At 33.7% G+C, this 52087-nt stretch carries 45 protein-coding genes, 1 pseudogene and 1 riboswitch; of the genes and pseudogenes, 43 read left to right on the forward strand and 3 right to left on the reverse strand.

All coding sequences use genetic code 11. The annotated features are described in order from the left end of the window. The 41 genes and pseudogenes from T537_RS12950 to T537_RS0108815 form a co-directional block, all read left to right on the forward strand. Positions 1 to 1512: pseudogene (locus T537_RS12950) on the forward strand (hypothetical protein); the annotation flags it as partial. Between the two features lie 144 nt (positions 1513 to 1656). Then, positions 1657 to 1755: riboswitch (THF riboswitch) on the forward strand. Positions 1756 to 1812: 57 nt separating this feature from the next. Continuing rightward, the gene (locus T537_RS0108620; protein ID WP_051637201.1) at positions 1813 to 3117 is read left to right on the forward strand and encodes a bifunctional folylpolyglutamate synthase/dihydrofolate synthase; all 1305 of its coding nucleotides are present in this window, start codon (positions 1813 to 1815) and stop codon (positions 3115 to 3117) included. 26 nt (positions 3118 to 3143) lie between these two features. Then, positions 3144 to 3695 carry a GTP cyclohydrolase I FolE gene (gene folE, locus T537_RS0108625; protein WP_027438616.1) on the forward strand — a complete coding sequence of 184 codons (552 nt, stop codon included), beginning with the start codon at positions 3144 to 3146 and terminating at the stop codon, positions 3693 to 3695. Between the two features lies 1 nt (position 3696). Then, positions 3697 to 4179 (forward strand): HD domain-containing protein, encoded by a 483-nt coding sequence (locus T537_RS0108630; RefSeq protein ID WP_031557269.1) that lies wholly within the window; start codon positions 3697 to 3699, stop codon positions 4177 to 4179. A gap of 30 nt (positions 4180 to 4209) precedes the next feature. After that, positions 4210 to 5016, forward strand: coding sequence for a dihydropteroate synthase (gene folP, locus T537_RS0108635; RefSeq protein WP_031557271.1), 807 nt, complete (start codon positions 4210 to 4212; stop codon positions 5014 to 5016). A 3-nt stretch (positions 5017 to 5019) separates the two neighbouring features. Further along, complete coding sequence (gene folK, locus T537_RS0108640) at positions 5020 to 5868, forward strand: 2-amino-4-hydroxy-6-hydroxymethyldihydropteridine diphosphokinase (RefSeq protein ID WP_031557273.1); 849 nt, start codon at positions 5020 to 5022, stop codon at positions 5866 to 5868. A gap of 29 nt (positions 5869 to 5897) precedes the next feature. Further along, positions 5898 to 7814 carry an OPT family oligopeptide transporter gene (locus T537_RS0108645; RefSeq protein ID WP_031557275.1) on the forward strand — a complete coding sequence of 639 codons (1917 nt, stop codon included), beginning with the start codon at positions 5898 to 5900 and terminating at the stop codon, positions 7812 to 7814. A gap of 163 nt (positions 7815 to 7977) precedes the next feature. Continuing rightward, the gene (locus T537_RS0108650; protein WP_027438621.1) at positions 7978 to 8319 is read left to right on the forward strand and encodes a PqqD family protein; all 342 of its coding nucleotides are present in this window, start codon (positions 7978 to 7980) and stop codon (positions 8317 to 8319) included. A gap of 18 nt (positions 8320 to 8337) precedes the next feature. Beyond that, positions 8338 to 9705, forward strand: a complete 1368-nt coding sequence (locus T537_RS0108655) for a glycoside hydrolase family 28 protein (RefSeq protein WP_051555028.1) — start codon at positions 8338 to 8340, stop codon at positions 9703 to 9705. Positions 9706 to 9818: 113 nt separating this feature from the next. Next, entirely contained in the window at positions 9819 to 10574 is a 756-nt protein-coding gene (locus T537_RS0108660; RefSeq protein ID WP_027438622.1) for a response regulator, read from the forward strand. 5 nt (positions 10575 to 10579) lie between these two features. Continuing rightward, positions 10580 to 12595, forward strand: coding sequence for a sensor histidine kinase (locus T537_RS0108665; RefSeq protein WP_027438623.1), 2016 nt, complete (start codon positions 10580 to 10582; stop codon positions 12593 to 12595). Next, complete coding sequence (locus tag T537_RS0108670; protein ID WP_051637202.1) at positions 12588 to 14456, forward strand: DUF975 family protein; 1869 nt, start codon at positions 12588 to 12590, stop codon at positions 14454 to 14456. Before T537_RS0108665 ends, T537_RS0108670 begins: the two co-directional genes overlap by 8 nt. A 376-nt stretch (positions 14457 to 14832) precedes the next feature. Then, positions 14833 to 15714 (forward strand): YitT family protein, encoded by an 882-nt coding sequence (locus tag T537_RS0108675; protein WP_027438624.1) that lies wholly within the window; start codon positions 14833 to 14835, stop codon positions 15712 to 15714. A gap of 250 nt (positions 15715 to 15964) precedes the next feature. Further along, entirely contained in the window at positions 15965 to 17518 is a 1554-nt protein-coding gene (locus T537_RS0108680; protein WP_031557282.1) for an ABC-F family ATP-binding cassette domain-containing protein, read from the forward strand. A gap of 85 nt (positions 17519 to 17603) precedes the next feature. Further along, the gene (locus tag T537_RS0108685; RefSeq protein ID WP_051555030.1) at positions 17604 to 18560 is read left to right on the forward strand and encodes an alpha/beta hydrolase; all 957 of its coding nucleotides are present in this window, start codon (positions 17604 to 17606) and stop codon (positions 18558 to 18560) included. A 15-nt stretch (positions 18561 to 18575) separates the two neighbouring features. Continuing rightward, on the forward strand, positions 18576 to 19532 hold the full coding sequence (locus tag T537_RS12495) for a zinc dependent phospholipase C family protein (RefSeq protein WP_027438626.1): 957 nt from the start codon (positions 18576 to 18578) through the stop codon (positions 19530 to 19532). Next, positions 19501 to 21108, forward strand: a complete 1608-nt coding sequence (locus tag T537_RS12100) for a bifunctional diguanylate cyclase/phosphodiesterase (protein ID WP_034244560.1) — start codon at positions 19501 to 19503, stop codon at positions 21106 to 21108. The genes T537_RS12495 and T537_RS12100 overlap by 32 nt, the downstream gene beginning before the upstream one ends. 155 nt (positions 21109 to 21263) lie before the next feature. Beyond that, entirely contained in the window at positions 21264 to 21707 is a 444-nt protein-coding gene (locus T537_RS0108700; RefSeq protein ID WP_027438627.1) for an Hsp20/alpha crystallin family protein, read from the forward strand. A 412-nt stretch (positions 21708 to 22119) separates the two neighbouring features. Beyond that, the gene (gene acpP / locus T537_RS0108705; protein WP_031557286.1) at positions 22120 to 22356 is read left to right on the forward strand and encodes an acyl carrier protein; all 237 of its coding nucleotides are present in this window, start codon (positions 22120 to 22122) and stop codon (positions 22354 to 22356) included. A gap of 63 nt (positions 22357 to 22419) precedes the next feature. Next, complete coding sequence (locus T537_RS0108710) at positions 22420 to 22890, forward strand: acetyl-CoA carboxylase biotin carboxyl carrier protein (protein WP_242839179.1); 471 nt, start codon at positions 22420 to 22422, stop codon at positions 22888 to 22890. Continuing rightward, entirely contained in the window at positions 22872 to 24251 is a 1380-nt protein-coding gene (accC, locus tag T537_RS0108715; RefSeq protein ID WP_031557291.1) for an acetyl-CoA carboxylase biotin carboxylase subunit, read from the forward strand. Before T537_RS0108710 ends, accC begins: the two co-directional genes overlap by 19 nt. Positions 24252 to 24254: 3 nt before the next feature. Then, positions 24255 to 25004: an acetyl-CoA carboxylase carboxyltransferase subunit beta gene (locus tag T537_RS0108720; RefSeq protein ID WP_027438631.1), complete on the forward strand. Its 750-nt coding sequence runs from the start codon at positions 24255 to 24257 to the stop codon at positions 25002 to 25004. An 11-nt stretch (positions 25005 to 25015) separates the two neighbouring features. Next, entirely contained in the window at positions 25016 to 25870 is an 855-nt protein-coding gene (locus T537_RS0108725; protein WP_051637204.1) for an acetyl-CoA carboxylase carboxyltransferase subunit alpha, read from the forward strand. Next, entirely contained in the window at positions 25858 to 26817 is a 960-nt protein-coding gene (locus tag T537_RS0108730) for a beta-ketoacyl-ACP synthase III (protein ID WP_031557295.1), read from the forward strand. Before T537_RS0108725 ends, T537_RS0108730 begins: the two co-directional genes overlap by 13 nt. A gap of 13 nt (positions 26818 to 26830) precedes the next feature. Next, a complete protein-coding gene (locus T537_RS0108735; protein ID WP_031557297.1) occupies positions 26831 to 27769 on the forward strand; it encodes a nitronate monooxygenase in 939 nt (312 codons plus the stop codon). A gap of 13 nt (positions 27770 to 27782) precedes the next feature. Next, the gene (locus tag T537_RS0108740; protein WP_031557300.1) at positions 27783 to 28772 is read left to right on the forward strand and encodes an ACP S-malonyltransferase; all 990 of its coding nucleotides are present in this window, start codon (positions 27783 to 27785) and stop codon (positions 28770 to 28772) included. Continuing rightward, a complete protein-coding gene (gene fabG, locus T537_RS0108745; protein WP_031557302.1) occupies positions 28772 to 29509 on the forward strand; it encodes a 3-oxoacyl-[acyl-carrier-protein] reductase in 738 nt (245 codons plus the stop codon). Before T537_RS0108740 ends, fabG begins: the two co-directional genes overlap by 1 nt. An 88-nt stretch (positions 29510 to 29597) precedes the next feature. Then, positions 29598 to 30851 carry a beta-ketoacyl-ACP synthase II gene (fabF, locus tag T537_RS0108750; RefSeq protein ID WP_031557305.1) on the forward strand — a complete coding sequence of 418 codons (1254 nt, stop codon included), beginning with the start codon at positions 29598 to 29600 and terminating at the stop codon, positions 30849 to 30851. A gap of 12 nt (positions 30852 to 30863) precedes the next feature. Continuing rightward, positions 30864 to 31301 carry a 3-hydroxyacyl-ACP dehydratase FabZ gene (gene fabZ / locus T537_RS0108755; protein WP_027438637.1) on the forward strand — a complete coding sequence of 146 codons (438 nt, stop codon included), beginning with the start codon at positions 30864 to 30866 and terminating at the stop codon, positions 31299 to 31301. Positions 31302 to 31673: 372 nt separating this feature from the next. Further along, complete coding sequence (locus T537_RS0108760) at positions 31674 to 32138, forward strand: MarR family winged helix-turn-helix transcriptional regulator (RefSeq protein ID WP_027438638.1); 465 nt, start codon at positions 31674 to 31676, stop codon at positions 32136 to 32138. 166 nt (positions 32139 to 32304) lie between these two features. After that, positions 32305 to 33756, forward strand: a complete 1452-nt coding sequence (locus T537_RS0108765; RefSeq protein WP_027438639.1) for an aminoacyl-histidine dipeptidase — start codon at positions 32305 to 32307, stop codon at positions 33754 to 33756. Between the two features lie 182 nt (positions 33757 to 33938). Beyond that, positions 33939 to 35624: a sensor domain-containing phosphodiesterase gene (locus tag T537_RS0108770; protein WP_027438640.1), complete on the forward strand. Its 1686-nt coding sequence runs from the start codon at positions 33939 to 33941 to the stop codon at positions 35622 to 35624. A gap of 95 nt (positions 35625 to 35719) precedes the next feature. Beyond that, positions 35720 to 37018 carry a glutamate-5-semialdehyde dehydrogenase gene (locus tag T537_RS0108775; RefSeq protein WP_027438641.1) on the forward strand — a complete coding sequence of 433 codons (1299 nt, stop codon included), beginning with the start codon at positions 35720 to 35722 and terminating at the stop codon, positions 37016 to 37018. 174 nt (positions 37019 to 37192) lie between these two features. Further along, on the forward strand, positions 37193 to 37624 hold the full coding sequence (locus T537_RS0108780) for a MarR family winged helix-turn-helix transcriptional regulator (protein WP_027438642.1): 432 nt from the start codon (positions 37193 to 37195) through the stop codon (positions 37622 to 37624). Between the two features lie 23 nt (positions 37625 to 37647). Further along, entirely contained in the window at positions 37648 to 39390 is a 1743-nt protein-coding gene (locus tag T537_RS0108785) for an ABC transporter ATP-binding protein (protein ID WP_031557307.1), read from the forward strand. A gap of 11 nt (positions 39391 to 39401) precedes the next feature. Then, on the forward strand, positions 39402 to 41318 hold the full coding sequence (locus T537_RS0108790; protein ID WP_031557310.1) for an ABC transporter ATP-binding protein: 1917 nt from the start codon (positions 39402 to 39404) through the stop codon (positions 41316 to 41318). 92 nt (positions 41319 to 41410) lie between these two features. Continuing rightward, positions 41411 to 42769: an HD-GYP domain-containing protein gene (locus T537_RS12500; protein ID WP_051555033.1), complete on the forward strand. Its 1359-nt coding sequence runs from the start codon at positions 41411 to 41413 to the stop codon at positions 42767 to 42769. 100 nt (positions 42770 to 42869) lie between these two features. Further along, positions 42870 to 43205 (forward strand): ArsR/SmtB family transcription factor, encoded by a 336-nt coding sequence (locus tag T537_RS0108800; RefSeq protein ID WP_031557313.1) that lies wholly within the window; start codon positions 42870 to 42872, stop codon positions 43203 to 43205. 64 nt (positions 43206 to 43269) lie between these two features. Further along, complete coding sequence (locus T537_RS0108805) at positions 43270 to 43485, forward strand: cation transporter (RefSeq protein ID WP_027438646.1); 216 nt, start codon at positions 43270 to 43272, stop codon at positions 43483 to 43485. Between the two features lie 23 nt (positions 43486 to 43508). After that, positions 43509 to 45395, forward strand: a complete 1887-nt coding sequence (locus T537_RS0108810) for a heavy metal translocating P-type ATPase (RefSeq protein ID WP_027438647.1) — start codon at positions 43509 to 43511, stop codon at positions 45393 to 45395. A gap of 178 nt (positions 45396 to 45573) precedes the next feature. Further along, on the forward strand, positions 45574 to 47397 hold the full coding sequence (locus tag T537_RS0108815; RefSeq protein WP_031557315.1) for a hypothetical protein: 1824 nt from the start codon (positions 45574 to 45576) through the stop codon (positions 47395 to 47397). Between the two features lie 98 nt (positions 47398 to 47495). Here T537_RS0108815 and T537_RS0108820 read toward each other — a convergent pair whose 3' ends face one another. The 3 genes from T537_RS0108820 to T537_RS0108830 are packed head-to-tail and all read right to left on the reverse strand — an operon-like array spanning position 47496 to position 49681. Beyond that, a complete protein-coding gene (locus tag T537_RS0108820) occupies positions 47496 to 48341 on the reverse strand; it encodes a pyridoxamine kinase (RefSeq protein ID WP_031557317.1) in 846 nt (281 codons plus the stop codon). Between the two features lie 21 nt (positions 48342 to 48362). Further along, positions 48363 to 49295 (reverse strand): DMT family transporter, encoded by a 933-nt coding sequence (locus tag T537_RS0108825; protein ID WP_031557320.1) that lies wholly within the window; start codon positions 49293 to 49295, stop codon positions 48363 to 48365. 5 nt (positions 49296 to 49300) lie between these two features. Next, positions 49301 to 49681, reverse strand: coding sequence for a PH domain-containing protein (locus T537_RS0108830; protein ID WP_031557323.1), 381 nt, complete (start codon positions 49679 to 49681; stop codon positions 49301 to 49303). 195 nt (positions 49682 to 49876) lie between these two features. On the opposite strand from T537_RS0108830, the gene T537_RS0108835 reads away from it, so the two are divergent. Beyond that, a complete protein-coding gene (locus T537_RS0108835) occupies positions 49877 to 51283 on the forward strand; it encodes an MATE family efflux transporter (protein ID WP_031557325.1) in 1407 nt (468 codons plus the stop codon). 14 nt (positions 51284 to 51297) lie between these two features. Then, positions 51298 to 51723, forward strand: coding sequence for a MarR family winged helix-turn-helix transcriptional regulator (locus tag T537_RS0108840; protein WP_051555034.1), 426 nt, complete (start codon positions 51298 to 51300; stop codon positions 51721 to 51723). Positions 51724 to 52087 lie beyond the last annotated feature (364 nt).

Genomic DNA, 52087 nt, shown 5'->3' on the forward strand with positions numbered 1-52087 from the left:
CCAGTAGCAGAGATGCCAGTAATGGAAGAACCTCCAGTGGCAGAAGAAACACCGGTAGTAGAAGAACCAGTGGAAGAAATGGTGGCAGAAATGCCAGTGACAGAAGAAGTTCCAGTAGTTGAGGAAACACCAGTAATGGAAGAACCTTCAGTAGCAGAAGAAGCACCGGTAGCAGAGGAAATGCCAGTGGCAGAAGAGGTTCCAGTGGCAGAGAAAGTTCCAGTAGTTGAAGAAACACCAGTAGTAGAAGAAGTTCCAGTGGCAGAAATGCCAGTAATGGAAGAGATGCCAGTGGCTGAGGATATTCCGGTAATGGAAGAACCTTCAGTAGCAGAAGAAACCACAGTAGCCGAGGAAATGCCAGTAGTTGAAGAAACACCGGTGGAAGAGATGGTGGCAGAGATGCCAGTGACTGAGGAAGTTCCAGTGGCGGAGGAAATGCCAGTAATGGAAGAGACCCCAGTAGCTGAAGAAATACCGGTAGTGGAAGAAGCACCGGTAGAAGAAATGGTGGCAGAAATGCCAGTAGCTGAGGATGTATCAGTGGCTGAGGAAACACCAGTAATGGAAGAGCCACCAGTAGAAGAAATGATGGCAGAGATGCCAGTGGCAGAAGAAGTGCCAGTAGCCGAGGAAACACCAGTAGTGGAAGAAGTACCAGTGGAAGAAATGACGGCAGAAATACCAGTAATGGAAGAAACTCCAGTAGTGGAAGAAGCACCGGTGGAAGAGATGCCAGTGGCAGAAGAAGTGCCAGTAGCTGAGGAATCTGTTGTTGATGTTGAATCTATAGTTGAGACTCCTGAGGAAGAAGTTAATACTAATCCAGTTAAATCATTAGTTGCTGAAATGCTAGAATTAACAGAGGCAGCTGAGAAGGCTACAATGGATAGAATAGAGGGCACTAAGTCTGTATTACAGAATATATTAGATATTGAATCAGATGAAATAGAAATAGTTGATCCTAATGTTGATATATTAGCAGAGCTTGAGAATTCTAATTACGAGTTACCTAATGTGGAAGAACAGGTAGTTGAATTTGTTGGCGAAGGAGAATCATTTGAGGATGCAGAAGCTACAGAAACTACAAATCTTGAAGAGACAGCTCAGATGGAAGCAGAAGCTGTAGAGGAGACAGCTCAGATGGAAACAGAACCCGTAGAGGAAGCAGCTCAAGTAACGGAAGAAGTACAGACCATGGAAATGCCGGCAATGGAAGAGTCTGTAACAGAAGAGCCGGTAACAGAAGAAGCTTTGGCACAAGACAAAGAAATCAACATTACAATTGATACTAGTGCTATTACTTCGCCAGATGATAATCGACCAATTTTTACAGATTATGAAAGCTATATTGATGGTTTTGACGTAAGGCCAGAATATGACGATTATGAAATGGCAATTGATAAGGCTTATGCTCAGAAAAAAATACATCATAAAGTTATTCAGATTGATGAAGGTTGGGTGGCAAGTATTAGCATAGCTGAAGGTATTTTAGTAGAAATAGAATCATAAAAATATAAAGCCTTAAGTGTATTATTAAACAACTTAGGGCTTTATTTCAACTTTATCAAAAGAATACATTATATGCTTGATTTTTTATATGAAAATGGTTACTATATTGTCGTATATATCAGTGCATTAGATGTACTAACAATATGCAGAGTAGATTTTGAAGCGTTAAGTGCTAGATGAACAGGGAGTTGTCGTCTAGACGAAAAGTATAAACTTGCGGTTTCAGATTCGCATCCCGCTGCTACATACCGAGAGTTTTACCTCCTTATGTAGTTGAGGAATTACATAAGGAGGTTTTTTATGCCTATGAATTACGAGGAAGCTATTAAGTATATTAAAAGTACTAATAGTAATGGCATGGTGCTAGGACTTGAGAGAATTACTAATTTGTTACACTATGTTGGAAACCCTCATAAAAAGTTAAAGTTTGTGCATGTTGCAGGAACTAACGGCAAGGGCTCAACGGTTTCGTTTTTGTCTCATATTCTAGAAAGTTCGTCATTAAAGGTAGGAGTCTATTCGTCACCAGCATTAACAGATTTTACAGAAATCATTAAAGTGAATAACAAATGCATTAGCAAGGAAGATGTAGTAAAGTTAACAACACTTCTTCAAGTTGCTATTAAACAAATGGAGAAGGATGAACTTGATCTTCCAACAGAGTTTGAAATAACTACTGTTATGAGTTTTTTGTATTTTTTATCCATGGACTGTGATATTTGTTTATTAGAGGTAGGCCTTGGCGGATTGCTTGATTCTACTAATGTTATTGATACCTGTGAACTCGCTATTCTCACATCTATTAGTTTCGACCACGTTAGAGTTCTAGGTAATACATTAACAGAAATAGCAAAGCACAAATGCGGCATTATTAAAGACGGCGTAGATGTTCTTACATGTGATCAGGACAACGAAGTATTAGAAGTTATAGAACAGGAAGTTAGAAGAAAAAAAGCAAGACTTCATTATTCAGAACTTCCAGTTGGCTTAAAAGCTGATTCTATTAGTTTAGATGGACAGACTTTTACAATGAATGGCATGGGTACTTTAAAAATCAATTTGGCAGGAGATTATCAGATATATAATGCGGCTCTTGCTATTAGTGCTGCTCACATTTTAAGAGAAAAGGGCTATAAAGGAATTACTACAGAGACTATTAGACAGGGTCTTATTAACTGCAAATGGCCATGTAGGTTTGAATGTATATCAAAGAAACCTGTAATAGTAGTTGATGGAGGACACAATGCTAAAGGGATTGATGTACTTGTAAGTAGTATTTATAAGCACTTTAAGGACAAAAAAATTGTTTTTATAATGGGTGTATTAGCAGATAAGGATTATATGCATATGCTTAACAAAGTCACTCCACTTGCTAAAGAATTTGTGTGCATTACACCGCCAAATCCTAGGGCGCTAGATGCAGGCAATTTAAGCGAAATTATAAGTAAGGAATATAAGCTTAAAGCAGTTCCTAAGGATTCTTTAGAAGAAGCAGTAGACTATGTGCTTGCAAATACAACTGATAAAGATATAATTGTGGCTTTTGGCTCATTATATTATGTGGGGTTAATAAAAAACATTTTTATAAATAGATTAAAAAAATAATGGTTTAGGAAGGTTAGGTGTGAGAAATGTTTGATGACGAGAAGATAAAAGAAGGCGTTAGATTAATTCTTGAAGGTATTGGTGAAGATATTAACAGAGAAGGCTTAATCGAAACACCAGAAAGAGTAGCTAAGATGTATCATGAATTAGCTGCAGGATATAGTGATGATGCTAAAGAACATTTATCCAAGAGATTCCATGTAGATAATTCAGATATTGTTATGGAAAAAGACATATTCTTTTATTCATTATGCGAGCATCATATGTTGCCATTCTATGGAAAGGTGGCTGTAGCTTATATTCCTAATGGCGAGGTTGTTGGACTTAGTAAAATCGCTAGAACTGTTGAAGTTTATGCTAGAAGATTACAGATTCAGGAGCAGTTTACTAATCAGATTGCTGATGCATTTATGAAGGAGTTAGACTGTAAGGGCGTTATGGTTTATGTTGAGGCTGAGCATATGTGCATGACAATGAGAGGCATTAAAAAACCAGGCTCTAAGACTGTTACAGTAGTTAAGCGTGGAGCATTTGAAGATGAAAAGCTAGAAAATACTTTTTATAGAATGTTAGGGTAATATGGATAGAGTCAATAGAATACTGAATAATAATACATATAAAACTAATTTAGACTCTTTAAAAGAGTTGGAAAAAAATAGAACATTTTGTAGACATGGTCTGGAGCATTTACTTGATGTTGCCAGACTAGCCTACATTGAAAATTTAGAGAAAGGGCTAGGTATAGATAAAAGTATTATTTATGCCACAGCCCTTCTTCACGATTTAGGAAGAGTTTTAGAGTATAAGGAAAATTTGCCACATGATAAGGCAAGTGTACTATTAGCTAAGAAAATTTTGCCAGAGTGTGGATTTGGCGAAGATGATATTAAGCTTATTTGTATGGCAATTGGGGAACACAAGAATATTAAAGAACTAGAGGATAAGGGACTTTGCGGACTTATTTACAGGGCTGATAAAAAATCAAGAAACTGTTTTTGTTGTAATGCTATAGCAGACTGTAAATGGAGCAAAGAAAAGAAAAATTATACAATAGAAAGCTAATATTAAGGACAGAATTTAGGAGTAAGGAAAATGATAATTGGAAATAAAGAATTTGACTTAGATAACAAGGGCTACATTATGGGAATTCTTAATGTTACACCAGATTCATTTAGCGATGGTGGCAAGTGGAACGATGTTAATAAAGCACTTGAACATGCAAAAGAAATGGTAAATATGGGAGCTACAATTATTGATGTTGGTGGAGAATCCACAAGACCTGGATATACTAAGATTAGTGATGAAGAGGAAATAAATAGAGTTGTCCCAGTAATAAAGGCTATTAAAGAAAATCTTAGTGTGGCTGTTTCAATAGATACATATAAGTCAGAAGTAGCAAGGGCTGCACTTAATGCAGGTGCAGATATGGTAAATGACATATGGGGCCTTAAATATGATAAGAATATGGCAGCAGTTGTAAGTGAATATGAAGTTCCTGTGTGTATTATGCATAACAGAGATAATGAGAACTACAATTCATTTATGGATGATGTAATAGCTGATTTAAAGGAATCTATAAAAATCGCTAAAGAAGCCAATATTAAAGATGAGAATATTATGATAGACCCAGGAGTTGGCTTTGCAAAAAGCCTAGAGCAGAACTTAGAAATAACTAATAAGCTTGAAAGGTTAGGAGAATTAGGATATCCAATACTACTTGCAACTTCGAGAAAATCTATGATTGGACTTACATTAAATGTAGATAAAAATGAAAGAGTGGAAGGTACAGTTGCAACCACAGTAATTGGTGCTATGAAGGGCGCAAGTATTTTTAGAGTTCATGACGTTTTGGAAAATAAAAGGGCATTAGATATGACTATGGCAATCAAAAGGAGTTAGGGTATGAATTTAGAAGATTTAGATCAGATACATATAGATGGACTTGAGGTTTTTGCTAAACATGGCGTGTTTAAAGAAGAACAATTTCTTGGACAAAAATTCATTGTAAATGCAGTGCTTTATACTAACACAAGAAACGCTGCCACAACAGATAATCTTGATTTATCGATTAATTACGCAGAAATTTCAAATCAGATAACTGATTTCATGAAAAATCATACATATAAATTAATTGAAACAGTAGCAGAAAAGTTAGCTAGGTATCTTCTACTTAATACCAAAGGTTTAGAAGCTATTTCATTAGAAATAAAAAAACCATGGGCACCTGTTAATTTACCGCTTGAAAGCGTCTCAGTGAAAATACGCCGCAGTTGGCATGTAGCCTACGTTGCGCTGGGTTCTAACATGGGAGACAGAAAAAAATTTCTTGACGATGCCATAAATTCGTTAGATAATCTAGATTGTGTGCGTGTAAAAGAGGTATCTGATTTCATCGAAACTCTGCCTTATGGAGGAGTACAACAGGATGATTTCCTTAATGGTTGTGTTAGAATTCAGACTCTATATTCACCAAATGAATTGCTGGATAAATTACATGAAATAGAAAATGAAGCAGGAAGGAAAAGAACAATTCATTGGGGTCCAAGAACATTGGATTTAGATATAATCTTTTACGATGATCTTGTAGTTAACTCTAAAGATTTAAGCATACCACATTTACAAATGCATTTAAGAGATTTTGTTTTGGTTCCGTTGGCTCAGATTGCACCTTGGGTTCGACATCCGATTTTTGGTACAACCGTTGCAGAGCTTCTTGAAGCAAATAAGAAAAATTATATTAAAGAAAAATAAGAATAGTTGAAAGTAGGAGATTAATATTTATGGCAAATAATAAAGACTTTAAACCATATATCTCAGCAGATCAGGTTATGCCAGAAATAACACCAACATCAGTTATTCTAGGTGTTTTATTAGCAGTTATTTTCGGTGCGGCTAATGCATACTTAGGCCTTAGAGTTGGTATGACTGTATCAGCGTCAATTCCAGCAGCAGTTATTTCAATGGGTGTAATTAGAATGATCCTTAAAAAGGACTCAATTCTTGAGAACAACTTGGTACAGACAATTGGTTCAGCTGGTGAATCAGTAGCAGCAGGTGCTATTTTTACATTACCTGCAATTTTTATGTGGATTGAAGAGGGATATGATGTTACCCTTTCAGTAGTAGCTATTGCAGTAGTTTCTATTTGTGGTGGTTTACTTGGTGTTTTATTTATGATTCCACTTCGTAAGGCATTAATTGTTAAGGAACATGGGGTATTACCTTATCCAGAAGGTACAGCATGTGCAGAAGTATTAATTGCTGGTGAAGAGGGCGGTAATGCAGCAGGTACAGTATTTGCAGGATTAGGCATTGCAGCTGCATTTAAATTTATTGCAGATGGCTTAAAGCTTTTCCCTAGTGAAATTTCATATAGTTTTAAGAGTTATAAGGGTTCTGGTGTGGGTATGGATACTCTTCCAGCACTCCTTGGTGTAGGTTATATTTGTGGAGCTAGAATTTCATCATATATGATGGCAGGTGGTATTCTTGCTTGGTTAGTAATTATGCCATTACTTGTAGCATTTGGTGCAGACGCTACAGTTTTCCCAGCAACTGTTCAGATTTCACAGATGACAGTTGATGAAGTTTGGAGCTCATATATTAGATATATCGGTGCTGGTGCTGTAGCAGCAGGCGGTATTATTTCTCTTGTGAAATCACTTCCACTTATTGTTAAGACATTTGGTGAGAATATTAAATCACTTAAGAATTCTGATAAGACAGCTTCAACTTTAAGAACAGACAAGGATCTTGATATTAAGGTGATTATTTTAATCATCGCAGCTTGTTTAGTTGTATTAGTTGCTGTACCTTCAACACATATTAATATTGGAACAGCACTTCTTATTGTTATTTTTGGTTTCTTCTTTGCAACTGTTTCTTCAAGAATGGTTGGTTTAGTAGGAAGCTCTAATAACCCAGTATCAGGTATGGCTATTGCAACTTTAATTATTACAACAGTAATCCTTAAGGCAACTGGTGTAGTTGGTGGCCTTGGTATGACAATAGCTATTATGATTGGTACTGTTATTTGTATTATTGCTGCTATTGCAGGTGATACATCACAGGATTTAAAGACAGGTTATATAATTGGTTCAACACCTAGAAATCAGCAGATTGGCGAAATTATTGGTGTTATTGCTGCTGGTCTTGCAATGACTGGTGTTATGGTGCTTCTTAATAACGCTTGGGGCTTTGGTACACAGGAACTTCCAGCACCACAGGCAACATTAATGAAACTTGTAGTTGAAGGCGTTATGGGTGGTAACTTACCTTGGAACCTTGTATTTGTTGGTGTATTTATTGCAGTAGTTATTGAATTCCTTGCAATTCCAGTATTACCAGTAGCAATTGGTCTTTACTTACCAATTCATTTATCAGTTCCAATTATGATTGGTGGCTTAATTAGATATTGGTTAGACCATAAGAAGTATAAGAATGATGGAGATAAGGATAAGGTAACAACAGCAGGTATTCTTTATTCTTCAGGTTTAATTGCTGGTGAAGGTTTAGTTGGTATTATTTTAGCTGTATTTGCTGTAATTTCAGTTGGCAATGGCAATACAATTGCAGATGTAATTGATTTAACAGCTAGAGGAATCGATTTAGGAAGTATCGGAAGCTTAGTATTCTTCTTATTATTAACACTTTCATTAATTAAATTTACAGTGTGGAATAAGAAAAATTATAAGTAAATTCTATTTTGCTTAAATATAATAAAGGCTCTCTGTTAGAATAATGTGTAATTTATTGCATAGATTCTAGCGGGGAGCTTTTTAGAATTAATATACTTTTCTTGACGAGTATTTTTGATTGTGTGACAATAAATTAGAAATTATTTAGAAAGCGGTGAATATAGTGAAGAAGGATAAGAAAAAAGAAAATTATCTCGATAAAATTCCGTATATACCAGAGGATAGAAAGTGGGAACTAAAGGGTGGAATAGTGTATGTAACACAGGTAAATAAAGGCTTTTATAATTCTATAGCCCAGAAACTTTTTAAGACACCAAAGACTAGTCAGATTAAACTTGAGGGACTTGGTAGTTTTATTTGGCAGCAAATAGATGGCAATAGAAGTATTTATGATATTGGAATGCTTGTGGCAGATAAATACGGAGAGAAGGCCAATCCTTTATATGAGAGATTGTCACAATACATTAAGACATTGGACAATTTAGGATTTATTCAATTTAAATAACAGATGGAGATTAGAAAGATGAGAGAATTTAGTATTGTAACACCAGAATTTAACAGCTATGAGGTGAATTTAACTAAGACTGATTTAATTCCTAATTTATCAGACATTAATACAAGTAAACATAATGCAGCCTGCATTAATAAGGCAATTGAAGAAATTAGTGTTAGTGGCGGCGGAACTTTAAACATTCCTGACGGTATGTGGATTACGGGACCAATTAGATTATTATCAAATGTAAATTTACACCTTAATAGACAGACTGTGTTGAAGTTTTCAAAAAATAGCGAGGAATATCCTTTAATTATAACTAATTATGAGGGACAGGAATGCATAAGAACAGTATCTCCTATTAGCGCAAATAATGCTGTAAATATAGCTATTACAGGTAATGGTGTAATTGATGGTAGTGGCGATGAATGGAGACCTATTAAGGAATTTAAGCTTACAAATAGAGCTTGGAATGCACTATTTGAAAAAAGTGAATATGTTCTAGATACCAAGGAAGGTGGAGTGTGGTTTCCAACTAAGTCATCATTTGAGGGAAACAGACTTAACATTCAAAAAGGATACGAGGGTAAGTCAGATGATGAGGTTCTAGAACTAGCTAAACCTTATTATGATTTTTATAGACCTGTTTTAATTAGTTTAAAGCATTGTGATAAGGTATTACTTGAAGGGGTTACATTTAAGAATTCTCCAGCTTGGAATATTCATCCATTTTTCTGCACAAATCTTACAGTTAGAAATATTAACGTGAATAACGCATATCATGCTCAAAATGGTGATGGCATTGATATTGAGTCATGTAATGGAGTTGAGATTTATAATTCTAGATTTGAGACAGGTGATGATGCTATTTGCGTTAAGTCTGGAAAAAATGCAGTGGCAAGAACAATCAAAGGTCCTTGTGAGAATGTATATATTCATGATTGCCTTGTAAATGAAGGACATGGTGGCTTCGTTATTGGTTCAGAAATGAGCCGTGGTGTTAAGAATGTATATGTTAAGGATTGTTTATTCCTTGGAACTGATGTGGGTATTAGAATGAAAAGTGCTCTAGGACGTGGTGGTGTTGTAGAGAATATCCATATTGAGAATGTGAATATGATGAATATTATTAACGAAGGCATCATTATGACCATGTCTTATGTATTAAATTCCCTTAATCGTAACGAAGTAATTGCTAAGGAAAATGAGGAAGACATTCCATTTTTTAAGAATATAACAATAGATAAGGTAAATTGTGTAGGTGCAAAGCATGCTATAAAGATTGAACCTTTAGTTGGAAGAGAAGATACAATATCAGATATTACAATAACAAATTCAACATTTGAGAATTGTGGCGAATCAGTTATTAAGGGCGTTAATATTAATATTGAAAAATAAAGAGTTGCATAATAACTCCCTTTTTGTTGCTTATATTTTTTGCAATATAATTTAAGTTTTGCTATAATATAATTAATATTTTTGGTGTGACTATTTAAAAATAGGTGAATATTATGCATGAAAAAATTGTGTTTATAGGCAATGAGAAGGGCTTTATTTATGGCTCAATTAAAAAAGGCCTAGAAGAGCAGGGGTTTAATGTAATCCCTGTTGCTGCTAGCGTTGAAGCTTTAGTTTCAATTGAAGAAGAATCAGACATATGGCTTCTTTATATTGAAAGTGAAGTCAGGGATTACATAAAGGTGTTTGAGTATTTAAAAGCTACAGTTATTCATAGGGATTTATCCCTTTATCTTGTAGCTTCTGAAAGTGAACTTAGAAATGTAACTATGTATATTCCAGAACACTTAATAAAGCATACCTTTGACAAACCAGTGGATATGGCTGGAATGTATAAGTTTTTTTCTTTATTGGTAATGAAGGAAGAGATAGTGGAAGAGGAAAAAAGTATTCTTATAGTGGATGACGATCCTTCTTCCCTTAGATCCTTAAGTGATTTTTTATCAGTTAAATATAAAGTATATATGGCAAATTCTGCAATGAATGCCATAATGTTTCTGACTAAACGAAAGGTTGATCTTATAATTCTAGATGTTAGTATGCCAGTAGTTGATGGAACTCAGGTTTTTAAAATGTTGCATGAAGAGCCATCAACAAGGAATATACCAATTATGTTTTTAACAGGTAAATCAGATAAAGATAGTGTTATGAATGTACTGAGTTTGCACCCTGTAAAGTATTTGCTAAAGACAATGGAACCAGCCCAATTGATTTTAAGTATTGATGAGTTTTTAGATAGCAGGAAATAAATTGTATGATGTTATTAATTTTGATACTTTCTTGTGTGATGGTGGTTTTATGCATTGTTAATCTTTTTCTTGTTATAAATCACATAAAGAATATAGGTTTAAGGAAGTCTAGTAAAGACTTAGATAAAGATGGTAAAGATAAAGCCAATTTAGATAGTAAAGATACGAATAAAATCAATAATGAAAAAGAGAAAATTGAGGCAAGTTTACAGTTTTTAGTAAAAATGTCTCATGAAGTTAGAACGCCATTAAATGCCATAATGGGCATGAATGAGTTGATTCTTAGAGAAGCTAAAGATAAAAATATAGTGAGTTATGCCAAAAATATAGAATATTCAACAAGGACTTTACTTACTTTTGTAAATGAATTAAGGGATTATTCTAATATAGAGTCTGGCAAGTTAAACGTAAATCCCATACCTTATAGATTTGACAATTTAATAACTGATATTTTGGCAATGAATTATGAAATTGCAATATTAAAGAATCTAGATTTTAATGCTTATGTTAACCCAGATATTCCCCTTAGGCTTTATGGGGATTCCCAAAGATTAAAGGAGTGTATTCATAATATTTTATCAAATGCCATTTCATATACCAAAGCTGGAAGAGTTGCTATAAGCATTGATTGTGAGAAAATTGACTCGGAAACTGTAGATATTTTTATAGTTGTTTCAGATACAGGTATTGGTATTAAAAAAGAAGATATAGAACGTGTTACTATGCCCTTTGAAAGACTTGAGGAAAACATTAATCTATCTAAGGAAGGAGCTGGTCTTGGGCTTCATTTAACTAATGAAATCCTAAAAAAGATGGGCTCAAAGCTAGAAATAGAAAGCGTTTATGGTATTGGTTCTACATTCTCCTTTACGGTTAGGCAAAAGATTGTGGCTTGGCTTCCCTGTGGAGATGTGGTTAGTCAGTTTAAAAAATCCTTTAGCAAAATTAATAGATATAAAGAATCCTTTGAGGCGCCCAATGCAAGGATCTTAGTTGTTGATGATGTTGAGGTTAATGCAAGAGTGGTTGTAGGATTGCTTTCAGATACAAAGATAAGGACAGATATAGCCTTTTGTGGAAAGGATGCCCTTAAACTTATAGAGAAAAATAATTACGATGTAATTTTTCTAGATCACAGAATGCCTGATATGGATGGAGTTGAGACTCTTGAAAAAATCAGACAAAATAGCGATCCTGTTAAAGCGTCTGTTCCTGTCATAGTCTTAACAGCCAACGCTATAAATGGAATGCGTGATCAGTATATTAATTTAGGTTTTACGGATTATTTAACAAAGCCTGTTAGGGGGGAAGATTTAGAAAAGACCCTTATTATGTATTTACCAGAGGATAAGATTTATTCAACAAGAAAGAATAATTATGTAAATATTAATGATACGGATAGCTTAAGTGAAGGACTTAATGTCTTTAATCAAATTGAGTATATTGATTCGGTAGTTGCACTTAAGAATTGTATGACTAAGGAAACTCTTAAAAATAGCATTATTACTATAAAAACAACTCTTAAGCAGACAATGGATAATTTAGAAGAATATTTTGATAACAAGGATTTGTCTAAATATGGTGTAAGTGTGCATGGTTTAAAGAGTTCCTTAAGATTAATAGGGGCAATGGATATTTCCAAGCAAGCTGCATTATTAGAGGAAATGAGTGAGACTAAGACAATGGAGGAAATTGAGCCAGAGCATAAGCTTTTAATGGAACAATTGAAAAAACTAGACATAGACTTAGGCAATGTAGTAAATTATTTCTATAACAATTTTAAGAAAGAAGAAGAAATATCAAATGAACAGCTAAAAGAAGCCTATAGTGCAATGTATGAATATGCATCCCTTGGAGATTATAAAAACATTGATGAAATAATAAGACATCTACAGGACTATAATATTCCTGATGATGAAAGAGAAGACTTTGAAGAAATAAGAAATTTATCTGTTGTTTTTGATACGACTAAACTTTTAAAGAAACTAGAAACTATAATTAACGGAGATAAAAATGACTAACAAAAATACAAGAAATACATTAAAGAAAAATGCTAAAAGAGTACTAAAGGGACATTACTTTTTATTAGTATTTGCCTGCTTAATGGCTGCGTTTTTAGGAAATGATTTTGCAAATTCATTTTTTTCATCTACAAACACAACAAAGCAGGTGTGGAATGAATTTAATCAAGTGGTGGAAATCACAGAAAATAACAGTACTGATACCGTAATAGATCTTATTATGGAAGAGATAGAAACGGCTAAGGAATCTAGTGCAGGAACTAGTCTTGCAAGATCAAGGGGCGTTATGGCCTCTGTGGTTAATAATATCACTAATGGTTTGCTTTTTTATAGAATAATCCAGGGCATTAATTCCTTTGTTAAATCAGATGTGCTTGCTAGAAAGATATTTATAATAATTTTTATGCTTGGCTATTTTTTGGTGTGGGTATTTATAACTAATACCTTCTCGGTGTCATTTAGAAGAGTTTTTCTAGAATCAAGAACTTATAAGAAGGTAGATGTCCAAAAATTCACATTCCTTTTTTATGATAAGTGCTTGTTTAATGTGGCAATGGCAATGTTTTTAAGAAACTTTCTCCTGATTTTATGGGGAATAACAATTATAGGATTTCCAATTAAGTATTACACATATAAATTAGTTCCATACATCTTAGCTGAGAACCCTAAAATAGGGCCATTAAAGGCAATTAAGATTTCAAAGGAAATGATGAGGGGACATAAATGGGAAGCGTTTAAACTGGATTTTTCATTTGTTTTATGGGATATGTTAGGCTATATAACAAATGGTATCTTAGGAATGCTTTTTGTAAATCCTTATAAGATAGCTACAATAGCAGAATATTATGTGTATTTACGTGAACTTGCAATGGAAAAAAATAGTGAATTGGCGCTAGTTTTAAATGATAAGTTCTTGTATAGAATAGCAGATAAAGAGGAAATAAATGAAAAATACAAGGATTTGATTAAAGAATATATTAAGGATGTGGATACAGATGACTACAACTTAGATGGAGATGTGTGGCTTGCTAATGCTATTGAAAGCATTAGAAGACAAAAGGGAAAGAGCTTTAATGAAGATGACTATAAAGAAAGCAAGGGCGCTTTTAAGTGGTTTGAGGATAATTTAGGACTTAGCTTTAGAAATGCTAGATATAATAGAATTCAAGAAAAATATAGGCTTTCACAGCTTGCTATGGAGGAATTAAACAAAATAAAGAATGGGGAGATATATCCTGAAAGATTATCTAAGCTACCCTTTAGGGAACGTAGAGTTAAAGCGGATTACATGAGAATGTATTCTATGTTCTCAATTGTTATAATCTTCTTTTTGGGAAGTATAATTGGTTGGACATGGGAAGGCATGTTACATTTAATTCAAAAGGGTAGTTTTATTAACAGAGGTGCTCTAAATGGCCCATGGATACCTATTTATGGAGTGGGGGCAGTTTTATCTATAACTCTAGGATATAGATTTAGAAAAACACCTCTTAAAGAATTTTTGTTTATTGTAGTTATTAGTGGAATAGTTGAGTATTCAACCTCGTATTGTATGGAGGCTTTAACAGGGCTTAGATGGTGGAGTTATAATAATTATTTCTTAAACCTAAATGGAAGAATATGTTTAGAAGGCCTACTTATATTTGGTATTGGTGGATGTGCGGTTGTTTATTGGCTAATACCATATGTTGAGGGGCAATTAAAGAAACTAAATGGTTTTGTGGTTTCAATTTTAATGATTGTTTTGATAGCTGCATTTGTGTTTGATATGATTTTTTCAAAAAATCATCCTAACACAGGAAAGGGTGTTACAAGTACAGTAGTGGGAATTGTCAGTATTTATGCCCCTTTGACGCGGTAAAGTATTACTAAAATAATGTAACTTTTATTCATTTTTTATTCGTTTATTAAATTTAACAATGTGCATTATATTGATTAAAACTGCGTATTTATGCCATTTATATGAAACCGTTCCCAGTGCTCTAAAAATGCATAAATATGCAGAAAATATGCGTAGTATGAATAAAAAAACAATCGTGACAAAGACTTGTCAGAGTGTTATAATAGCTAAGGCGATGAGATAAACGCTTATTTTTTTGCGCTAAAATCAAGCCCTTGCAAAGAAAGCACGATAAACTTTTTTGGCAGGATTGCAGAGACGCTCCCCAAAAAATAATCACTTAGTTGAAACTAAAGATGAATTTTTATTCAAGATGATTATTAGTAGCGGAGGTTATATGCAGAAATTAGAAAATAAAATAGGTAGTACATTAGTTGATATTCTTTTTGACATAGTTGCTGGTTTCCTTTATGCAGTTGGTTATTATACATTTGCTAAGATGGGAGATTTTACACCAGGCGGTGTATCAGGCATAGCATTGATTATCAACTATATATGTGGTGTTCCAGTTGGTGTATTTACACTTATTTTGAACATTCCACTTGTTATTATAAGTTATAAGGTCGTGGGTAAGAAATTCTTATTTAAGACCGCTCGTTCGTTGATTATTAGTACTATCTTCCTTGACATAATTGCTCCAATGACTCCTTTATATACAGGAAGTCGAATAACAGCAGCACTTTTTTCTGGTGTTTGTATTGGTGCAGCAATGGCGCTTTTCTATATGAGAGGCTCTAGTTCAGGAGGAATGGATTTCCTCATTATGACAGTCAAGGTTAAGAAGCCACATTTTAGTTTTGGCTTCGTTACAATGGTTACTGATTTTATTGTTATTGTTGTAGGTGGTTTCATCTATAAGGACATAGATTCAGTACTTTACGGTTTGATATCAGCATTTACATGCTCCGTAGTAATGGACAAGATCCTTTACGGTATGGGAGCAGGTAAGTTGATAATAATAATTACTGTTCATAGTAAAGAGCTAACGGACATGATAGGTTCCATGACAGATCGTGGTTCTACCATCATCAAAGCCATAGGTAGTTATACCGGTGATGATAGAGACGTTGTGTTGTGTGCATGTTCGAAGAATCAGACTTATGCGGTTACTGATTTAGCTCATAAAGCAGATCCTCATGCCTTCATAATGATCACAGAGACCAGTGAGGTTTTCGGTGAGGGATTTATTGAAGGTAAACGTAATATGAATAGTAATTAATAAATCATTTTCCTTCCTCATAACGGTAGAGGGGAAGAAGAATCCCGTTTATTAAGCTAATAGTTTCTTAGTAAGGAGATTAAGAAACTTATTACTAAGCTTACAAGACACATTTACTACATATCGGAGAATGGAAACATTCCCAAGCATAGGTGTTGCACTTATGCAGGAATGCACGAGGGACTTTTAGTCTTTCGTGCATTTTTTTAAACTTACAAATAATCCAATTTTAAAAGGTAAAGGAGATTTTATGAGTATTTTAACAGTAGAGCACTTATCCCATGGTTTTGGTGATAGAGCAATTTTTGAAGACGTATCATTTAAGCTAAATAAGGGTGAGCATGTTGGTTATGTAGGTAATAATGGTGCCGGTAAGTCAACATTTATGAATATTATTACAGGTAAACTTATGCCTGATGAAGGTAAGATTGAATGGGCTAAGAATGTGAAGGTTGGTTACCTTGATCAGCACGCTGTTCTTGAAAAAGGTATGACAATAGAAGATGTGTTAAAAATGGCTTTTGACGATCTTTTTGAACTTGAAAATCATATGAATGATATTTGTGCTAAGATGGGTGATGCAAGTGATGAAGAAATGGAAAAATACATGGAAGAGTTAGGAACTATTCAGGATGTATTGACTAATAGAGATTTTTATTTAATTGATTCTAAGGTGGAAGAGGTTGCACGAGCTCTTGGCTTACTTGAATTAGGCCTTGATAGAGATGTTACAGAACTTTCAGGTGGACAAAGAACTAAGGTTTTACTTGGAAAGTTACTTCTAGCAAAACCAGATATTCTACTTCTTGATGAGCCTACTAACTACTTAGATCAGGAGCATATTGCTTGGCTTACAAGATACTTAGAGGATTATGAGAATGCATTTATTCTTATTTCTCATGATATTCCATTCCTTAATAAGGTTGTAAATCTTATTTATCACGTGGATGGACGTCAGCTTAATAGATATGTTGGCGATTACGACAAGTTTATGGAAGTCTATGAAATGAAGAAGGCGCAGCTTGAAGCAGCTTATAATAAGCAGCAGCAAGAAATAGCTGATCTTAAGGATTTTGTTGCAAGAAACAAGGCTAGGGTATCAACTAGAAATATGGCTATGTCTCGCCAGAAAAAACTTGATAATATGGACTTAATTGAGCTTGAGAAGGAAGCTCCAAAGCCGGAATTTAATTTTAAGGAGGCACGTACTCCTTCAAGATATATTTTCCAAACACATGATTTAGTTATAGGTTATGATGAGCCACTTTCAAAGCCTATTAATATAGAGATGGAGAGAGGTCATATAGCCACTATTAGAGGTGTAAATGGAATTGGTAAGACAACACTTCTAAAATCAATTCTTGGTCAAATTAAGCCTATTTCTGGAGATGTAGAGCTTGGAGACTATCTTGAAATTGGATATTTTGAGCAGGAAACACCTCCAGATATTGAGACAACATGTATAGAGGAAATTTGGGAAGAATTCCCAGGATTTACTCAGTACGAGGTTCGTTCAGCCCTTGCTAAGTGTGGCCTTACAACTAAGCATATAGAAAGCAAGGTAAGAGTTCTTTCAGGTGGAGAGCAGGCTAAGGTTAGACTTTGTAAGATAATTAATAGAGAATCTAATTTACTAGTTCTTGATGAGCCTACAAACCATTTAGATCAGGATGCAAAAAATGAGTTAAAGAGAGCTCTAAAGGAATACAAAGGTTCTGTACTTATGGTTTGCCATGAACCTGAATTTTACGAAGGCCTTGCAACACAGGTAATTGATTTAGAAAAATATACTACAAGATTATAATTATTATACCTAGTAGACTTTATAAATTAAATTTGTTATATTAATAGTAGTATTTTATGAACGTATAACAAAACGGAGGACGCAGATGAAGACTTATCAAAAGGTTTTGATTGGCACATGTACTTCGGTAGCTTTAGGAATTTATGGAGTCACTAGGTATTTTTTTAATGTCGCTTTTGAGCGTAAGACTCTAGAAAAATTTCCAAGATTGGGTAAGGGAACACCATGGGAATCTGAGATAGAAGTTGGACGTGAATGGATTAAGGCTCATGCTGTTCCTGTAGGAACAATAAATAGTTTTGATGGCATAAAGCTGTCAGGATACTATATTGAAGCAGATAATGCCCAAAGAACAATGATTATGTGCCATGGTTGGAGAGGTAATTGGGAACGTGATTTTGCAGGAATTGCAAAGTGGTTTCATAAAAATGGTTGTAATTTGCTTTTTATTGATCAAAGAGCCCATGGCTTTAGTCAGGGCAAATATATTACATTTGGCTTGTATGAAAGGTTAGATTGTGTTAGTTGGTGTAATTGGCTAAATAAGGTGTATAAACCAAAATCAATTTACCTTTATGGAGTTTCAATGGGGGCAAGTACTGTGCTTATGGCAGCTGGAACAGATGGTTTGCCATATAATGTAAAGGGCATAATTGCTGATTCTGGCTTTACATCGCCCTATGATATATTAAATCATACAAGCTGGAATATTGCTCGAATTCCAGAACATCCCTTTATGGATGCCCTAAGTCTTATGATGAGGAAGCGAGTGGGTGTGGGACTTCATGCATTTAGTGTTTCGGATGCTATGAAAAATTGTGAGACACCAATACTTTTAATTCATGGAAAAGATGACGGATTTGTACCATATAGCATGTCAATTGAGAACTATAATGCTAGTACTAATGATACATCCCTTCTCTTAATTGACGGTGCAAATCACTGTTTAAGCTATTATGTGGATAGAAAAAATTACACTAAGACGGTTAAGAAATTTATAAAAGATATAGAAAAAGACTATAAGAAAAAAGATAACGAATAGATTGGTGGTGATTATATGCCTGCTTATTTTTCACATTATATATGCGGTGTTAAGGCCTATGAAAGCTTGCCTTTATCATATTTAAAAAAATGCATTTCAGATCATAGGCATGCGTATTGCTTTGGATTGGAAGGACCAGATTTTGTCTTTTTTAATATAACCATTGGAAAGAAGAGCCTTGGAAGTGTTATGCATGAAGAAAAATGTGGTTTGTTTTTAAGAAATCTATATAAGGAATGCGTTAAATTAAAGGGCGAGAGTAGAAGAATTGCCCTTGCCTATTATGCTGGATTTATAAGTCATTATGCAGCAGATACAACAGTGCACCCATTGGTTTATGATCTTTGTAAGGAAGATACCAAGATGAAATCCTTAGCAAAACACTTTATGTATGAGGCAGCTATGGACAATTATGCAACTTATGATTTTTTAAAAAGAAAAATCACAGATGTAAAGATTATGCAGCTAACAAGACTTTTTGGCATGGAAAAAAAGGTGATTTTAAGGGTGTTTAATAGGGCTGTAAGTAGAACTTTTCACAGTAGAAAAATTAATCTTTTTTCTGTGTATTTAATGTATACAAGCTACACAATTGTACGAAGTCATTTTAATGACAAGTATAAGATTAAAGAGGGATTTTTTGGAAAAATAGAAAAGATTATTACGAGCAGGAAGTTTTATAGCTATCTGTACATAAACGATAATAAATATGGTTATTCAAGTTTAGATTACGATGAATTTAAGAAAAAATTAGAAGAAGGAATAAAAAGAAATATAGAAATTCTTAGAATGTTTAATTATTCCACAAGAGGTGAATTGTATGGTCTTGAGGAGAAGTGGAATAGAGAATATAAGCTGTTTAAGTTAATTGGTAGCTATTCTTATCATTCAGGGGAACGATTAGGAGATGATGTTTACGATGATGATGAGGAGTATGAGTATGGAGGATGGCTTAAAGAAAAGGATATTTGAGGATATTATTAACTTTTCACAAAGCGCGATTTTTATATTTGATGAAGAGGATAATTTAGCTTTTTCTAACAATAAAGGCACTAAATTGCTGCATTATTTAAACCTTACTGAAGAAAATTTTAATTTGAGGGATGTGCTAGAAGATAGAAGATTTGCAGGTTTAGATGATGTTAGTGAAAGTTTTCATAAAGAGGTTAGCATTAAACATAAAAATGTTAGCAGAAAGTATAATTGCAGTTTTAATAAGGTCTATAATGACGAGTTTATTGGATCTTATTTGCTTTTTAGTGAATTTACAACTAAAGAAAAAGAAAATGAATTGCAAAAATACGAACTAGAGCATGATGGGATTACAGATTTTTACAATATGCAGGCCTTTTATAAGTATGCAGAAGAGATTGTAAAAAATAGTCCTAACACAAGATATTTAATTGTTTATTCGGACATAAAAGACTTTAAACTTATCAATGAAAATTATGGACAGGACGTGGGAAATGAAGTCCTTTTTGAAATATCTAATTATCTAAGACGATTTGCTAGTGATAGGACTATAATTGGCAGATTAGAAGCGGATCATTTTGCAATGTGTATGCCGCAAACGGAGCTAGATGTAAATGAATTAAAGGAACATTCCTGGATAGGAGTTAAGGTTAAGGACTTTAATTTGGTGGCTAGAAATGTTTACGGCGTTTATGTTATGCAAAGAGACGAAAAAATAGATATTGCATCTATGTGCGAAAGAGCAAGAATGGCTCTTGATTGTGATGGCCTTAATAAAAAAGTTGCTTTTTATGATGATGTTATGCGAATTAGACAGGTAAAGGAAAGACACATATTAAGGCATTTTGCAAGCTATGTTAAAGAAGGAAAATTCTTAGTTTACATGCAGCCTCAGTTTGACTTAAAATCTGGGAAATTAGTAAGTGCAGAGGCTTTGGTTCGCTTAAGAAGAACAAGTGGAATTACAGTGCCAGACGACTTTGTGCCTATACTTGAAAAAAATGGATTTATTACAGAGATGGACTATTATGTATGGGAAGAGACTGCTAGGTTTTTGCGAAAATGTCTAGACAATAAGTCAGAGGTTATGCCTATTTCTGTAAATGTGTCTGCAAGAGATTTTGAAAAAATTAATGTAAATAATGCCTTTTGTATTCTAACTAAGAAATACAACATTCCACATGAGCTTATAAGGCTTGAAATCGATGAGGCTGATTTAGCTGGGGATGAGAAAATTAGACGAGCTATAGCTGTAATGAGAAAAAATGGATTTTTTGTTGAAATAGACAACTTTAGTGGAGGTTATTCTGTCCTTAATTCCTTAAAGGAAATGCCTATTGATATAGTTAAATTAAATGTGGACTGTATAAAGAAAAATAACTCTGAATCTGATGAAATCACTATTCTAGAGGGTATAATTCGTATACTAAAAAATATAAGAATGACAGTTATTGCAGAAGGGGTAGAAACTAAGGAACAGCAAGAATTATTAATGAATTTAGGCTGTGATATAATTCAAGGATATTACCATTCAAAGCCACTTCCTATGGATAATTTCTATAGGATGTTAAAGTAGTTTATAATTCATTTATTTTTTTAATTTTTCCTTAATAAAGTTTATAAAATCTTTTGTTAGCACTCTCTTGACTTGAGTGCTAACAAGGTGTATAACATAATCATCAAGAGAAAAGAAAATAAAAAATAGCTCTTGAAGTTAAGGAGGAATTGAATATGTTGAATTCATTATTAGTTAGAAATGGTATGTTAGATGATATTTTTGATGGTTTTATGGATACAACACCAGCATTGTTTTCTGGATATGTAAGTCCTTGCTTAGGCCACCTAAACACTGATGTTACAGAATCAAAGGATGGCTATAGCTTAGCAATTGATTTGCCAGGATATGACAAGGATAACGTTAAGATTTCTCTTAATGATGGATATTTAAGTGTAGAGGCAACTAGAGAGTCAGATGAAGAGAAGAAGGACAAGGATGGAAACTTCTTAAGAAGAGAAAGATATTCAGGTCAGGTATGTAGAAGTTATTATATAGGTAATGAGATTAAGGAAGATGAGATTAAGGCTGGATTTAAAGATGGCGTATTAAATATCTATGTACCTAAGAAGATTGAAACTAAGAAGGTAGAAGAAAAGAAATATATAGCTATTCAGTAAAACAATAATTAGCAAATAAATTCATAGTAACAACTAATTCACAGTAACAAATAACAAACTCACATCCAAAAAAATAGCAATAAAAAATAATAATTTTTATTCCGGTTAAGACAAAAATCTTAACCGGAATTTTTTTATGCAAAAAAAATGTCTTTTTTGTTCATATCAAATTTAATCATAAAAAAATTAATAGATTGTGTACAATTATTTGATAGCCAAAGTTAGTGGCTCTGCGACTTTGGAAACCTACTACAACACATAGTTTGCAAAACTAGATAAAATGGGATTTAAACCAATACTATTTTGGCTTCCAAACTAGCTTGACAAAATTTTTTAATTGTTTTATAGTCATAGCGTTTTCATTATGCATTTCGAAAAACAAAATTTTTTTAAAGTAAAGGGAGAAAAAATTATGACAACATTTGATAACGTAAAGGAAATTATTGTGGACACATTAAGTCTTGATGCTAACGATATTAAGTTAGAAAGCGATTTAATTAACGATTTAGGAATCGATTCACTTGATGTTATGGAGCTTGTAATGGCAATTGATGAAAAGTGCAATATTACAATTCCTGATGAAGAAATTCCTAACTTAACAACAGTACAGGCAATAGTTAATTACATCGATTCAGTTAAGGCTGCCTAAGTGTTAATGGGGCTTGGTAACAAGCCCCGTTTATTTTGCAAGAAAGGAAACGTAGTGAAGGTAATGAAGTTGGAATTAAAGGATTTAGAAATGCTTATGGAAAAGTTTGAATCTAGCAGTCTTTCAGAGATGTCAGTTTCAGACGGAGATTTTAAATTCGCATTTAAGAAGAACACACAAAGTGATTGTATAAAAAAGACAAATATAGAATCAGTTACTAGTGCTTTAAACACAGAGCCTGAGGCTTTAGAAGTTAAAGAAACAACAAGTGTTTCAAGCAATACAGAAAGCGAAGGAAGTTATGTTACAGCACCTGTATCTGGAATCTTTTATGCTTCAAGTAAGCCAGGGGCACCTGAATTTGTTAAAACTGGGAACAAGGTAAAGAAGGGTGATGTACTTGGTTTAATCGAAGCAATGAAAGTTATGAATGAGCTTTTAGCTCCTAAGGACGGTATTGTAACTAAGATAAATGTAACTGATGAGACATTTGTTGAATATGGACAGGAGATTATATGTTTAAAAGATTGTTAATAGCCAATCGTGGCGAAATAGGAATGAGAATACTTCGCTGCTGCCAGGAAATGGGAATTGAAACAGTTGTGGCATATTCAAGTGAAGATGCTAATACACTACCTGTTACATTTTCACCAGTTAGCGTCTGTATTGGACCTGCATCTCCAAGTAAGTCATATCTTAACCAGGATGCCTTAATTCAGGCAGCTATTAGTTATAAGTGTGATGCTATTCATCCAGGATATGGTTTCTTATCAGAGAATGCAGAATTTGCCAAAAAGTGCGAGGACGCTGGTATTAAATTTATTGGTCCAAGCAGTGAAATGATAAAAAATATGGGCGAAAAGTCAGCTGCTAGAAGCCTTATGAAGAAAAAGGGAGTACCAGTTGTTCCAGGTTCTGATGGACTTGTTAGTTCCGTAGAAGAAGCTAAGCAAATAGCTAAAAAAATCGGTTTCCCTGTATTAATTAAAGCTTCAGCCGGCGGCGGTGGTAGAGGCATGAGAAAGGCATTTGATATCTATGAATTAGAAGATGCTTTTGAAAGTGCTAAAGCAGAGGCTCTATCAGCATTTGGCGATGACTCAATGTATATTGAAAAATTAATCTTAAATCCTCACCATGTGGAATTCCAGATTATTGGTGATGACTTTGGACATATCGTAGCCCTAGGTGAGCGAGATTGTTCAATGCAAAGAAGAAATCAAAAACTAATTGAAGAGGCACCAGCATCAATCCTTAATGATAAACAAAGACAGGCAATGCAAAAGGCAGCAATTAGAGCTGCAGAGGCAGTAAATTATTCATCTGTTGGTACTATTGAATTTGTTGTTGATGAGGATAGAAATTTTTATTTCATTGAGATGAATACAAGAATTCAGGTAGAACATCCAGTAACAGAAATGGTTACAGGAATTGATTTGGTTAAGGAACAAATAAGAGTTGCCGCAGGATTGCCACTTTCATTTAAGCAAAGTGATATTAAGACTAATGGCTATGCTCTAGAATGTCGAATTAATGCAGAAAATCCTGAAAGAGATTTTGCTCCAAGTCCAGGAACAATTAAGTTCTTACACCTACCTGGCGGTAATGGCGTAAGAGTTGAAAGCGCTATGTATTCAGGAGCTAACATTAGTCCTTGGTATGATTCAATGATAGCTAAGATAATTGTTAATGCACCAACAAGACTTGAAGCAATTAGAAAAATGCGTGTGGCATTAGAGGAATTAACATGTGAAGGTATTGATACTAATATCGATTTCCTTTATTTGCTTATGTATAATCCTGAATTTATTATGGGACGAATTGATACCTCATTCCTTGAAAAAAATAGTGATTCAATAATCAAATGGGGTAAGGAAAGTAGAAAGGAAGCTTAAAGAATGAATGTTTTTAGCAATAAAAGAAAAGTTTTATTAGCTTATAGAAAACAAAGAACTAAAAATAAAATGCTTTCTATGACGGGCAGAAGATTAAAGTTTGTTTCTGATGCCGGAACATTTAAAGAAATTCTTGGTAATTTCAAGTTTAATAATCCACTAGATTTTCCTGAATATGATGAGAAATTAAATGAGAACTATGACAGCACAGGGGTTAACGATGCAGCATTAGTTGGCATTGGAAAGATTAAAGGGATAGATTTTGTTGGAGTAGAATTAAACAAAAGATTCCTAATGGGAAGCATGGGAACAGTAGTTGGTGAAAAGGTTACAAGAGCTTGTGAATTAGCTAAAGAAAAAAAGTTGCCATTAATTATTTTTTGCGCAAGTGGCGGAGCTAGAATGCAGGAAGGTATGTTTTCTTTAATGCAGATGGCAAAGACAAGTGCTGCAATTGAAAGTTTTAAGAATAGTGGCGGTTTATATATTTCTATTTTGACACATCCTACAACAGGTGGTGTAAGTGCAAGTTTTGCTACTTTAGGAGATATTATCCTTGCAGAACCTAATGCATTAATTGGTTTTGCAGGACCTAGAGTTATAGAGCAGACAATAAAGCAGAAATTACCAGAAGGTTTTCAAAGATCTGAATTTCAGTTAGAGCATGGAATGGTAGATAAAATAGTGCCTTTAGATGAAATGAAAGAGCAGTTATATAAGTTACTAAAATTACATGGCTATAAGGAAATATAAGAGGAGTAAGTATGGCAAAAAAAGAAGAAATAAGTGCTTATAAAAGAGTCCAAATTGCCAGACATAAGGATAGACCAAAGGTAAATGATTATGTTGAGGCTTTATTTGACGATTTTGTAGAACTTTGCGGAGACAGATTAGCTAGGGATGATAAGTCTATTTTAGGCGGAATAGCTAGTTTTCATGGTATTCCAGTAACAGTTATTGGACATAGAAAGGGAAAGAACCTAGAGGAGAATGTAAAATACAATTTTGGTATGGCAAGTCCTGAAGGTTATAGAAAAGCCCTTAGACTTATGGAACAGGCTGAAAAATTTAATAGACCTATTATCACTTTTATAGATACACCGGGAGCATATCCTGGAATGGAAGCTGAAGAAAATGGACAATCCATTGCCATTGCAACAAATATTGCCAAGATGAGTGGATTAAAGACACCAATTATTAGTGTTGTAACTGGTGAGGGAAGCAGTGGTGGAGCCCTAGCAATAGGTGTTTCAGATAAGATTATTATGCTTGAGAACGCTATATATGCAGTTTTATCACCAGAAGGTTTTGCTTCAATTCTTTGGAAAGACAGCAAAAGAGTTAAGGAAGCTTGTGAGGTTATGAATATAACAGCAGATAGTTTATACAAGTTTGGAATAATTGATGGAGTTGTAAGAGAAGAAGAATCCATTACAACAAAGGATGGATTTGAGAAGATGATAAGAGAGCTTGATAGCCTTCTTATCAAGGAAATTACAAGTCTTAATCAGAAAGATAAAGAAAGTTTAGTAAATTCTAGATATGAAAAATATCGACATATTGAAGGTGAAAGGGCACCAGTTTTAAATATTGGTGAAGCAAGTAAATGGACGGATTAAATATTATAGGTTTAGGTAAGGCCGTACCACAAAAAGCTTTTACAAATGATGATTTTAGCGAATTTTTAGAGACTTCAGATGAATGGATTAGCACAAGAACAGGAATAAAGACAAGAAGACTTTGTAATATAAATGACTATAAAAGCGATGAGAATCAGTTAGAGTTAGCAATTATAGCAGCAAAAGAAGCTCTTAAGGATTCAGAAATTGAAGCCGATAAAATAGGAATTTGTATTGTTGCAACAGCAACTCCAACCTATGCTTTTCCATCAACAGCTTGTCTAGTTGCAAGAGAGCTTGGACTTAATGAAGATTGTATGGCATTTGATTTAAGTGCAGCTTGTTCAGGATTTATTTATGGACTTAGTGTTTGCAAGGATATGTTAAGCCAGAGAAGTCGTGACACTTATGCTTTAGTAGTAGGCGCTGAGGAATTTAGTAAGATTCTTGATTTTACAGATCGTTCAACTTGTGTATTATTTGGCGATGGCGCTGGAGCAGCAGTGGTTAAGTTAAAAGAGGATGATGTATATGCTTCTATAGCTCACACAAGAGGTGATGATAAATGCCTAGTATGTGGTGGTGTAGCTAATGACAAGAAGCTTTATATGGATGGTAGCGCAGTTTATAGATTTGCAATTGGAGCAATTGAGGAAGTCTTAAAGGAATTAGTAGAAAAGTCTAAGTATTCCCTAGAGAAAATAGATCATATAGTTTGTCATCAGGCTAATAAAAGAATTATTAATCATGTAATAAGATCAACTAAGCAGCCAGAAGATAAGTTTTTTATGAATCTTGACCACTATGGTAATACATCAGCAGCTAGTGTACCTCTTGCTTTAAAGGAAATGCAGGAAAAAGGAGAACTAGTAGCTGGTGATAAGGCTTATCTTGTAGGATTTGGAGCAGGCCTTACATGGGGCGGAATACTAGTTAGTTACAGGTAATAGGGAGGCAAATATGAAATTATTAAACGAAATTTTAAATATAAAGTATCCAATTATTCAGGGTGCAATGGCTAATATTGCAACAGGTGAGTTTGCAGCAGCTTGTTCTAATGCAGGTGCCCTTGGAATAATCGCAGCAGGTGGTTGGGATGCAGCTAAGTTAGAAGAAGAAATTCATAAGGCTAAGAAACTAACAGATAAGCCTTTTGGTGTAAATCTTATGCTTATGAATCCTCACTGTGATGAAATGGCAGATTTACTTGTAAGAGAAAAGGTTGATTTAGTTACAACAGGTGCAGGTAATCCAGGAAAGTATATGGATGCATTTAAGGGTGCTGGAATTAAGGTATTCCCTGTTGTGGCATCAGTTATGCTTGCTAAGAGAATGATTGATTGTGGAGCAGATGCGATTATTGCTGAGGGTACAGAAAGTGGTGGACATGTAGGCGAAATGACAACAATGACACTTGTACCACAGATGGTTGACGCAGTTAATGTCCCTGTAATTGCAGCAGGTGGTATTGCAGATGGAAGACAGTTTGCAGCAGCACTTAGCCTTGGAGCTTGTGGCGTTCAGATTGGTACATCACTTCTTGTAAGTAATGAATGCCCAATTCATGAAAACTACAAAAAGGCTATTCTTGCAGCTAAAGATAATGGAACAGTTGTTACAGGTAGATCTGTAAATGCTCCTGTAAGAATCCTTAAAAATAAAATGGCTAGAGAATACACAAAGGCTGAAAAAAGTGGTGCTACAAGAGATGAGCTTGAAAAGTATACTCTTGGTTCATTAAGAAAAGCTGTATTTGACGGCAATGTGGATGAGGGTTCTTTAATGTCAGGTCAGGTTTGTGGTCAGTTAAATGAGATCAGACCTCTTGAAGTAATTCTTGATGAACTTATGGAGAATACAAGAAAACGTTTAGTAGAATTACCAAATATTGCAGTATAGGAGGATAAGAAATATGTTAGCTTTTCTTTATGCAGGTCAGGGAAGTCAGAAAGTAGGAATGGGTAAAGACTTTTATGACAATGATAAAGATTTTAAAGAATTTTTAGATGATATTAAGGACGAGGCAGGTTTTGACTTAGAGGAAATTTGCTTTGAAGATAAAGAAGGACGTATTAATAACACAAGATATACTCAGGCTTGTCTTGCAGGATTTGCCGCAGGTGTAACTAAGCTTTTATATAAAAATGGTATTAAGCCAGATTTTTTAGGCGGTTTATCCCTTGGCGAATATAGCGCTCTTTATGGAGCTGGTGTGCTTACTAGTAAGGAATTAATTAAACTAGTTGGCTTTAGAGGAGCTGCTATGCAGGATGCTGCTAATGGACTTGATACTAAGATGAGTGCAGTTCTTGGTTTATCAGGTGAGCAGATTTTACCTGTTCTTGAAGAAATAAATAAAAAATATGATGGTGAGAATAAAGAAAGAAAAGAGAAGGGTGAGATGCTTCTAAGCGTTGACATTTCTAATTACAACTGTAAGGGACAGGTAGTAATTTCAGGTGCTAGTAAGTTGGTTACAGAGGCAGAAGAAATGTTAAAGGCCACAGGAGCAAAAAGATGCGTAGCATTAAAGGTTAGTTCAGCATTCCATACAAGATATATGGAACCAGCAAGTAAGGCATTAGCTAACTATTTTAGCGATGACACTAATGGTTTATTAGTAGATGAGAGGGAACTTAATAAGCCGGTTATTTTTAATGCTATTGCAGATGAAAAAAATGATAATAAGATATCTGATTTATTAATTGCTCAGGTAAAGAGTCCAGTTAAGATGGAACAGACAATTGTAAAATTAAAGGAAATGGGCGTGGATACAATTGTTGAAATCGGACCTGGAAAGACATTGGCTGGTTTTGTTAAAAAGACAGTTGATGGTATTAAAGTATATTCAATTGATTCATATGCAGATTATGAAATAGTAGTAAAGGAGATGGCAAGCTAATGAAGGGACAGACATGTATTGTAACAGGTGGTGCTAAGGGCATTGGTAAGGCAATTGCTCTAGAATTTGCAAAAAGAGGTTGCAACGTTGTAATTAACTATAACTCAAGTATTGATGCTGCTAAGGAAACAGCCAAAGAAATTGAGGACTTAGGTGTTACTTGCCTTTTAGTTCAGGCTGATGTTTCATCTTCTATAGATTGTAAGAGATTATTTGAGAAAGCAGTTAAAGTAACTGGAAAGGTTGATATTCTTGTAAATAACGCAGGTATTACAAGAGATGGCCTTGCACTTCGTATGAGCGATGAGGATTTTGATGCTGTAATAAAGACTAATCTTTATGGAACATTTTATTGCATGAGAGAAGCTTATAAATTAATGATGAGAGCTAAATATGGCAGAATTATTTCATTAACAAGTGTTGTTGGTGTTCATGGTAATGCAGGTCAGACAAATTATTCAGCTTCTAAGGCAGGAATTATTGGTTTAACAAAATCTATGGCTAAAGAGTTAGCATCTAGAAATGTTACTGTTAATGCAGTAGCTCCAGGATTTATTGAGACAGATATGACTGCAGCAATGACAGATGCAGCAAAAACTGCAACAATTAATTCAATCCCATCTAAGAAAATGGGTCAGGTTAGTGATATAGCTAACACAGTAGCATTCCTTGCATCTAAAGAATCAGGCTATATAACAGGACAGGTTATTGGTGTTGATGGCGGTATGGCGATGTAGCCCTGAGCAGATTTGCCAAAGGCAAATTCTAATGCGAGAGGGTTCTAAAAATGTATAGAGTAAATAAGACAAGTGGAAAGGATAAATAATGGGTAAGAGAGTAGTAATTACAGGTATGGGAATTGTAAGTCCTATTGGTAATAATCTTGATGATGTTTTAGAAGGTGTAACACATGGTAAGTGTGGTATTGATAAGATAACAAAATATGATACTACAGATAGAAAGGTTACACTTGCAGCTGAAGTTAAGGATTTTGATATCAGTAAATACGTAGAGAAAAAGGATTCTAGAAAATTAGATCTTTTTGTACAGTATGCAATAGCTGCTGCCACAGATGCTTGTCATCAGGCTGGTATTTTTGAAGAGCATGATGAAGAAGTAGATAATAGAGAAAGATACGGCTGCATTATGTCAAGTGGTATCGGTGGTATTGCAACTACTGAAAGAGAATATGAAAGAGGAATGAAGAGAGGTTTTGATATGGTAAGTCCTCATTACATTCCTATGACAATTTCTAATATGGCAGCAGGTCATATTGCTATTAGATTCGGTCTTCATGGTATGGCTAGCTGTGCAGTTACAGCTTGTGCAAGTAGTGGTAATGCTATTGGTGATGGATTCCACTATATTAGAGATGGTTATGCTGATGTTATGCTTGTAGGTGGTTCTGAAAGTGCTATTACAACTCTTTCAATTGGTGGCTTTACAAGTTTAACAGCTCTTAGTACAGCAACAGATAAAAATAGAGCATCAATTCCATTTGATAAGGATAGAAATGGTTTTGTAATGGGTGAAGGTGCTGCTTGTCTTTGTCTTGAAGAATACGAGCATGCTAAGAAAAGAGGAGCTAAGATCTTAGGTGAAATTGTAGGCTATGGTGCTAACTGCGATGCTAATCATGTAACTGCTCCACATCCAGAAGGAAAGTATGCTGCTAAGTGTATGGAACTAGCAATTGCTGATGCAGCTATTGATACTAATGACATTGATTATATTAATGCACATGGTACATCAACACATCTTAATGATTTAGGTGAAACAAGAGCTGTAAAGACTGTATTTAAGGATCATGCTAAGGAATTAGTTATGAGTTCAACAAAGTCTATGACAGGACATTTACTTGGTGCATCAGCAGCAGTTGAAGCTGTTATTACAGTTTTAAGTATGGAAAATAACATTATTCCACCAACAATTAATACTAAGGAATTAGAGGAAGAATTAGATCTTGATTACTGTCTAGGAGATAAGGCAAGAGAAGGACAGATTCGTTATGCAATGTCAAATTCATTTGGCTTTGGCGGACATAATGTTTCATTAGTATTTAAGTCAGTAAATGAATAATTGGAGGAAATTATGGAATTAAACTCAAATCAGATAGAAAAAATATTACCACACAGATATCCATTTCTTTTAGTTGATAGAGTATTGGATTATAAGCCAGGAGAATATGCTAAGGGAGTAAAGTGTGTTAGTGCTAATGAAATGCACTTTCTTGGACATTTCCCAGGACAGCATGTAATGCCAGGAGTTCTTATTATAGAGGCTCTTGCTCAAACAGGTGCGATTGCACTTTTATCCGAAGAAGAAAATAAAGGTAAGGTTGTATTCTTTGGCGGAATTAAAAATGCAAGATTTAAGCGCCAGGTAGTTCCAGGTGATAAGCTTGAATTAGAATGTGAAATTATTAATAGAAAAGGTAATGTAGGTATTGGTAAGGCTACAGCTAAGGTAGAAGGTAAAGTGGCAGCAGTTGCAGAGCTTACTTTTGCTATTGGTGATAGAACAGAATAAATCATAAAAAACAAAAAATAAACTAAAAATTTCAAAAAAATTGTAAAAATATATTAATCCAGAAACCGCATAAATACTGGCTTTTTAAATGTTAAAAAAATGTAACACTTAAAAAATGCTGTGTTTATGCGGTTTTGGTAAATCAATTTACATATTAGATTTTTTTAAAAAAGTATGCTATAATACATTCAAGCGAAGTTTCGACACATTGGTTAGGTCAATATCTTTTAAGAGTGCACTTATGTTATGAAAATTTTACATATTATTTTAAATAAATATATTGATTTTGGAAAGATTTCATGTTAAGCTATGAGACGTTGTGCATGTTTTGTCTTAAAAGATAAAAATACTCATGATTGGAGGATTTAAACAATGACAATTGATGAACTTTTTTTCGACGTCTACAACAAGTTCAAGTTGCACTTCTATAAGGATGTTTTCGTTAACTTTGGAAATCGTGAAGCAACTCTAACAACAGTGGAAACATTTTGTATGGAAGTTATCTATGCAATGAATAAGCCTACAATTAGTGAATTTGCCAAGTTTGTTGGTATTTCACCTCCAAATGCAGCTTATAAGGTAAATTGCCTTGTTAAGAAGGGTTATTTAAACAGAATTCCTTCAAGCGCAGATAGAAGAGAGGCTTATCTTGAAGTAACAGATAAGTATCTTGACTACTTCAATTTTAGCGTTAACTACGCTAATACAGTAATTCAGAGAATGAAAGATAATCTTACTAAGGAAGAGTTAGAATCCCTTTCTCATATCTTAGAGCTTATGTCATCTGAAATGATGCCAGAGGTTCCAGATTTCAAGAATCGTGTAATTCCTCAGTAATGCTTTTATATTGAATATTGGTAGACTATATAAGCCACCACTTCAGGCTTGAAGTGGTGGCTTATTTATTATAGAATATAAAGTATTATATTTGTGGTTATCCATAAATACATATATTTAGTAGTAGATGTGAATTGCAAGAATATTTTTAAAGTGAGGTACATAAATGGGAATTTTGACAGGATTACAGCCAGAGAAGGTCTTTTATTATTTCGAAGAAATTACAAAGATTCCTCATGGCTCAACAGATACTAAGAGGATTAGTGATTATTTAGTTTCTTTTGCTAAGGAGCATAATTTAAAGTATATTCAGGATGAATTAAATAACGTAATTATTTTTAAGGATGCATCAGCAGGTTATGAGAACAGCGATTCTGTAATTATTCAGGGTCATATGGACATGGTTTGCGAAAAAGAAGATGATTGCGATATCGATTTTAAGAAGGATGCCCTTAGACTAGAACTTAATGATGGTATTATTAGTGCAAAGGGAACAACTCTTGGTGGCGATGATGGTATTGCTGTAGCTTATGCTCTTGCTGTATTAGATGATGATACTCTTAAGCATCCAGCACTTGAAGTTGTAATTACAGTAGATGAAGAAATTGGTATGCTCGGTGCTGCTGATCTTGATACAACTCCACTTAAGTCAAAGCTTATGATTAACATTGACTCAGAAGAAGAAGGTATTTTACTTGCAAGTTGTGCAGGTGGTATGACAGCTACTCTTCACCTTCCAACTAAGAAGAATCTTGTAAGTGGAACTAAGGCTGTTATTACAGTTGATGGCTTATTAGGTGGTCACTCAGGTACAGAAATTAATAAGGGTAGAGCTAATGCTAACAAGTTAGTAGGTAGAGTTTTATATGCTCTTTCTAAGAAATTTAGCTTTAATTTAGTAGCAGTAAATGGTGGTCTTAAGGATAATGCTATTCCTAGAGCTTCTAAGGCAGAACTTGTATTTGCTGCTGATGTTGATATGAATGAAGTTAAGGAAGTTGTTAGCAAATGTGAAGCTGATTTTAAGCATGAATATAAGACAACAGATAGTAATGTAGCAGTTACTTTAGTAGTTGATGCTAATGCTGAAATTGAAAGCTTAGACACAGATTCAACTAAGAAAGTTATTACAGCTTTAATGAACTTACCATTAGGTATTCAGAGTATGAGCTTTGATATTGAAGGTTTAGTACAGACATCACTTAACCTTGGTATCTTAGAAACTAAGGATGATGAAGTTGCATTCTCTTATTCAGTAAGAAGTTCAGTAGAATCAGAAAAACAGGATTTATACTTACAGCTTGAAAGTTTAGCAACTATTCTTGGTGGTAATGTTACAACAATGGGTGAATATCCAGCTTGGGAATACAATGCAGATTCTAAGTTACGTAGTGTAATGGTGGATTCATTTAAGAGACAGTATGGTAGAGAACCAGAAATTCAGGCAATTCATGCTGGTCTTGAATGTGGTTTATTTGCTGGTAAGATTAAGGGATTAGATGCAGTATCATTTGGTCCTGATATGAAGGATGTTCATACACCAAAGGAATCTATGGATGTAGCAAGTGTAGCTAGATCATGGAATTACTTAGTTGATGTATTAGCAAGTTTAAAGTAATAACAAATATTAATATATAGATTTTTATATCCCTCCAATTAGGCTAAAAATGGCGTTTTTAGTCTAATTGGAGGGCTTTTTTGATTATATATTCATATTGAAATTAAAAACTTTTTATGATAATATTAAAAAAGATTATATAAATAAAAGACGTTAAATAACAATAATTTAAGAGGGGACTAATGGATAATAAGAATAATATTGTTTATTTAGAGGAGTTAGTAGAGCTTTTTAGCGATAAGATAGGGAAAGTATATCCTTTTTTTGTTGACTATAAACAGCAGCAGGTGCATTGGTCAGAAGAATTAAAGGATTTAATAGGCTTACCATCTTGTGACATGAACGTGGTTGATTCAGAGGCATATTATAACTCATGTATTCATCCAGTGGATAGGGTTAGATATATAGAGTTTGCAGATAGCTTATTTAGTGGTGAGATAGACGTTTTTAATATTTCATATCACATTAAGACTGTATCTGGCAAATATATTTATTGTACAACTAGAGCTAGATTAATTAAAAATAGCAATAGAGAGCCAAAGTTTTTCTTTGGAGTTGTAGAAAATGTTGATTTTACTTTTGGATTAGATGCTATTGCCGGAATTAATAATAAGACTGCACTAAATAATGAGCTTAGATTAGTTCAGATAGAAGATGTGCCATGTAAGGTTTTATTTATTGGTCTTAGAAATTTTAGTAAGGTTAATTCTATATATGGATATGAGAATGGTAATGAGGTTATAAGTAATATAGCTAAGTACATTAGTGACAAGGTGGATCAAAAAAATTGTTACAAGTGTGATGGCCTTCGATTTGCTATTGTTTCTAAAAATGAAGAATATAGTAATGATGACTTAATTAAAATCTATGAGGATGTAAGAGATTATATTAAAAACGGAATTATTGTTAATGATGTTCATATTAGTGTTGAATGTTATGGCGGGTTAATTGATTCTAATGATTATGAAGATATGGAAAGTACATTTGATAGGGTATTTTACTATGTTGTTGGGTATGCTAAGAAAAATAGTGAGAAGTCATTTGATATTTATGACAACGAATATATGAATCTAAGTAGAAGTAAGCAAAAAATTCGGGATGAGGTTACAAGGGCTTTGCATAAAAATTTTAGGGGCTTTTATTTAGTATATCAGCCAATTGTTGATGCTAATACAGAATCAATAATAGGTATGGAAGCATTGCTTAGGTGGAATAGTGAAACGGGAAGCTCTTTATTACCAGCTTCTTTTATGGAATATGTTGAAGAAGATCCTTTATTCTATGAATTAGGTAATTGGATTATTAAAAAAGCTGTAAGTGAAGGCAAGGAACTTATAAAGAATAATAAGAAATTCTATATAAGTTTAAATATATCTGAAAATCAAATTCAAGATGATAGATTTATACATGATTTAGAGAAGATTTTAGAGGAAGAAAAAATTCCCTATGAAAATATTCATTTAGAGTTAACAACTAAATATAGAACATTGCAACAAGCAGATATTAAAAATAAGGTTATATATTTAAAAACCAAGGGAGTTAATATTGTAATTGATAATTATGGTAGAGGAAATGCCTCTGTAGAGCTTTTTTATAAGTATCCAATAAATAAAATTAAGATTGAAAAAGATTTCATTGATGATATTAGAAATAATAAAAATAAGTCAATTATACTTAAATCATTAACTGATTGCATGAGAAATCTAAATATGAAAGTGTGCGTAGTTGGCATTGAAACTGAGGAATTAATGGAATATATAAGGGCTAATTATTATATTACATCTTTTCAAGGTTATTACTATGGCAAGCCGATGGTAATTGATAGGTTTAAACTATATTATGATGATAGGCTTGTTAAATATGAGTAAAATTAGTTTATAGTGTGGATTTAGAGTATTGAGTTTTGGCTTTGGGTTAATTTATAATGGTTTTGTAGTTTATGTGTTAGTTAGGAGGAAGTGACATGTCAGTAAGAGAAGATGTTATAAAAATGAGAGAAGTGTCTATGGATTTAGCGGCTTCTTCTATAGAATTGCGAAACAAAGCCCTAGAAGCAATAGCGAAGAGTCTAGAACTTAGAAAAGAAGAGGTTTTTAAAGCTAATAGTATAGATTTAATTAATGCCGATTCTTTAGATGTATCTGAATCTGTTAAAAAGAGACTTAAATTTGATGAACACAAATTAAGGGATGTATTAACAGGAATTAGACAGCTTGAAACCTTAGATGATCCAGTTGGAAAAATTACTTTAAATAGGGAACTAGATGAGGGACTTATATTAAAGAGAGTAACTGTGCCAATTGGTGTAATTGGAGTTATTTTTGAGGCAAGACCTGATGCCCTAGTTCAGATTGCCACACTTTGTATTAAGAGTGGTAATTGCGCTATCTTAAAGGGTGGCAAGGAAACAAAGGAAAGTAATAAATGCCTTTTTGAAATTATTAGAGATGCAGTTATAAGTGTTGGACTTCCTAAGATGTGTCTTATGCAGGCAGAGGCCCATTCTGAAATTGATGAATTATTAAAGTGTGATGGCCTTGTGGATTTACTTATTCCAAGGGGTTCTAATAAGTTTGTGCAATATATTATGAATAATACTAAGATACCGGTTATGGGACATGCAGATGGTATTTGTCATATTTATATTGATAAGGATGCCAATAAAGATATTGCAATTCCTGTGGTTGTAGATGCCAAGACACAGTATAGTGCAGCATGTAATGCGGTGGAAACAATCCTTGTCCATAAGGATATTGCAAAGACAATACTTATAGATTTAATTAAGACATTACAAGCTAAAGATGTAGTTGTTAATGCAGATTCTAGAGTAGTTAATTTTGTTAAAAATGAAATGGATGAAATTAATGTTAATGAAATAGCTGATGATGGATTTAACGTGGAATATTCAAGATTTGAGCTTGGTATTAAGATTGTAGATTCCCTAGAGGATGCAATAAAGCATATTAATAAATTCGGTTCACATCATACAGATTGTATAATTACTGATAATAAAGAGGCAGCAGATAAATTCCAGAATATGGTTGATTCTGCTGGGGTTTACGTAAATGTATCTACAAGATTTGCAGACGGATTTAGATATGGCTTTGGTGCTGAGGTAGGAATTAGTACAAGTAAGATACATGCAAGAGGTCCTGTAGGACTTGAAGGTCTTGTAACTTATAAGTATAAGCTTGTGGGAAATGGACAGATAGTATCTGATTATGCCACTGGAAAATCTAAATTTACCCATAGAGATATATAAATCTAAACAAATTATTAATTGTATACAATACAGTTGAAAAATATAAAAGAAATGTTATAATACTTCGTATACGAATTGTTAGGTGACGAACTATTCGTGTGCGAAGTATTTTTTATTTTTAAGGATGCTTGGATTTGTTACCGAGAGACAATGGGTATACGAAAGGAATAAGATATGAATGAAAGCGCAGTAAGTAGATTATGTAAGCTTGATAGAGTGATAAAGAGAAGATTTGATAAGCTAGCAGATTCTACTGGAATAAATGGTGCTGAGGGTAGAGTTATACATTATTTAATCCTTAACCAGGACAAGATTACATTTCAAAAGGATGTGGAAATTGAATTCGATCTAAGACCGTCTTCAGCTTCAGAATTATTAAAGAGAATGGAAAAAAAGGGGCTTATTGAAAGAATGAGCGTAGAAAGCGATGCTAGACTTAAAAAAATTGTCCTAACAGATAAATCTAGGGAACACGAAGAACGCATAACAAGAGATTTACTTAAATTTGAGGCAGATACACAAGTTGGTATTAGCGATGAAGATTTAGATGTTTTCGATAGGGTCACTAATATTATTATGGCCAATCTTAAAAACATAAATGATTAAAATGAAAGGAAAGAAAGTTATTTATGATTAGAATTGTAAAGTCTTTAATGGGTAGTATTAGGGAATACAAAAAGACTTCTATTTTAACACCACTTTTTGTTACATTAGAAGTTATACTTGAATGTATTATTCCATTAATTATGGCAGAACTAATTAATGACATGACAGGTGAATCCATGACACCTATTATAAAATATGGACTTATATTATTCGTAATGGCTATGGCATCACTTTTTTGTGGAACTATGTCAGCTAGATATGGTGCAACAGCTTCAGCTGGTTTTGCAAAGAACTTAAGACAGGACGTATTCTTTAAAATTCAGGATTTTTCATTTGCAGATGTAGATAGATTTTCAACATCTTCACTTGTAACACGTCTTACAACAGATATTACTAATGTACAGAATGCATATCAAATGGTAATTAGAGTTGCTGTTAGAACTCCACTTATGCTTATCTTCTCAGTTGTAATGAGTTTTACAATTAATGTTAAGATGGCACTTATTTTTGTGTGTATTATACCTTTTCTTGCATTTGTTCTTTTTGGAATCTTTTTCAAGGTTCATCCAATTTTTAAGAGAATTTTCAAGAAGTATGATGCAATGAATAATTCAGTTCAGGAAAATGTTTCTGCAATTAGAGTTGTTAAGTCTTTTGTTAGAGAAGACTATGAAACTAAGAAATTTTTTAAAGCTTCAGATGATGTAAGAGGAGAATTTACACGAGCTGAAAAGCTTATTGCTCTAAATACACCAACAATGATGCTTAGTATGTTTACATCAATTTTACTTGTATGCTTTATTGGTTCACAGATTATTGTAAACTCAGGTGCTACAAGCCTTTCAACTGGTGAGTTATCATCACTTTTAACTTATGGTGTACAGATTCTTACATCTCTTATGATGTTCTCTTTTGTATTTATTATGGTGTCAATGGCAGCAGAATCTGCAGATCGTATTGTAGAAGTACTTGAGACAGAAAGTAGCTTAAAGTCACCAGAAAATGGCAAGACAGAAATCAGAGATGGCGCAATTGATTTTGATGATGTTTCATTTAAATATAAGAAAACTAGTGAAAACTATGCTCTTACTAATATTAATCTTCATATTAAATCAGGTCAGACAGTTGGTATTATAGGTGGTACAGGTGATTCAAAGACATCACTTATTCAGCTTATTCCAAGACTTTACGATACAACAAAGGGTATGGTAAGAGTAGGCGGAACTGACGTAAGAGATTATGACTTAGTAGCCCTACGTGACGCAGTTTCAGTTGTATTACAAAAAAATGTCCTATTCTCAGGAACAATTAAGGAAAATCTTCGTTGGGGTAATAAGGAAGCTACAGATGAGCAGATCAAAGAAGCTTGTGAGCTTGCTTGCGCTGATGAATTTATTCAGGGCTTCCCAGATAAGTATGACACTTATATTGAACAAGGTGGTACTAATGTATCAGGTGGTCAGAAGCAGAGATTATGTATTGCTAGAGCACTTCTTAAAAATCCTAAGGTATTAATCATGGATGATTCAACTAGTGCTGTTGATACTAAGACAGATGCACTTATTCGTGCAGCTCTTGCAAAATATCTTCCTGAAACAACTAAGATTATTATTGCACAGCGTGTTTCATCAGTTCAGGATGCAGACCTTATCTTAGTTCTAGATCAGGGTAGAATTGTTGAAAAGGGTACTCATGATGAACTTGTAGCCCTTGGAGGAATTTACAACGAAGTATTTGAATCACAGACTAAGTCAAAGGAAGAATAGGAGGTAGATGTATGAATAAGAAAAATGTAGAAAAAGACAATACATTTGGCAGATTAATAGGCTACGTATTCAAGCATTATGCTCCTCAATTAGTAGTAACTATTATTTGTATAGTAATTGCAGCTCTTGCATCTGTAATTGCAACAATTTTCTTACAAAGAATTATTGATGAAGTAATAACTCCAGCCATGGGACTTGGCATGGATGCAGTTTGGTCTAAGTTTATTGGAATAATAATAACAATGGGCGTTATTTATGTACTTGGTGTGTTAGCATCATTTATATATACAAGGCTTATGGCAACAGTAACGCAAGGTACATTGATGCATTTAAGAAATGATATGTTTGAAAAAATGCAGACATTACCTATTAAGTATTTTGATACACATGCTCATGGTGACATCATGAGTACATATACTAATGATACAGATGCTATTAGACAGTTAATTGGACAGAGTTTACCACAGCTTTTCCAAAGTTCTCTTACAATTATAGGCATAATTATAATGATGTTAAGCTATAGTATTTGGCTTACAATAGTAGTTGGTATTTTTATTTTCCTTATGACAAGAGTTGTAAAAAACTTTGGTGGTAAGTCTGCTAAATATATGATTGATCAGCAAAGAACTCTTGCTAAAGAAGAGGGTTTTGTTGAGGAAATGATGGAAGGCGCTAAGGTAATTAAGGTCTTTAATCATGAAACAGAAAGTAAGAATGATTTTAAGAAAATCAATGAAGACTTGTTCCTTGCTAGTGAGAGAGCTAATAAGTATGGTAATATGCTTATGCCAGTCCTTGCTAATATTGGTAATATCCTTTACGTTGTGCTTGCTGTAATTGGTGGCTTATTAGTATATTTAAAGGTTTACAATTTAAGCTTACAAAATATCGTTATGGGCGTTAGTGGAACAGTAACACTTGGTATTATTATTTCATTCCTTTCAATGGCAAGACAGTTATCGCAGACAGTAGGTCAGGTTTCTATGCAGGTATCTATGATTGCTATGGGTCTTGCTGGTGCTAAACGAGTATTTGAGCTTATGGATGAAACACCTGAATTTGATGAAGGTTATGTTACACTTGTAAGAGCTAAGTATAACGAAGCTGGTGAGCTTGTGGAAGCTAACGAAGATACATCTCTTTGGGCTTGGAAGCACCCTCATAAGGCAGATGGAACAGTAACTTATACACCACTTAAGGGTGACATTGTTCTTGAAGATGTTGACTTTGGTTATGTTAAGAATAAGTTAGTATTGCATGATGTTTCATTATATGCTAAGCCTGGTCAGAAAATTGCCTTTGTTGGTGCAACTGGTGCAGGTAAAACAACAATTACTAACCTTATTAATAGATTCTATGATATTGAAGATGGTAAGATTAGATATGATGGAATTAATATAAATAAGATTAGAAAAACAGACCTTAGAAAATCTCTTGGTATTGTATTACAGGAAGTTAACCTATTTACAGGTACAGTATTAGACAATATTAGATATGGTAAGTTAGATGCTACAGATGAAGAATGTATTGCAGCTGCTAAGTTAGCTAATGCACATCACTTCATTGAAAGATTACCAGATGGATATAATACAATGCTTACAGCCAATGGTGCTAACCTTTCACAAGGACAAAGACAGTTATTATCAATTGCAAGAGCTGCAGTTGCTAATCCACCAGTTATGATCTTGGATGAAGCTACATCTTCAATTGATACAAGAACAGAAGCTATTGTTCAGGCAGGTATGGATAACCTTATGTTTGGTAGAACAGTATTTGTAATAGCACATAGACTTTCAACAGTAAGAAATAGCCAGGCTATTATGGTACTTGACCATGGTAGAATTATTGAAAGAGGTGACCATGATACCTTAATTGAACAGAAGGGAACATATTACCAGTTATATACAGGTGCATTTGAACTTGAATAAATAAAAATCTAGTGTTTTTATAAAGGTTTTATTATGTTATAATAATGGCGTTGTCTAAAAAGATAACGCCATTTTTTATGCAAGGAGAATTTATGTTTAGTAAAGGGTCAGATAGAACAACTTCATTACTCACAGCTATGCTTGTTATTCTTCTTGGCGTAATAAGTGCAGTAGTTATCATTGTTTTGAAGTACAATATAGGTAAGGCAACAGATGATTATGAAACAATAATTATGGTTAATTTATCTAATAAAGATGACATTGAAAAACTAACTGAAGACATATATATAGAGAATTTTTATGTCTATAGTGAGGTTTTTTCTAATAGTAATTCTGAATTCATTAATAAATACGACAGGGATACAATTGAAACAGAAATTAGAGATATTCTTGCTAGACTAAAAGAGAATAAGTCAAATGATGGCTATGATGATATGTTAGAAATCATAGATAATGAAATTAATGAATATCTTGATTTAACAGGAATAGCCATAGAGAACATAAATACTGACAAGGATTTTTATGAGGTTTCAAGCCTAGATGAGGAAATATCAACGAAGATAGTAAATATTATAGAGTCATTAAATAAGCTTGAGTCAATGATTGATGATGAGCTTAATATGGCTAAGGATACCCTTAAATTCCGCTTAATAAATATTAGTATAATCTCACTTATATCAATTATATTTATTATAGCTACAACGGTTTTTATAGTTTACTTATGTAATATAATTACATCTAAACTTGAGGATTATAATGATGTTCTTGAATTTAAAATTAATGAGAAGAATAGGGAGATTAGCGGTCATAATGTTAGAATTATGAATATTCAAAATTCCACTATTGATGCTATGGCTTCATTAATCGAAAGTAGAGATGGAGATACAGGTACTCATATTGCAAGAACAAGTGCTTATGTTAGAAAGCTAGCTCAATTAGCTAGAAAGCAGGGTTATTTTACTAATATTCTTACACCAAATTATATTGAATTTTTAGTAAAGGCGGCGCCTATGCATGATATAGGAAAGATAAATGTACCGGATTCAATCCTTAAAAAACCAGGAATTCTAACATATGATGAATATACAACCATGCAAAATCACACTAAAGAGGGTGGAAGAATTATAAGAGAGGCCCTTGGAAGTATTGAAGAAGTGGAATTTATAAATATAGCTTCAGATGTGGCAACTTTTCATCATGAAAGATGGGATGGCAATGGCTATCCATATGGACTAAAGGGAGAAGAAATCCCAATTTCTGCAAGAATTATGGCTGTGGCAGATGTATTTGATGCCTTAGTTTCAGAACGATGTTATAAGAAATCTTATAGCTTTGATGAAGCAATGGACATAATTAGTGACAATGTAGGAAAGCATTTTGATCCGGTTCTTGGTAGGATTTTTGTTGAGAATAAAGAAGATATAAGAACAATAATGAATGAATTAACATAAAATTACCACTTTCTATTGACAACTAGGTAGAAAGTGGTATATTTAAATTAGTTCATATGAATAAATGCTCATATGATAAATTATAAAAAGGAGGGAACTTATGGCAGATAAGGAAGCTAAAGAAAGCTTAGAGACATTAAAGAAAGAAACAATTCCCTGTGAGGAAGAATTATATGATTTAGCCGAACTTTTTAAGGTTTTTGGCGATTCAACTAGAATAAGAATATTATATGCTTTATTTGAATCAGAGTATTGTGTTCAGGATTTGGCTAATAACTTAAATATGACGCAATCAGCTGTATCTCATCAATTAAAGATATTAAAGAGCTCTAAACTAGTAGGAAACAGAAGAGAAGGAAAATCAATGATTTACTATCTTGCTGATGATCATGTAAGAACAATTATTAATCAAGGTAAAGAACATATAGAAGAATAGATATAGTAAGTATTTAGTAATACTAAGTAGTGATTTAAGAGATTTTGAAAGGTGGAAGATTATTATGAAGAAGAAATTTAAATGTGAAATTGATTGTGCTAACTGTGCAGCTAAGGTTGAGGATGCTATTAAGAAGGTTGAAGGTGTTAAGGATGCATCAGTTAATTTCTTAACTCAGAAGTTTATGCTTGAGGCTGACGAAGATATTTATGAGGAAGTATTAAAGAAGGCTATTGAAGCTGGTAAAAAGGCTGAGGATGAATTTGAGGTTGTTCTCTAGTAATTATAAAGGATGTGAGTTAAATGAATAAAAAGCAAAAGAAAATGCTTAATCGAATTATTAGTTCTGGAATTTTGTTTGTTATTCTTTTTGTATTAGAGAAGATTAATGCTTTAGATAAAATAAATGTTTTTATAGTAGCCCTGCTTTTTTTAGTTCCATACTTAATTATAGGTTATGATGTTATTTTAAGAGCATTTAAGAATATAAAGAAAGGTCACGTATTTGATGAGAACTTTCTTATGATGATTGCTACTTTTGCAGCTTATTTTACAGGTGAATTCACTGAAGCTGTGGCTGTTATGCTTTTTTATCAGGTAGGAGAATTATTCCAGTCGTATGCTGTTGGAAAGTCTAGAGAGTCAATTGCACAGATGATGAGTATTGCTCCTGATTTTGCTAATTTAGAGGACGATAATGGTAATATTGAAGAAGTTGATCCTGAAGATGTATTAGTTGGTCAGACAATAGTTGTTAGACCAGGTGAGAAGATTCCTATTGACGGTGTGGTTATTTATGGAGAATCTTTCGTTGATACTAAGGCTCTTACAGGTGAATCAGTACCAAGAAAGGTAAGAGTGTCAGATGAGGTTATTAGTGGTTGTGTTAACGGCGATTCAATTCTTAAGATTCGTACAACTAAGGCTTATGAAGATTCAACTGTTAGTAAGATCTTAGAACTTGTAGAGAATGCCTCATCTAAGAAATCAAGAATGGAGAATTTTATCACAAGATTTGCTAGATACTACACTCCAGTAGTAACAATTGGTGCTGTTTTACTTGCATTAATTCCACCAATTGTAATTGGAATTATGACCGGTGATTTTGAATTTATTAATTGGATTCATAGAGCATGTATTTTCTTAATAGTATCTTGCCCATGTGCCTTAGTTATTTCAGTGCCACTAGGATTTTTTGGTGGAATTGGTGCAGCATCAAGAATTGGTGTATTAGTTAAGGGTAGTAATTATCTTGAAGCTATTGCAGCAATGAAGACAATTGTCTTTGATAAGACAGGAACTCTTACTAAGGGTGAGTTTAAGGTTACAGATATTAGACCAATTAATGGCATTACAGATAAGGCACTTCTTAGACTTGCAGCTCATGCAGAAGGTCTATCAACTCATCCAATTGCAAAATCTATTCTTGCAAGATATGAAGGAGACCTTGATTTAACTAAGGTTACTGACTTAGAAGAAGTTGCAGGACATGGTATTGTATGTAAGATGGATGGTAAGGTGTTACTTGTAGGTAATACTAAATTAATGGAAGAAAGAAATATAGCATATACGCTAAATCCAACAATTGGTACTATTTGTTATATTGGTCTTGATGGAGAATTTATCGGAAGTATTGCTATTACTGATAGTATTAAAGCTGGTGTTAAGGATGCAATTGCTAATTTAAAGAAGGTAGGTCTTAAAAAGCTTGTAATGTTAACAGGCGATAGAAAAGATGTGGCCATGGCAGTATCTAAGGATTTAGGTTTAACTGACTGCAGATACGAACTTTTACCAACAGATAAGGTAAGTAACGTTGAAGAATTAATTAGCGAATGTTCATCTAAGGATAAACTAGGTTTTGTAGGTGATGGTATTAATGATGCTCCTGTTCTTATGAGAGCAGATGTGGGTATTGCCATGGGAAGCCTAGGATCAGATGCAGCTATTGAGGCAGCTGATATTGTTATTATGGATGATGATATTTCTAAAATTCCAGTTGTGGTAAGGATTGCTAGATATACCTTAAAGATTGTAAAACAGAATGTTGTATTTGCTCTTGGTGTAAAGCTTATAGTATTGATTCTTGGTGCACTTGGCATAGCTAATATGTGGGAAGCAGTATTTGCTGATGTAGGTGTTGCAATAATTGCAATTCTTAATTCCATGAGAGTTTTAGGCAAAAAATAGTATTTTATAGAACTTTAGTCTCATATTGTTGTTACAGTTGGACAAAAATTAGAAAGTTTTTTGAAAATAATCGTACGAAATTACTAAAAATATGTATCTAAAAAGCCCTTTTTTACTATATACTAGGCTTTTCGTAAAATGATATTATGATTTTGCATTAAATTTTACGGGAGGTTTTATGTTAAAAAGAAGTATAAAAAGGGCTTTTGCTGCGTTGTTAACACTTATTGTTACACTAGCTACATTTGCAGGCTCTAGTAGTTTAATGGTTTCGGCTTCTGAAACTAGTTCTTGGAATTTTAAGAATAGTAATTTTAAGAGCCTTGGAACAATTTCATCTACAACTACAGTAGATGGTTTAACTTTACTTGCAACAAGCAGTAAGACAATGTCTGTAAAGGCAGACACACAGACAGTAGGTGGAACAGAGTACACATATTGTTTAGCAACTGGTGGTAGTGGTAGTACTTCATATCGTGCTGTGAAGGTTCCAGTATCAGGCAGTGATACAATTAAGGTTACAATGAAGAGCTCAGGCTCAGATAGTAGATCTTTAGTAGTTGCTAATTCACAGGGAAGTGCATTAACTAAGTTAACAGCAAGTTCTAGTGCAGCTACAGTAAGCTATAATTATTCTGGTTCTTCAGGTTATGTTTATTTATATTCAGAAAATAGTGGTATTAACATCTATAAGATTCAGGTAGATTCTAATAGTTCTAATTCAGGCTCAAGCTCAGGATCAGGTTCAGGCTCAAGCTCATCTGTTGATACATCAGATGGTACTGTAGTAACATCATATCAAAGTCTTGTTTCAGCTATTAGTAAGGCTGAACAGGCAGGTGGCGGTAAGGTTTATGTAAAGGGAACAAGCATTTCTTGTACAGGTCAGATTGCTCTTTCAAAGACTAATGCTAAGGTAGAAATCATTGGTGTACAAAATAGCGATGGTTCATATCCAGTTCTTGATTTTAATTCATTCTTACAAAGCTACATAGGTAAGGCAACATCAGATAGTGCAGTAGGTATTAGAATTTCAGGTTCATACTACACAATTAAGAATTTAATTGTACAAAAGGCACCAGATAATGGTATTCAGATTAAGGGTACAAGCGCAGGTCATAACACTGTATCTAATGTAGTAACAAGATATAATAACGATGCTGGTTTACAGATTACAGCAGGTGCATATTCTAACAAAATTGAATATGTATCAAGTTATCGTAACTGTGATGTTTATACATTAGGTGGCAATGCTGATGGTTTTGCTCCAAAGCTTGGTGCAGGTGCTGGTAATTCATTCTATTGCTGCTATGCATGGGATAATTCAGATGATGGCTGGGATTCATATGATAAGTCAGGTGATGTAACACCAGATATTACATATACTCAGTGTGCTTGCTGGAATAATGGTAATCCAGATGTATTTACAGGTAAGTATGATTATGATAATGGTAATGCACTTGATACAAATCTATTATTAGTACAGTTAATTATGAAAAAGGATTCTTCATTTGCTTCAAACTACGCTAATAAAAAGTTCTCATTACCAACATCTAATTTTATTGTTACAAATGTAGGTACAATTTCAATTTCATCATGGACTGGCTCTAATTATGATGGTAACCCTAACGGATTTAAGATGGGCTCAGCTTATTCAACAAGTTCTGCAACAAGAGTATTCTCACATTGCTTAGCTTTTGATAATGCTAAGAAGGGCTTTGATAATAATAATAGCTCAGTTACTGGTTCATTCTCTAACTGTGTAGCTTTTGATAATGGTTACAACTATTATATTCAGCCACTTTCAATTAAGACATGGACTAATATCTATGGCTTTAGTGGTGCTTCAGGTGATAAGTTACCAAGTGGTAAGTCAGTAACAACACCAAGCTCATCTAATCAGTCAACAATTAGAAGTAAGGTAAATTCTACTAAGAATTCTATCATTTCAACATGTAAGTCAAATGGAATTCCAGGTGCAGTTTACTTTAATATTTATTAAAAATTAAATGTTTCCAATAAAACGAATAGTATAAATGTAAAATAAAATTTAATGCAAAAATAGCCGTGTTAACGCGTAAGTTAACACGGCTTGTTTAATTATAAATCCTTTAGATGCTTTTCAAAGTACACTCCGTCGCTTGGATTAGTAGTATCAGGTGTATCATTTATACATGAAACAATGAAATCCTGGGCTTTTTTAACAGCGCTAAGAGTATCTACATCTTTCATTATAAGTCCTGTGATTATGGAAGCAAAAATATCGCCTGTACCTGAAAAACGCTTGTTTATCATAGGTGTTGAGGTAAAGTAATCACCATTAGCATCAGATACTAGGTTATAAACCACATGGTCATTATCTATAGCAGTATTTATTCCTGTTATAATTACTTCCTGATCATTATTAGCCCTTGCTTTTAGAATATTAGCAGCTTTAATAGCTAATTCTAAGAGGCTATCTTTATCATTATTACATTTAGCAATGCTTGTAATTGGAATGTCAGCAAGAAGGCAACTTTCAGTTAAATTTGGAGTTATAATATTAGCCTTCTTAGTTAATTCCTTATGTGTATTTAGAAGTTCATTAGTAAACATTTTAAATGTGGTGCCATTATCACCCATTACAGGATCAATTAAGATCTTAGTTTTATCTGTTTTGAATTGATCAATAAATTTGCTTACAAGAAGAGCTTGTCCGTGATTTGTTACATATCCTGAGTAGATACCATCAAAACTGGCATTGTTTAATTTCCAGTATTCTATGTATTTATCAATCATATCTGTTAAATCAGTGTAGTAGTAGTAAGAAAAGTCAGTTTGTGATGTAAATACAGCAGTTGCTAGTGGTACACATTGACTTCCAAGCACAGATATAATAGGTAGAGCTACAGATAGTGAGCATTTACCAAAACCAGATAAATCGTTAATTACAGCTACTTTTTTCATAAAATCCTTTCAAATGACCTCCTATTTATTCTTAGGCGATCTATTTACTACATATATTCCTGCAGAAACTAATGCTAGTGCAATAAGGCAGTAGATATTTAGCTTGTCGTATTCTCTTAGGAATATTGCAGAAAGTAGGGCACCAAAAATTGGATTAGTAAATCCGTAAATAGTAACCTTTGAAACAGAATTATATTTAAGCAAGGTTCCCCAAAGAGAGTAAGCAACAGCACTTATCATTGCCATATATATAAGCAAAATAACTCCTGCAAGGCTTGTAACACTTATTCTACCACCAAATAAAAATCCTGCAATAATCATTACAAGGCCACCAAATAAAAATTGGTAACCACTAAGAACTACAGGATTTTCTCTAATTGAGAATTCCTTTACCAACACTGATGAAATGGCATAGGATACAGCAGCAATTAAAATAAAGCCTTCTCCATTAAAGCTAAAGCTAGCGCCAATTGATCCACCAGAAAGGGATACAACTACAACGCCAATAATTCCTAGAACACATCCTATTAATTTAGAAGGTGTGAGTTTTTCTTGCTTTCTTACTAAACAAGCTATAAGGATGGCAAAAAATGTTGTCATACCATTAATAATAGATGATTTAACCCCTGTAGCGTGGGCAAGTCCAGCATAAAAGAAGAAATATTGGATTATAGTTTGAAATAAACTTAATGTACAAACCATACCAATTGATGATTTTTTAGCTATCAAGAATTTCTTTTGAATTATGCTACCTATTATAATTGTAAGGATTCCAGCAAGGAAAAATCTTATTCCTGCAAAAAGAATCTGTGAAAATACATCCTTTGATCCTATATTAAAAAGTTTATAGCCAATCTTAATACATGGAAAAGCGCTGCCCCACAAAAAGCAGCAGAGCAACGCAGCACAAAAGATCACTATATTTTTTTGGAAAAAATTATTGTTCTCTTTCATTTGATTTAGTTTTCCTCGTTATCATATTCATTCTCATGTTCGTATTCATCATGTCCTAAGAATTCTCTACTTGTAACACGCTTCTTATCACGCATGATTTCTACATTTCTAGATAATTCTTCCTTAACCTGCATTACGTGCTTGATATTTTTTAATTCAAAATCGCCTAAAGTCTTATCAGATGAACAAATCTGAATAGTACCAAGTCCAAAGATACGCTGGCCAAGGCTTCTAGAAACAGAAAGGTCTAAGATTCTGTATAACTGGACTTCGTCTTGCTTTTTGTTTAAAAAGCCCTTATCTACAAAAAGTCTAGTTTCGTCTCCGCTATATGTAGTAAAAGTGAAAGGTAATCCACACCAGATTCTTTTACGTTCTTTCCACATAAAAATTGTCCTCCATTATGTTAAATTCATATTTATATATGTTATATTCTTGGCCTTTATATCTATCTAATAGCCTAAAAATATAATAACAGTGTATCATTAATAGTTAAAACATTCAACAAAATTAGATTTATATAGTTGACAAGTCAACTAATCCACGGATATAATTGATTTGTTTTGAAAGGAGTATGTGTTATGGTCGAGAGTAATAATTTTACCAAGGAAATTGTGAATCCATTAGGTGTTAAACCGGTGTCTAAGCTAATTAGAACATTTGCTATACCAAGTATAGTTTCTATGCTTGTGGGTTCTTTATATAATATTGTGGATCAGTTCTTTATTGGTCAGAAAGTGGGAGAGTTAGGAAATGCTGCAACTAATATTGCTTTCCCTCTATCAATATCAAGTATAGCTATTGCCTTGCTTTTTGGTATAGGAGGAGCATCAACTTTTAATATTCATATGGGTAAGCAAAGAGAGGATATGGCAGAATATTTTATGGGAAATGCAGCAATAACAGCGTTTATTTGTGGTATTGTGCTATCTTTTATAGCTGAGATTTTTCTGGTGCCTATGCTTACATTTTTTGGAGCCTCAAGCTCAATTCTTCCATTAGCTTGTGAATATACAAGAATTACTGCTATTGGCTTTCCAATGTTAATTCTTACAACAACTGGTGGACATTTAATTAGAGCTGATGGTAGACCAAGAATCAGTATGCTTTGTAACTTAGTAGGCGCTATTGTTAATACAATTCTTGATGCAATTTTTGTATTTGTACTTGGCTTTGGTATGGCGGGTGCAGCTATTGCTACAGTAATTGGACAATGCGTATCATGTCTTTTTGTAATTTACTATTTAGCTCATACTAAGTCAGTCAATTTAAGATTTAAGCATCTTCGTATGCAAACAAAATATATTTTCCCAACTATATCTCTTGGAGTGGCACCTTTTATAAACCAGCTTGCCATGATGCTTGTACAGATTGTTTTAAATAATTCTCTAAAGTATTACGGGGCAATTTCAATTTATGGGGCAGAGACAGCTATTGCAGTAGTTGGTATTGCCACAAAGGTAAATCAGGTTTATCTATCTTTTGTCATTGGTATGTCTCAGGGAATGCAGCCTATTGCTAGCTTTAACTACGGTGCTAGAAAATATGACAGAGTAATTGAGGTCTACAAAAAGACCATTAGAGTAAGCTTTATTATATCTTGCATCGCATGGGTTTTATTCTTCTTCTTTCCAAAAGAAATAATTTCTATCTTTGGCAAGGGAACAAGCGAGACTTACTACCTATTTGCAGTGAGATATTTTAAAATCTATCTATTCTTTACAATGCTTAATTTCCTACAGCTTACAAGCTCGAATTTCTTTACAGCTATTGGAAAGGCAAAGATTGGTGGCTTCTTATCCCTTACAAGACAGATCATTTTCCTATTGCCACTACTTTTAATCCTTCCATTATTCTTTAAGATTGATGGTATTATGTTTGCAGGACCAGTGGCAGATTTTATGGCAGCCTTAGTTTCAGCTATATTTGTAATAAAGGAATTAAAGAATTTAAGATTCAATATAGGTAAGGAAACTAAGATAGCTTAAAATTAGGAGGCTTTATGGAGGATGATATAAGAATTCTAAGACTAATTTCTTTTATAGCAAGAAAGCAACAGAGTAAGTTGTCAAGAAAGATTGCAAAGTACAATCTTACAGCAGGAGAGTTTCCTATATATATGGCTATTTGTAATAACCAAGGCTTTACTCAGGATCAAATCTCAGATTATGTCTATGTAGATAAGGGCTTTACTACAAGAGTTATTAAAAATCTAGAGGAAAAGGGATATATTTATAGACAAAAGGATGAGAAGGATAAGCGAATTAATCACGTATATCCTACGGAACTTGCCCTTTCTATTCATGAGGAGCTATCAGAGATTTTGACTAATAATAATCTAAATGCAACTAAGGATTTTAGCTTAGAAGAGAAGTTACAATTTAAGGAGTATCTAACAAAGCTGGATGAGGCTTTGGATGAGCTCTAGTTTTATAAAATATAGTTACTGATACGTAAAAGATAACAATTAGTAAAGGCAACTACTTAGTAATACTAAGTAGTTGCCTTTTTGATGTGCGCCTTGCGGCGCACGTTTCTAATGGGTGAAAGTCCCTAATCCGCCCTAGTAGTGGGAAGGATACAGCCAAGACCAAGGGTGTCCATCGTGAGGTGGAATCTGAAGGAAGGTGGAGGCAAATCTCTGGTCTGACGAACAGAAATCACATCAGGCTATAGTTAAGGATAAGGTTGCATTACAAACTGAAGTCCAATAACTACTCGGAATTAACTGTAGTAAATGTGGCAGATATGTGGAGAGAAAGAAACGTGTGGTACCAAGGGAGGTCTTGTCA

This window comes from Lachnospira multipara LB2003, assembly GCF_000702205.1.
GTDB lineage: Bacteria > Bacillota > Clostridia > Lachnospirales > Lachnospiraceae > Lachnospira > Lachnospira multipara_A.

Excerpts from the sequence above, each read along its gene's own strand:
- acpP (WP_031557286.1), top strand. The coding sequence starts at position 22,120 with ATGACAACATTTGATAACGTAAAGGAAATTATTGTGGACACATTAAGT.
- T537_RS0108765 (WP_027438639.1), top strand. The coding sequence starts at position 32,305 with ATGGGAATTTTGACAGGATTACAGCCAGAGAAGGTCTTTTATTATTTC.
- T537_RS0108800 (WP_031557313.1), top strand. The coding sequence starts at position 42,870 with ATGGCAGATAAGGAAGCTAAAGAAAGCTTAGAGACATTAAAGAAAGAA.
- T537_RS0108680 (WP_031557282.1), top strand. The coding sequence starts at position 15,965 with ATGAGTATTTTAACAGTAGAGCACTTATCCCATGGTTTTGGTGATAGA.
- fabF (WP_031557305.1), top strand. The coding sequence starts at position 29,598 with ATGGGTAAGAGAGTAGTAATTACAGGTATGGGAATTGTAAGTCCTATT.
- fabG (WP_031557302.1), top strand. The coding sequence starts at position 28,772 with ATGAAGGGACAGACATGTATTGTAACAGGTGGTGCTAAGGGCATTGGT.
- T537_RS0108735 (WP_031557297.1), top strand. The coding sequence starts at position 26,831 with ATGAAATTATTAAACGAAATTTTAAATATAAAGTATCCAATTATTCAG.
- T537_RS0108730 (WP_031557295.1), top strand. The coding sequence starts at position 25,858 with ATGGACGGATTAAATATTATAGGTTTAGGTAAGGCCGTACCACAAAAA.
- folK (WP_031557273.1), top strand. The coding sequence starts at position 5,020 with ATGAATTTAGAAGATTTAGATCAGATACATATAGATGGACTTGAGGTT.
- folP (WP_031557271.1), top strand. The coding sequence starts at position 4,210 with ATGATAATTGGAAATAAAGAATTTGACTTAGATAACAAGGGCTACATT.
- T537_RS0108840 (WP_051555034.1), top strand. The coding sequence starts at position 51,298 with ATGGAGGATGATATAAGAATTCTAAGACTAATTTCTTTTATAGCAAGA.
- T537_RS12100 (WP_034244560.1), top strand. The coding sequence starts at position 19,501 with ATGGAGGATGGCTTAAAGAAAAGGATATTTGAGGATATTATTAACTTT.
- T537_RS0108825 (WP_031557320.1), bottom strand. The coding sequence starts at position 49,295 with ATGAAAGAGAACAATAATTTTTTCCAAAAAAATATAGTGATCTTTTGT.
- T537_RS0108775 (WP_027438641.1), top strand. The coding sequence starts at position 35,720 with ATGTCAGTAAGAGAAGATGTTATAAAAATGAGAGAAGTGTCTATGGAT.
- T537_RS0108725 (WP_051637204.1), top strand. The coding sequence starts at position 25,016 with ATGGCAAAAAAAGAAGAAATAAGTGCTTATAAAAGAGTCCAAATTGCC.
- fabZ (WP_027438637.1), top strand. The coding sequence starts at position 30,864 with ATGGAATTAAACTCAAATCAGATAGAAAAAATATTACCACACAGATAT.
- accC (WP_031557291.1), top strand. The coding sequence starts at position 22,872 with ATGTTTAAAAGATTGTTAATAGCCAATCGTGGCGAAATAGGAATGAGA.
- T537_RS0108620 (WP_051637201.1), top strand. The coding sequence starts at position 1,813 with ATGCCTATGAATTACGAGGAAGCTATTAAGTATATTAAAAGTACTAAT.
- T537_RS0108685 (WP_051555030.1), top strand. The coding sequence starts at position 17,604 with ATGAAGACTTATCAAAAGGTTTTGATTGGCACATGTACTTCGGTAGCT.
- T537_RS0108810 (WP_027438647.1), top strand. The coding sequence starts at position 43,509 with ATGAATAAAAAGCAAAAGAAAATGCTTAATCGAATTATTAGTTCTGGA.
- T537_RS0108790 (WP_031557310.1), top strand. The coding sequence starts at position 39,402 with ATGAATAAGAAAAATGTAGAAAAAGACAATACATTTGGCAGATTAATA.
- T537_RS0108815 (WP_031557315.1), top strand. The coding sequence starts at position 45,574 with ATGTTAAAAAGAAGTATAAAAAGGGCTTTTGCTGCGTTGTTAACACTT.
- T537_RS0108785 (WP_031557307.1), top strand. The coding sequence starts at position 37,648 with ATGATTAGAATTGTAAAGTCTTTAATGGGTAGTATTAGGGAATACAAA.
- T537_RS0108770 (WP_027438640.1), top strand. The coding sequence starts at position 33,939 with ATGGATAATAAGAATAATATTGTTTATTTAGAGGAGTTAGTAGAGCTT.
- T537_RS12495 (WP_027438626.1), top strand. The coding sequence starts at position 18,576 with ATGCCTGCTTATTTTTCACATTATATATGCGGTGTTAAGGCCTATGAA.
- T537_RS0108660 (WP_027438622.1), top strand. The coding sequence starts at position 9,819 with ATGCATGAAAAAATTGTGTTTATAGGCAATGAGAAGGGCTTTATTTAT.
- T537_RS0108665 (WP_027438623.1), top strand. The coding sequence starts at position 10,580 with ATGATGTTATTAATTTTGATACTTTCTTGTGTGATGGTGGTTTTATGC.
- T537_RS0108670 (WP_051637202.1), top strand. The coding sequence starts at position 12,588 with ATGACTAACAAAAATACAAGAAATACATTAAAGAAAAATGCTAAAAGA.
- T537_RS0108805 (WP_027438646.1), top strand. The coding sequence starts at position 43,270 with ATGAAGAAGAAATTTAAATGTGAAATTGATTGTGCTAACTGTGCAGCT.
- T537_RS0108830 (WP_031557323.1), bottom strand. The coding sequence starts at position 49,681 with ATGTGGAAAGAACGTAAAAGAATCTGGTGTGGATTACCTTTCACTTTT.
- T537_RS0108645 (WP_031557275.1), top strand. The coding sequence starts at position 5,898 with ATGGCAAATAATAAAGACTTTAAACCATATATCTCAGCAGATCAGGTT.
- T537_RS0108655 (WP_051555028.1), top strand. The coding sequence starts at position 8,338 with ATGAGAGAATTTAGTATTGTAACACCAGAATTTAACAGCTATGAGGTG.
- T537_RS0108720 (WP_027438631.1), top strand. The coding sequence starts at position 24,255 with ATGAATGTTTTTAGCAATAAAAGAAAAGTTTTATTAGCTTATAGAAAA.
- T537_RS0108740 (WP_031557300.1), top strand. The coding sequence starts at position 27,783 with ATGTTAGCTTTTCTTTATGCAGGTCAGGGAAGTCAGAAAGTAGGAATG.
- T537_RS0108760 (WP_027438638.1), top strand. The coding sequence starts at position 31,674 with ATGACAATTGATGAACTTTTTTTCGACGTCTACAACAAGTTCAAGTTG.
- T537_RS0108780 (WP_027438642.1), top strand. The coding sequence starts at position 37,193 with ATGAATGAAAGCGCAGTAAGTAGATTATGTAAGCTTGATAGAGTGATA.
- T537_RS0108630 (WP_031557269.1), top strand. The coding sequence starts at position 3,697 with ATGGATAGAGTCAATAGAATACTGAATAATAATACATATAAAACTAAT.
- T537_RS0108710 (WP_242839179.1), top strand. The coding sequence starts at position 22,420 with ATGAAGTTGGAATTAAAGGATTTAGAAATGCTTATGGAAAAGTTTGAA.
- T537_RS12500 (WP_051555033.1), top strand. The coding sequence starts at position 41,411 with ATGTTTAGTAAAGGGTCAGATAGAACAACTTCATTACTCACAGCTATG.
- T537_RS0108700 (WP_027438627.1), top strand. The coding sequence starts at position 21,264 with ATGTTGAATTCATTATTAGTTAGAAATGGTATGTTAGATGATATTTTT.
- T537_RS0108835 (WP_031557325.1), top strand. The coding sequence starts at position 49,877 with ATGGTCGAGAGTAATAATTTTACCAAGGAAATTGTGAATCCATTAGGT.
- T537_RS0108675 (WP_027438624.1), top strand. The coding sequence starts at position 14,833 with ATGCAGAAATTAGAAAATAAAATAGGTAGTACATTAGTTGATATTCTT.
- folE (WP_027438616.1), top strand. The coding sequence starts at position 3,144 with ATGTTTGATGACGAGAAGATAAAAGAAGGCGTTAGATTAATTCTTGAA.
- T537_RS0108820 (WP_031557317.1), bottom strand. The coding sequence starts at position 48,341 with ATGAAAAAAGTAGCTGTAATTAACGATTTATCTGGTTTTGGTAAATGC.